Raw genomic sequence first — 56196 nt, forward strand, 5'->3', positions numbered from 1 at the left:
CTGGTCGGCCACTGTCGGCTTCACCCTCGGGGTCAAGCCCCGAGGCACTCGCCTCGAACCGCCTGTAGAACGCGATGAGGAAGACCCCGGCGACGCCGACCGAGAGCCACTCGGTCCGATCGACGGGACGAAGCCGATCGGTGGCGACGGCCGCGTACCCGAGGACGATCAGGCCCGCGACGCCGTACCGGAGGCCGGCGAACAACAGCGGCGGCACGTACTCGAGACCGACCTCGATCGCGACGAAGGAGGTTCCCCAGCAGAGCGCGAGGATCGAGAACAACACCAGATCTCCGTATCCGGACCGAAAGAGCGCGCGTCGAATCATGAAACGTTCGAAATCAGTCGCTGTACTTAGACCCTTCTACAACAGCACTCTCGAGATCGGATGCAAAATCACACATATGAATTCGATCCGAAACGGTCCCTGGAAAGAGGGGTTACTATTAGAGAAAGGTCCAACTTCGAGTTCGGGATTCGAAACGCCGATGACGCTCTCGGCCGAACTCGAGGTATGGACGACCGCGACGTGCGCCTGCTGAAAGCGATCGCCGAGCGGGAAACCGGGAGCCCCGAGGCGCTCCACGAGGCGACGGGCATCCCGGTGTCGACGATCCACTACCGGCTCAACAACCTCCGCGATGAGGGAATCATCGCTAACGACCGCTACGAGATCGACCTCGAGGAGCTCGGCCTCGACGTCACCGTCATCGTCGAGATCCACGCCGATTACCGGGGCTCCTACGAGGAGTTCGCCGACCGCCTGCTGACCGTCGAGGGGGTGACGAACGTCTACTTCACGATGGGCGAGACCGACTTCATCGTCGTCGCCCGCCTCAGCGAGAGCGGGATGGTCGAGCGGTTGATCGCCGAGTTCGAACAGCTCGAGGGCGTTGACCGCACCGACTCGACGTTCGTCATCTCGGCGATCGAGGAGCGCGAAGCCCTCCAGAGCTACGAACTCGAGACGCTGCTCGAGGAGCTGGTCGACTGAGCGGGTCCGATATCACGGCGGAGCGCTCGTCCGCGGGGAAAGGCGAGGTTACGCGCGCTTCTGAATCTCCTCGCGCAGCAACTGGCTCACGAGGTCGCCGTCGGCCTTCCCGCGCAGTGCGCCCATGCACTCGCCCATCAGTCCGGAGAAAGCCTGCATGCCCTCCTCTTCGACCTGCGCTTCGTTGCGCTCGACGACCTCGACGACGGCCTCGCGGACCTCCGCCTCGTCGGCCCCGCCGAGGCCTTCCTCCTCGGCCGCTTCCTCGGGCGTTCGATCGGGCTCCTCGGCGAGCGACGCGAGCAGGTCACCCACGCCCTCGTTGGGCAGGTCGCCGTCCTCGACCAGCTCGAGCACGCCCCGCAGATGCTCGTCCTCGAGGTTCTCGACGGGTACGTCGTCCCGTCGCAGCTCGGTCAGCGTCGACTCGAGGGTCGACGCCGCGAGCGTCGGATCGACGCCGTCGGCGACGACGTCCTCGAACAGCGGCATGTGCTGGCCGTAGGCCACCTGCTCGGCCAGCCCCGCGCCGAGGTCGTACTCCTCCTGGTAGCGTTCGACCTTCTCGGTCAGCAGTTCGGGTTCGGACACCTCGCTCGGGTCGGGATCGACGGGCTGCACGTCCGTCTCGGGGTACATCCGCGCCGCCCCGGGCAGCGGACGCAGGTACCGCGTCGTCCCGTCGTCGTTCGCGCCGCGGGTCTCCTCGGGGACGCCCTCGAGGGCGGTCGCCGCGCGCTCGGCGACGGCTTCGATCGCCGATTCGGCGGTCGCGGTGTCGTCGGCGACGATCGCCACCGCGTCCTCCGGGTCCGCACCCACGGCCTCGCGAAGGTCCGCGACCTCCTCGTCGGTGACGCCGTAGGCGGGCAGCTCGTCGGTGTGGAAGATCCCGCCCGCGCCGTGGCGCTTGGCGTGATCCGAGAGTTCGGTTCCCAGCCGGCGATCGGGAGCGATCTCGCGGCCGACGAGACCGTCGAACCCCTCGAGGAGAACCGCCGTCACGGATCCTCCCGAACGCAGCGCACTGCCGATGACGCCGCTGTCGGTGTCCTCGAAGACGTCAGTCACGTCCCGCGACTCTCCCACGGCGGCCTCGCGCTCGGCCAGCTCGTCGGCGATCTCGACGAGTTCGACCTGCCGGGCGGCCTCGGTGCGGACGATGTCGTCGATGTCGTCGAGACTCTGGACGCCCTTGATCTCGACGCGGGCGCCCTCGGCGATCGAGACGTTGACGTCCTGGCGGATCGTCCCCAGGCCGCGCCTTACCTTCCCCGTCGAGCGAAGCAGCATGCCGATGCGCTCGGCGGCTTCCAGGGCCTGCTCGGGCGTCGAGATATCAGGCGAGGTACCGATCTCGACCAGCGGAATCCCCAGCCGATCCAGGCTGTAGCGAACGCCGTCGTCGGTCTCCGCGACCCGCTGGGCGCTTTCCTCCTCGAGCAGGAGGTCCTCGATTCCGACCGCGCCCTCGCTGGTCTCGATCTCGCCGTCGGTGGCGATCAGCGTCGAGCGCTGGAAGCCCGACGTGTTCGAGCCGTCGACGACCAGCTTTCGCATGACGTGGGCCCGATCGACCGGGCGCATCTCCATGAGCTGGGCGATCTCGAGGGTCGTCTCGAGCGCTTCGTCGTCCAGCTCGTGGGGCGGCTCGTCGTCCTCCTCGACGAGGCAGGTCGAGTCGTACGCGAGGTACTCGAACTCGCGGTCGACCTTGCTCTCCTCTAAGGCGGCCTCGTCGATCTCGCCCAGCTCGCTGCGCGTGGGGTGGAGATACCGGGTGAAGCGCCGCGTCGACTCCTCGGGTTCGCGCAGGTCGGTCGGACACTGGCAGAACAGCTTCGTCGCCGTGTCGAGTTGCTGGTGGATCTCCAGCCCGGCGACGAGTCCGAGCTCGTCGTAGTCGTACTCGGTCATTGGCCCCCACTCGGGGGCGCGGGGGTAAAAAACCGTTCAGTCCGGTTCGGTACGGACCGTTCCCGGCTAGCAGTCGTCGTCGGATCGGTTGCCGTCGTGTTCGTGTTCGTGATCGCGGTCGCGGTCGTGCCCGTTGTCCGAACCGCCGTCGTCGCCCGACTCGTCCGCCTCGTCGTTGCGCTCGCCGACGTCGCCGCGCATCGAGTCGGGGTGGTGTTCGCAGTAGTACTCGGCGGCGGAGTCGTCGGCGTCGACCGTCATCGAGACCGCCTCGCCGGGCGTCTCCGTCTCCTCGGAGACCTCGAGCTGTTCGCCGTCCGCGTCCTCGAGGGCCAGGTTGTGCAAAGCGCCGTCCAGGTTGATCCAGACGATCTCGATCTCTCCGTCGGATCCGAGGTCGAGCGTCGGGTTCTCCTCTCCCTCGATCTCCGGGGGCTCGAGGCCGTACCAGTACGAGGAGCGGGCGCCGAGGATGACGGTCTGTTCGGCCTCATCGCCCGCGTCGTCCTCGGAATCGTCCTCGTCGTCTCCCCCGTCCTGTGCCGCGGCGATCCCGGTTCCGCCCGCCGCGAGCGCGAGCGCGGCGAGTTGAAGCGTCCGCCGTCGGGTCTGACCGGTGTCGAGTGCCATACCAGTATTCCGGAATCGTCGCTCCAAAAGGGAGTAGCGTCGTTTCGGGAACAGTGCGCCGTTAGACGGTGAAACCGCCGCGATGGCGGCCGGGCAGCGGCCGGTTGTCCGGTGGCTCGATCGGGGGCGCAGTGCGGTCGAATCCCGCTTCAGTCTCCGTATCCGAACCGCAACGACGGCGGCGAGATCGAACCGCCGGAGCGACGGTCGTTCGGATCCGTCCGCCCGCTACCCCGCGGTAGTCCCGGCCCGCCCGGCGCTAATCCTCCGTTGCGCCGAGGACCGACGACGTCGCGCGCTCGGCGGCCTCGCGTACCGCCTCGAGCACCGCGTCCGGCGACGATTCGATCGCGCCCCGCCTGCAGCGCTCGTAGGCCGATCTGGCGCCCTCGCCCGCGTGATTGCGCTCCGCGAAGGGGCGTCGCTCCACGACGACCAGTCCGGGCGTCCCCCGCAGCTCCTCGAGCAGCGCCCGGTTTCCGGCGGCGACCTCGAGGTCGGCAACGACCGTCGCGTCGGCGGCCGCCACCGCCCGTCGCACCGCGTCGAGATCCCCGGCCCCGAGCGGAGCGAAGGGCTCGACGTCGAGCGTCTCGAGGCCCTGCCCGCGGGCGACCTCGCCAGCGACGTCGCCGCCGGAAACCGGCCCCGCGGTGCACTCGAGGCCGGCGGCCGCCAGCCGCGAGAGGACGGTCGCGGCGGTCGCGCCGCTTCCGACGACGTGGACTCGCGCCGGTTCGGGCGGCCCGTCGGCGTCGGGAAGCGCGGTCACGGTCGGCGATCCGGTCACGGGGTTTTCGGTCACCGCCGCGGTCACGTCGAACGCGGCGGCGAGGACGTCCCGGTTCAACACCGCCTCGGGCGACCCCGCCTCGAGCACCCGTCCGCCAGCGAGGGCGACGAGTCGATCGCAGTAGCGCGCGGCCAGGTTCAGGTCGTGGATCGCGGCGACGACGGTGCGCCCCTCCGAGACGAGTTCGCGGACGAGCTCGAGGGTCTCGACCTGGTGGTTGACGTCGAGGCTCGCCGTCGGCTCGTCGAGCAGGAGGACGGGCGTCTCCTGGGCGATCGCCCGCGCGAGCACGACCCGCTGGCGCTCCCCGCCGCTGACCTCGTCGATCGGACGGTCGGCGAACTTCGCGGTTCGCGTGCGCTCGAGGGCGCGATCGACCGCCGCGCGGTCGGCCTCGTCCGGCGGCGAAAAGCGCGATCGGTGGGGGTATCGCCCCATCTCGACGACGGTTCGGACGTCGAACGAAAAGGAGAGGGTCGTATCCTGCGGAACGACCGCGACCAGCCGGCTTGCGGCCTTCGACGGGCGGTCGTGGAGGGCGGCGTCGTCGACGGCAACCGATCCCCGCGTCGGCTCGAGCGCGCCGCTTACCGCCCGCAGCAGCGTCGTCTTTCCGGCCCCGTTGGGACCGACCAGGCCGACGAACTCCCCCGGCTCGACGGTCAGGGAGACGTCCTCGAGGACGTCGACCTCGCCCAGCGAGACGGCGACGTCCTCGACCTCGAGGCGCGCGCCGTCGGTCGCGGGTGGCGTCTCGGTCACAGCGCGTGCACCTCCCGGTTCGTCAACAGGTAGAGGAAGAAGGGCGCCCCCACGGTCGCGGTGACGATGCCGACGGGGACGACCGGCAGTCCGAAGGCGCCGACGCGGGCGACGGTGTCGGCGATCACGAGGAAGGAAGCCCCCGCGAGCGCGCTCGTCGGCAGCAGGATGCGGTGGTCGGGGCCGACGATCAGGCGCATCACGTGGGGGACGACGAGGCCGACGAAGCCGACGACCCCGGCGACGGCGACCCCGGCGGCGGTGACGACACTCGCCAGCGCGAGCAGGAGGAGCTTGGTCCGCTCGACGTCGACGCCGAGGTGGTGGGCGTCCTCCTCGCCGAGCAGGAGGACGTTCATCTCGCGGGTGTAGGCGCCAAGCACGAGCACGCCGACGACGGTGACGGGCAGCGCGAAGCCGACGTCCCCCCAGGTGCTGCGATTGAGGTGGCCCATCATCCAGACGACGGCCTCACGAAGGTTCTCGCCGCTGTGGACGACCAGAAACGAGATCACCGCTCCGAGGAACGCCTGGATCGCGACCCCCGCGAGCAGTAGCGTCGCAACCGGCGTCCGGCCGCCCTCGGTCGCGATGGCGTAGACGAGGAAGGCGGTGACTAACGCGCCGACGAACGCCGGCAGGTGGACGCTCCCGATCGGCACCAGCGCCGGGAACGCGATGGTGGCGACGGCCCCGACCGCGGCCCCCGAGGAGACGCCGATGATCGACGGATCGGCCAGCGGGTTTCGGAAGAAGCCCTGCATGACCGTCCCCGCGGCCGCGAGCGCGAATCCGACGGTCGCCGCCAGCAGGATGCGCGGGAGCCTGACGTCCGCGACGATCGTCTGATGGGTCGCCGGCACCTCGTGGGCGCCGATTCCCGCGAGGTTGAGGATCGCCCGCGAGACGGTCAGCGGATCGATCCGAACCGGTCCGAGCGCGGCGCTCCCGACGACGGCACAGACCAGCAGCGCCGAGAGCGCGATCGACCACGAGGCGAGACGGCCCGGACGGAACACGGCTGAAATCTCGCTTGCAGTAGGCAAATATTTGTTGGAGTAGGTGGCACGCTTCGATCGATGCGAAACACACTGATCGTACTCGTCGCCGCGTTGACCGCGCTCGCCGCGTTCGCACCCGCCGCAGCCGCGGGGGGGACGACGGCGACCGCCGCACAGATGGACCCGACCTGCGAGTTCCCGTTCGAGGGAGAAGACGCGACCGGGGAGACCGTAACCGTCGAGGAGGAGCCCGAGTCGGTCGTCGCCCTCCAGCCCAGCGACGCCCAGGTCATGCACGAGATCGGCGCCGAGGAGAAGGTCACGGGCATGCCCGTCGGCCAGTACACCGACTACCTCGAGGCCGACGAGAGTCTGGACATCACCGAGGATGACGGCGTCACGCCCGTCGCCGAGGAGGTCATCGACCGCGACCCCGACGTCGTCCTCGCGGCCAACGCCCTGCAGGGCGACGACGTCATCGATCAGCTTCGCGAGGCGGGGCTGACGGTCTACGTCTTCCCGACCGAACAGTCCCTCGACGGGGTCGCCGAGAACGTCCGGCTCACCGGCGAGATCGTCGGCGAGTGCGAGGGCGCCCAGGAGAGCCTCGAGGGGATGAACGACCGCCTCGCGGTCATCGAGGAGGCGGTCTCGGACGTCGACCGTCCGCTGGCCTACTACGCGATGGGCGGCGGGTTCACCGCCGGCGAGGGAACCTTCCAGCACGAGATCCTGACGACCGCCGGCCTCGAGAACCTCGGCGCGGAGGCCGGTATCGAGGGCTGGGCGGAGATCAGCGCGGAGACAGTCGTCGAGGAGGATCCCGAGTGGATCGTCTACGGCGACTCCGCCGAGGAGCCCCCGGTCGCCGAGGCCGTGCGGGGAACGACCGCCTACCAGGAGGACCGACTCGTCGCGGTCGACGACCAGTTCATGAGCCAGCCCGGCCCGCTCGTCGTCGAGGCGATCGAGCAGATCGTCCAGGCGGTCCACCCCGACGCCTACGCCGACGCGGCCGAGCAGCTCGAGGACGACGGGAACGAGACGAACGACACCGGAGCCGACGGATCGAACGGCTCGGACGGCGGGAGCGAGGCGGGCGGCGACTCGATCCCCGGCCTCGGGGTTCCCGCGGCCGTCGCCGCGCTCGTCGCCGCGCTCGCCGGACTCGCCCGCCGTCGGTAACGTCGATCCGGTCGCCGACAGACCGAACCACCCGCGCTCGCGGCGAGTCCTCGAGCGCGAACCGACCGTTTTTGAAAAGTGTTTACCGGGAGGGGTTCGGAGACGAGGATATGGTCGAGAACGTCATCTGGCCCGCCTATCTCGACGCGGAGCTCTCCCGGGCCGAGGGCAGACGCGTCGCCGAGGACCTGGCGGTCGAGGAGCCGACGGTCGACGAGATCGCGAAGGCCGTCCAGCAGATCGGCTACGACGCGACGATCGAGCGCGAGAAGTCCTACTCCCGGGAGCACTGGGCCGACCGGGGCCGGGTCGTCGTCCGGGGATCCGACGACTCGAAGAACGACCTCGTCCAGGCCGTCGCGGCGTACGTCGTCGCGATGCGGGAGTGATGCGCCGGGTCGGTCAGGTCGTCCGCACCGCCCAGGGGCTCGCGATCCTGCGGGCGAACCCCGACGCCGACGACGACCGCCTCCGCGAGGAGATCGGGACGATGGTGCTCGACGACTCCCTCGAGTCGGTCGGTCGCGTCGTCGACGTCTTCGGCCCCGTCGACGGCCCCTACCTGGCGGTGACGCCCGACGACGACGTTCACCTTCCGACGCTGGTCGGGGCGTCGCTGTACGCACGCTGAGTCGCCGGGACCGAGCCGCGAGCGTTCGACGCCGCTCGCTCGGTGACCCAACGAAAAGCACCAAGAGGAGCGGGTGCGAACGCCGCGGCATGGACCACCGGACCCGGGTGCTCGCGGCCGTCGGAACGACGGTGTTGCTCTTTCTGGCCGTCCAGCTCGGCGCGCTGGCGCTGATCGAGCCGTTCCACGACGCCGACCGCCAGGCCGTCGAGGATCCCGGGAACCCGACCAACAGCCTCGTCTACTTCGCGGTCATCCTCGTCGCGACCGGGTTCATGCTCGCGACCTTCCGGTACGACCTCGAGTGGATCGTCAGGGCGCTGGTCGTCGGCGTGAGCGTGATGCTCGCGTGGTTCGTCCTCACCGAACTCGTGCCCCCGGTCGTGACGGCGGGGTCGATGAACGTCCTCGCCGTCGCCGCCGCCCTCGGCGTCGGCGCGGCGCTGGTTCTCTACCCGGAGTGGTACGTCATCGACGCCACCGGGGTGTTGATGGGAGCCGGCGCCGCGGCGCTGTTCGGGATCAGCTTCGGGCTCCTGCCCGCGTTGCTGTTGCTCGCGGGACTGGCGATCTACGACGCCGTCAGCGTCTACCGGACCGAGCACATGCTCGACCTCGCCGCGGGGGTGATGGACCTCAAGATCCCCGTCGTACTGGTCGTCCCGACGACGCTGTCGTACTCCTACCTCGCGGACGGCGAGGGCGCCGATCCCGACGCGTCCGACCCCGACGCGAGCGGCGGCGGCGAGGCGAACCCGAGCGACGGAGATTCGGTCCCCGAGGACGATCCCGCCGCAGACGCCGGCCGCGACGCCCTGTTCATCGGGCTCGGCGACGCCATCATCCCGACGATCCTGGTCGCCAGCGCCGCCTACTTCCTCGAGGCCGGAGCGCTGTCGGTACCGGGCATCGCGCTGAACCTGCCGGCGCTGGGCGCGATCGTCGGCACGCTCGCCGGGCTGGTCGTGCTCATGGGAATGGTGCTGAAGGGCCGTCCCCACGCCGGCCTGCCCTTGCTCAACGGCGGCGCGATCGGGGGCTACCTGCTGGGTGCGCTCGCCAGCGGTGTCCCGATCGCGGCCGCGCTCGGCCTCTAGCCCGCCAGCGGATCCGACTCCTCGCGGCTGTCGACGATCTCGGCGTCGACGTCGTCGCCGTGTTCGATCCCCTGGACCATGACGTCGATCCGATCCCGCTCGGAGTCGATCGGCAGCCCCTCGAGGTCGGGATAGACGCCGACGATCACGAGATGGTCCCCGCCGGCCTCGTGGCGGGCGACGTCGAGCAGGACGTCGACCGTGCGCTCGCCCTGTAGCTCGGCCTCGCCCTCGAAGGTCTCGAGGACGACGGTGTCCTCGAGCGCGGCGACCGAGCGCTCGCCCGTCGAGTCCCCGACGGTGAGTTCCTCGTACTGACCCTGGACCTCCCGGGCGATCTCTGCGGCTCCCATCTCGCCGACCGGGTTGAACTCCTCGCCCGCGACACCGACCTGCGGCGTCGCGATGACCGCGAAGACGCCGGCCTCGACGCTCCCCCCGAAGATATCGAGCGGAAGGTCGATCGTCCGGACGTACTCGGAGCCGTAGCTGGTCACCTCGATCTCCTGGCCGGCGACCGACTCGGTGGTGACGATCTCCTCGGTCCCCTGGTACTCGTACCCCGTCTCGTCGGTCGTGCTCTCGGCGACGATCGCCGGCGACGCCGAAAACGTCGTCGCGTCCTCGAGGAGGCCGCCGAGACATCCCGCCGAGAGGGCGACCCCGCCGACCGCGCCCGCGGCGACGAACTGTCGTCTCTGCATGGTACCCCGATAGTTCGGCCTCGCGGCAATAAGTAGCGCGGCCGGCTCGAGCCGGTCGGTTTCCGGGCAAGTTCCTCGACGCTCGAACACGAAATTCGGTATCGCGACCTGGAGTTTACGCGGTGCGATACGGACGGTCCTCGAGCGATCGCTCGACGCTCGCGGAACGCGATCCCGGGAATCGCTGTGGCGGGAGAAACGGTGATCGAGGCCGGCTACTCGCCCGGGAGCCGGAAGCTCGGTCCCTCGTCGGTGTCCTGAACCTCGACGCCGAGCGCCTCGAGTTCGTCCCGGAGCTCGTCGGCCCGCTCGTAGTTGCCCGCCTCGCGTTCTCGCTCGCGCACGCCGAGAACGAGTTCGACGACGTCGCCGGCCAGTTCCGCGCTGCCGTCGGTCTCGCCCGCGAAGGACAGCCCGAGTACGTCGCCGAGTTCCTCGAGGGTCTCGACGGCCCGCCGCAGTCCGCGGTAGTCCATCTGCTCGTCTCCGCCGTCCTCGAGGTGGCGGTTGATCGCCGTCGCAACCTCGAGCAGCGCGGACTGGGCCTCGCGGGTGTTGAAGTCGTCGTTCATCGCCTCGGTGAATGCCTCGCGGGCGTCGGCGACGTCCTCGCGGAGCCCGTCGTCGTCGACCTTCGCACTCGCGTTCGGCGAGTCGATCGCCGCGGTCGCGGCCTCGTGGGCGCGCTCGAGGCGGTCCCACCGTTCCTCGGCCTCGGCGATCGTCTCGTCGGAGTACAGCTGCTGGCTGTTGTACGAGCCCGCGGTGAGGAACGTGCGCACGACGTTCGTTCCCCAGCGGTCGACGGCCTCGGCGACGGTGACGAAGTTGCCCAGGCTCGAGGACATCTTCTCCTCGTCCATCTGGAACAGCTCGCAGTGGAGCCAGTACTTCGCGAACTGCTGGCCCGTCGCGGCCTCGGACTGGGCGATCTCGTTTTCGTGGTGGGGGAAAACGAGGTCGCGGCCGCCGACGTGGACGTCGAGCGTGTCGCCGAGGTGGGTCGTGCTCATCGCCGAGCACTCGATGTGCCACCCGGGTCGGCCCTCGCCCCACGGCGAGTCCCAGGTCTGGGCGGTCTCGCAGGCCTCCGCGGCGGGCGCGGCTCCCTCGTGGCGGTGTTCCTCGATCGCGTCGGCGTCGACGCCGTCGGCCTTCCAGAGCGCGAAGTCCGCGGGGTGGCGCTTCTCCGAGCGCTCGTCGGGGTCGCCCTGGGACTCGATCTCCTCGAGGGCCTGGTTCGAGAGCTTGCCGTACTCCTCGAAGTTGGTGACGTCGAAGTAGACCGACCCGTTGGACTCGTAGGCGTAGTCCTTCTCCATCAGGGTCTCGACGAGGTCGACGATCTCGGGGACGTGCTCGGAGACGCGGGGGTAGACCTCCGCCCGCAGGAGGTTCAGCGAGCGCATGTCCGCGAGGGTGCGCTCGATGTAGTTCTCGGCGACTTCCGCCTCGTCCTCACCGAGGTCGTCCTCGCCGACGCGGGCGACGATCTTCTCGTTGACGTCGGTGAAGTTCTCGACGTGGCGGACCCCGTAGCCGAGGTGTTCGAGCCAGCGGTGCATGACGTCGACGTGGACCCACGAGCGGGCGTGGCCCAGGTGGGGCGGGTCCGACACCGTCAGGCCGCAGTAGTAGAGGAGGACGTCGTCGGGATCCTGCGGCTCGAACGGCTCGGTATCGCCCGTCAACGTGTTCGTCACGTGCAGGGTCATTGCCCCGAGTTTTCCCCGGACGGCAGTTAAGCAGTGCGGTGACCGCCGACTCCGAACCCCGTTACCCGTCGGCCCGCTCCTCAAGGAAGGTCGCGGCCCGCCTCTCGCCCTCCTCGACGAGGGCTTCGAGAAACGCCGGATCGCGGTCGAGCTTCGTCGTCCGGTCGTACCCGGAGAGTTCGATGCGTTCGATCGCCGTCGTCGTGTAGTCGGGGTGCTCGAGGTAGCCACCGTCGATCCACTCGTTGACCCGCTCGATCGTCCGGAGCTCGTTGTTCAGCGAGATGTTGCCCGCCAGCTCGTTTCGTCGGTCTGCGATCTCGGAGAGCGAGGACGGTCGTTCGGGATCGACCTGCGGGTTGATCTGGATCACCCACAGCTCGTCGGGGGTTCGGTCCCCCGGAACCGAGACCAGGTCCTTGACGGGCGGGTTCTGCGAGAGCAACCCGTCCCAGTAGTGACGGCCGTCGATCTCGACGGCCTCGAACAGCCCCGGTACCGCCGCCGAGGCGAGGACGGCGTCGACGGTGACGTCCTCGTTGACGAAGGTCTCGAACTTGCCGACGTTGAGGTCGACGGCGCCGACGACGAGCTCCGGAACCTCGGCGGCACAGAGCTCCGGAATCGCCTCGAAGTCGACGTGGCGCTCGAGGATGCGCCCGAGGCGTCGCTGTCCCGCCCTCGCGGCCGGCGAGTGGCGCGGGTTGACCTCCGGCAGGCCGACGCCGGTGCTCGCGATCCGGGCGTACGCTCGAACCCAACCGTTGAGCAGCCGATCGGCTGGGTCACTGGCCGCGATATCGTCCCACAGCGCGTCGAGGGTCTCGATCGCCGTCGACTCGTCGCCGACGACGGCGCCGTACCAGACCGCCAGCGCGTTGAACGCGCCGCCGGAGCTACCGCTGATCCCGACCAGCTCGAACGTCTCGTCGCGTTCGGGCCACTGCGAGAGCAGCTCACGGAGCACGCCCGCGGTGAACGCCGTGTGGCTCCCGCCGCCCTGGCAGGCGATCGCGACCCGCGTTCGATCGTCACCCATCCGCCACCTCCTCGAGTCCGGCGCCGTCGGACGATCCCTCGAGCCGTCGACTGCGACGATCGGATCGCGGTCGGTTCGGTACCATCGACGAACGTCCGCCGAACGGGCACAAATAGGTTTCCGACAGTCGAACCTACGCCTCCGGAACCGCCTCGAGCGCCGCCTCGACGGTCCGCAGGGCGTCGACGCCGTCGCGGTCGTCGACGACGAGCATCATGGTGCCCTCGCCGACGCCGGCCGCGATCGGCTCGATCCCGTCGCTCTCGAGGCGCCCGAGCGCGGCCCCGAGGGCGGTCGCGTCGACGTCGCCCGTGGCCGCGATCGCCGTGAGCTCCCCGCCGTCGGATCGAAACGACGTGCCGCCGACGGCCAGCAGCGCCGTTTCGTGCTTGGCGCCGTCGATCGGAGCCGGCGTGATCCCTCGTTCCATCCTGACGCGCACGTCTCGAGCGTCGGTCTCGTAGGGCGGGAGTTCCTCGGCATAGCGACGGATCGCGGTCGCGACCGCGTCGGTCTCGCCGTCGACGTCGAGGTACCGGGCTGCCGCGGTGTAGTTGACGACTCCAGCCCGCAGTGCGGTGACGAGAAACGGGTTCCCGTCGACGGCTCGGCGCGTTTCGCTCGCGAGCGACATAGCTGTAGGTGTCACACGCGACCGGGGAGGGATAAGCATCGTGGTCGCGCCGGAGCAGTCCTCGACCGCGGCGTTTTTGCCGCGAGCCCCCCTCGAGTCGGATATGCAACCGGAGGACGTCGAGGCAGTGATCGAGTCCGAACTCGAGGGTGCGCAGGCGACCGTCACGCACGCGCGGGACGAACACGACGACGACCACCTCGCGGCGACGGTCGTCTCGCCGACCTTCACGGACCAGTCGCTGGTCCAGCAACACCAGCAGGTCTACGACGCGCTCGAGGACCACATGACGACCGACATCCACGCCCTCGAACTGTCGACGTACACGCCTGAGGAGTACGACGAACTCGAGTAACCCGCCCCGGAGACCGCGGAAACGACCGACCCGAGCGACGGCCCCGTCGCTCGGTCCCGCGCGAGCGACCCCCGGCCGACGCCGGCCCCTCCGCGGACTCCACTTCGTTCCTGCCATTTTTGTCGAATAACCAATGGGTTTATGGAGCGGTTGAAAGAACGACTCGGCATGGAACCCCTCCACCCGCGAATCAGGATCGTCTGGGTCGTCCGCGCGGTGCTCGTCGCCGCCGCGCTCGCCGTCGCCGTCGCGGCCGCCCAGCGGTGGCTCGTCGACTCCCTCCCGTCGGCCGCGGCCGTCGGCGTCGGCCTCCTCCTGGCTCTCGTCGGCATCGCCCACGCCCTCCTGCTGTTCACCAACTGGGGCTTCGAACTCCAGGACGACGCGCTCTACCTCGAGCGCGGCGTCGTCACGGTCGTCGAGACGTCGGTGCCGTTCGTCCGCGTCCAGCACGTCGACACCCAGTTCGGCCCGATCGAGCGGGCGCTCGGCCTCTCGAGCGTCGTGGTCTACACGGCCGGCTCGCGCAACGCCGACGTTCGGATCCCCGGCCTGACGCCCGACCGCGCCCGGAGCCTGCAGAACACGCTCCGCGACCTGGCCGTCGAGAGCGAGGCCGAGGACGCGGTATGAATCGGCTCCACCCGCTCAGCGGCGCCGCGACCGCGCTCCACCGCGGCGTGGCCGGCGGTTCGGTCCCGTTCTTTCTGGTGAGTATACTCTCCGGCGTCTTCGACGCCGTCGAGGTCGGCTGGGTGTTCTTCCTCGCCCCGGTGGGTTTCGTCGTCGGCGTCGCCTACGGCGCCGCGTACTACTACCGGTTCGGGTACGAACTCGCCGCGGACACGTTCGACATTCGGTCCGGCGTCCTCTCGCGGCGCTCGCGCGAGATCCCGCTCCGGCGGATCCAGAACGTGGACATCTCGCAGGGAATCGTCCAGCGGCTCCTCGGAGTCGCCGTCGTCCGGATCGAGACGGCGGGGGGCGGGGAGACCGAGGCCGAACTCGCCTTCGTCGCCGACGACGAGGCGACCCGCCTCCAGCGCGAGATCCGCCGTCTGACCGCCGAGCAACACGCCGAGGCTCCCGACGCACGATCGTCCGAGACCGACGCGGAGTCGACCGCGGACCGCGCGGAGTCGACGGGGGCCGACCCCGACCCGCGGCCGACGCTGCTGTTCGACCTCGAGGTGCGGGAGTTGCTGTTGCTCTCGCTGTCCTCGGTCAGTCTCTCGGGGGCGACCCTGCTCCCGCTCGCGTTCGTCGTCGCCGGCGACGCGGTAGTCGACCTGCTCGTCTCGCTGGCGGAACCGCTGGGCGGGCCCGCGGACCTCGACGACGCGTCCGCACCCCAGTACGGCCTGTTCGCCGTCGTCTCGATCCTCTACGGCGCGCTCGCCGCCTACCTGCTCGGGGCGGCCTACACGTTCGCCACGTACTACGACTTCCGGTTGGGGTCGACGGGCGACGACCTCGTCTACGAGCGGGGGTTGCTCCAGCGCTACAGCGGGTCGATCCCGGTCGACAAGATCCAGACGTTCTCGATCGTCGAGAACCCGATCCAGCGCGCGATCGGGTACGCCGGCCTCCGGATCGAGACGGCGGGTCACGGACCGGACGGGAGCGCGGGGAGCCAGTCTGCGGTCCCGCTGGCCCGGCGCCGCCGCGTCGAGGGCTTCCTCGAGCGGGCGACCGGGCTCGAGGCGCCGTCGTTCACCCGTCCCCCGACGCTCGCCCGTCGGCGGTACGTCGCCCGCTACTCGCTGCTGGCGGCCGCGGTCGTCGCCGCCGCCTTCGGCGTCTCCCGCGTCTGGACGATCCCCTACTGGTACGCGAGCGCGCTCGCGTTCGCGGGCGCGCCGATCGCCGCGCACCTGCGCTGGCGCAACCTCGGCTACGCCGTCGACGACGACCACCTCCTCGTCCGGGCGGGGTTCTGGCGCCGGCGCACGCACGCGATCCCCTACTACCGCGTCCAGACCGTCTCGACGCGGCGATCGATCTTCCAGCGCCGGCTCGGGCTGGGATCGGTGGTGGTCGACACCGCCAGCTCGCGGACGTTCGCCCGGGGAACGCCGACGGTCCACGACCTCGAGGTGACGGACGCGCGGGCGATTCACGAGGAAACGCGGGCCCGCCTCGAGGCGGCCCGTCGGAGCCGCGGCGCCGAGGGGCGCGAACTTTCGGTTACTTTTTCCTGACCGGTCGCGACTCCCCGCACATGGCAGAGGACTTCCGCGTCGAGGAGGACAGCCTCGGGGAGATGCAGGTGCCGAGCGACGCCTACTGGGGCGCCCAGACCCAGCGGGCGATCGAGAACTTCCCCATTTCGGGGATCAGCTTCGGCCGGCGGTTCGTCCGCGGGCTCGGCGTCGTCAAGAAGGCCGCCGCGCAGGCCAACCGCGACCTCGGGTTGCTCGACGACGACGTCGCCGAGGCGATCGTCGAAGCCGCCGACGAGGTCATCGCCGGCGAGCACGACGACCAGTTCCCGGTCGACGTCTTCCAGACCGGGTCGGGAACGTCCTCGAACATGAACGCCAACGAGGTCATCGCCAACCGCGCCGCCGAGATCACGGGCGCGGAGATCGGCGATCGCGTCGTCCACCCCAACGACCACGTCAACTACGGCCAGTCGAGCAACGACGTCATCCCGACCGCGATGCACGTCGCCGCCCTCGAGGCCATCGAGAAGGACGTCATCCCGGCGCTCGATCAGCTTCGGGAGGCTCTCGAGGCCAAGGAAGAGGAGTTCGACGACGTCGTCAAGACGGGCCGCACCCACCTCCAGGACGCGACCCCGGTCACGCTGGGCCAGGAGTTCTCGGGCTACCGCACCCAGGTCGAGAAGGGCCTCGACCGCGTCGACAAGGTCCGCAACCACCTCGCGGAGCTCGCGTTGGGCGGCACCGCAACCGGGACGGGGCTGAACACCCACGAGGAGTTTCCGGGACGGGTCGCCGAGTACATCACCAAGGAGACGGGCGTCCAGTTCCGCGAGGCCGACAACCACTTCGAGGCCCAGGCGGCCCACGACGCTATGAGCGAGGCCCACGGCGCCCTGCGGGTCGTCGCGGGCTCGCTGAACAAGATCGCCAACGATCTTCGACTCCTGGCTTCCGGTCCGCGCAACGGCCTCGGCGAGGTCGAACAGCCCGAGAACCAGCCCGGCTCCTCGATCATGCCCGGGAAGATCAACCCCGTCGTCGCCGAGGCGGTCAACCAGGTCCACAAGCAAGTCGTCGGCAACGACGCCGCGGTTTCGGCCGGCGCCGCGGAGGGCCAGATCGACCTCAACCTCTACAAGCCCGTGCTGGCTCACAACTTCCTGCAGTCCGCGGAGCTGATCGCCAACTCGAGTCAGGTCTTCGCCGAGCGCTTCGTCGCGAAACTCGAGGCCAACGAGGAGTACTGCCGAGACCGCGTCGAACAGTCGATGGCGATGGCCACCTCGCTCAACGTCCACATCGGCTACGACAAGGCCAGCGAGGTCGCCAAAACGGCGCTCAAGGAAGGGAAGACGGTCCGCGAGGTCGTCCTCGAGAAGGGGTACCTCGACGAGGACGAAGCCGACGAGGTGCTCGACCCCGAGAAGATGACCCGGCGGGGCATCCTGGGCCGCGAGGAGTAACCATCCCCGCGGTCGGACCGCGATCCCAGCTATCGTATCACAACCCTGTCACTGCGTGACGGTGTCGACTCGGCCGCGCTCGCGAGGTCGCGATCTCTCACGAACCGAAGCACACGGATCCGAGTACTCTCCGCCGGTGGTCGTTCTTTCTTGTCTGTCGGTCGGATCTAAATCGGCCGAATGAAGCCGTATCAAGCGCGATTCGTCCGCAAGAAAAGAACCCAAGCAGTTTTTACGAATGCTCGCGTCAGACGAAATATGCACACCTGTCGTAACTGCAACCAGTCGTTCCAGACCGAGCTCGCCCTCGAACTTCACCGGGACACCTGCGAGAAAGCCCAACTGTTCTGTCAGGTATGCGGCGATCGATTTCGGGAGCGGGACGCGACCCAGGACGGGTGGCACTACGAGTGTCCGAGCGAGGACTGCGACGGTGAGGGGCTCCGGGAGGACCTCTATCAGATCGACGACGTTCGAGCGGCGACACACTGAGCGCTCCGACTTCCCACCTCCTCTCGGCGTTCGGGGTTTCGACCGTTCTGGCGCTCGGATCGGTTGTCGGTCCGAGATCCGACTTTTTATTCGCACACCACCCCTTCGCATCCCATGGAGCGACTCACTCCTCGGGTTCGCGTCGTCTGGCTGGTGCTGGCGCTGTTCCGGGCCGTCGTCCTCGCCGGACTTCTCGTCGGCGCCGCGCTGGCGCTCTCCGAAACCGGTCTCTGGGCGGATCCGCCTGCGGCGCTGGTTCCGGGTGCCGCCGCGCTCGCGCTCGCCATCGGACTCGTCCGTCTCGCCGTCGCGTGGCGGCGCTACGCGGTCTGGCGCTTCGAGACCCGGGCCGACTCGCTCTACATCGAGCGCGGCGTGTTCACCCGGATCAAGACCGTCGCCCCGTACGTCCGCGTCCAGCACGTCGACTCGAGGCGATCGCCCCTCGAGCGGGCGACCGGACTGGCGACGGTCGTCGTCTACACCGCGGGCTCGCGAAGCGCCGACGTCGCGATCCCGGGACTGACTCCGGATCGGGCGGAGCGACTCCGCGAGGAGCTTCGAACGCTCGCGATCGAGAGCGAGGGTGAGGACGCGGTATGAAGAAGCTCCACCCCCTCTCGGTCGCGGCCAGGTCGATCTCGCGAAGCGTCAACGTCGGCCTGTTGTTTTTCGTCGCCGGAGTCGTCGCCTCCCCTGGCGGCGCGGGGGCGACGCTCGTCTCCGTGGGCGGGATGGTTCTGCTCGGGATCGTCGCCGCGGTCGTCTACGAACTCGCCTACTACGAGCGGTTCCGGTACGAACTCACGAGCGACACGTTCGACGTCGCCTCCGGCGTTCTCGCCAGACGCGACCGCGAGGTCCCGCTGGGACGGATCCAGAACGTCGACGTCAGGGAACCGCTCCTCGCCAGGCTCCTCGGGCTCGCGGCCGTCCACGTCGAGACCGCCGGCGGCGGCCAGACGGAAGTTTCCCTGCAGTACGTCGGGAAAGAAGAGGCCCGACGACTCAGACGCCAGCTCCGTCGGGGCGCCCGGACCGAGGACGAGACGTCCGCGGAGTCCGCGTCGTCGGACGAACGGGCCTCGAGCGACGACGAGGAACTCCTGTTCGAGATTCGCCCTCGAGAGCTGGCGATCCTCAGCGCGTTCACGATCGACCCGGGAGCCAGCCTGCTGGGCGGGATCGCGCTGTCCTTCCTCAGCGGACTCGACCCGACGGCACTGGTCCCGGCCGACCTCGTCGACGGACTTCCCGGCGCCGAGGCCGGGCTCGTCGCCCTCGCGTGGCTGGCCGTCCTGTTTCTGGTCGCGGCCTGGATCGTCAGCGCCGTGTTGACGTTCGCCCGCTACTACGGGTTTCGACTCACCCGCGTCGACGACGAGCTCTACTACGAGCGAGGGCTCGTCCAGCGCTACAGCGGCACGATCCCCCTCGAGAAGGTACAGACGCTGACGATCACCGAACGGGTACCGTTCCGGTGGTTCGGCTACGGCGCGCTCGCGGTCGAAACCGCGGGGTACGCGCCCGGCCAGGACGGCCGCGGAACGGAGTCGGCGATCCCCCTCGCGGGGTACGACCGCGTCCTCGCGCTCGCGCGATCGATCGAGCCGCTCGGCGAGCTCGCCCTCGAGGACCCGCCGACGCGCGCGCGGGAGCGCTACGGCGTCCGGTACCTGCTCCTCGTCGCGGTACTGGTCGGGGCGGGCTACCCGCTGGCGATCGTCACGCCCCTCGAACGGTGGTACCTCCCCGCCGCGCTGGTCGTCCTCGTCCCCGTCGCGGCCCACCTGAAGTGGCGCAACCGGGGCCACCAGCTGGGCGATCGGTACTTCCTCTCCCGAACCGGGTTCTGGCGTCGATCCACGAAGGTCGTCCCCTACTACCGCGTTCAGGCCGTCCTCCACACGCAATCGATCTTCCAGCGACGCCGCCGCCTGGCGAGCGTCACCGCCGACACCGCCAGCTCCGCGACGCTTCTCGGCCGCGCGGCGACCGCCTACGACGTCGACGCCGACGCGGGCCTCGAGATGCAACGCAAACTCGAGGATCGACTGCAGGAGCGGCTCCGGGCGCGAAAGCGAGAGCGGACGGTCGGGGAGCGGTTTCGGCACGATCCCTCGAACGACGAACCGGCCGGTGACGATTCGGCGTAGTCTACACCTGCCGTCCGCCGAACTCGCGCGTAACGTTTCCGGGTACGAACCGAAGCTCCGCCTCGATTAGATATACCGAAATAGAGTTTAGACGATGCCTGTCAACCATCCGATACGCGAAAGTGCCAGTGAGAATGAGTGTGATGCTGGAACCCTCCGTCAGTATGAGCCGTCGAGTCAGACGGGTGCCGAACGAATAGGAGCGAGGCGTCTCGCTCGGTCCGAACGGAAACGAGCGTGTGAACTGCGGTTCGTCCGGGCGCCTCGAGGCCCCCAACCTCGTTGCTATCGCCGTTGGCGAAACTACCGATTCAAATCGCGTCGCGCTCTGTTACACCTGTCGGCCCGCCTCAGAACCAACACCTCTCCCCTCACCGAAGTTCGGGACCGCCTTCGCAACGCACCCGTCCCGTAACCCGAGATCGGGTGACCTCACACGGCTACTACGGAGTCGTTACTGGAAAGCTACAACTCGAAACTCGCCGAATGTGCGGTATCGCGAAGAACGGTCAACCGGGAGAGATCGCCGGTTTCGCTCCGCTCCGGTCTATCTTCTTTAGGCAAGAGAATCCCGTCGTTTACGACGGGCGTAAATCGCCGCACGGTAGATTTACGTGGTCTGTGGCCGTACTGGGTGCTGACCGACGCGGCACGTCCGCGCTCATGTCGAGACAATCGGACAATATCGGCGTTCCAAACCGAGTCTCGCGGGTATCCCCCGCGTGATAGGCGAGGATACCGACGTAAAACAAGCCAGATAACTCCGAATCCTCGCTGGATAGGAGTAACGGCCGCGTGGCCCGGCCAGCACCCCGTCGGGTGGTAAACCGTAAATCTCCCAAATCAGCAAGCCGTCGCTTGTGGGAAGCCCCGCCGTTTACGGCGGGGAGGAGGTCACACTGAACTGTTTATATACTGATACCGCAGCTCACGGATCACTCCGTTTCTCGTTCGCTACGCTGTGGTCCTTGCTCACGCTGTTCGTTTCGAACCGCGCTCCGTCCTGCGATCGGTGTGCAAACAGTTTCAGTTGTTACGATACCATCGTTCCCCGAGAGAGGAGACGCGAGACCACCACTCGTCTCCCGACGTCCGTCCGAAGTCGAAACGAAGCTCGTTGGATGTCAATAGCGGTACAGCGCAGAAGCCTCGGTTGTAGCCGTCCGCAGAACGCTACACGTTTGCAGTCGAGACGAATCGATGATTCCGACCATCGGAGAGCGGCACTCTCCAAACGGCTCCGCGAGAACGGAGGCCTGCGAACGTGGGAGAAAGTGCGGAAGCAGTAGTCGAGTGCGGATGCTACCGGAGGGAAACGTCCGACAGACCCAGAGGTAGCCTGTGGAACGAAACTCTCTATCGAAATCCGGATGGTTGACTGCACCGTTCCGACTTCCGTGCTGAAGTCTCCTGAGAAGGCCCTCGAATAGAACACCGGAGACGGAGCGCTTTCGTGAGGGGGTGAAGGACGGGAGTTCGCTACCAGGCCCACGAACTCACTCGTGGGGAACCGACCGAATCCGTCCCGCTCCATAGCCGACGGATTCGAGGGTTTTCCTCGGAACCGGAAATCAATGGGGAAGCCAACACCCCAGGCCACTCTGCTCGGCAGCAGTCGAGACCGTCGGTGAGTAGTACGGCTTGGTGAATACTCTCATATCGCGTCCCGTACTGTGAGAGATGCAAACGACAAGGTCTCTCGTCCGATGAGAGGGGACCGGAACGATTCGAATCGAGACTCCGTGCATGGCCGGAGCGATCTTTCATCGGGACCAGTAGGAGACGTTGAATCACCCTCGAGCGTCGCTGTTCGCGACCCTTCGATCACTTCCGGAAAGCAAGCCGGTAGCTTGCTGGTGATTCGTTCGGCTCGAGCGTTCGACGACCGAACGGCAGCGTAGCTAACCCCCGCTTGGCTGTTCGTGTCTTCCGTCGATCGAAGCGACTACCGTTCACGGAAGAACTGCGATTCGCTCACGTCCTCTTCCTCGGGCTCTAGTTATATCTTGATTTCTGTCCCCATCCGACATCTAATTGTATACGGAACTGCGGACCCACTATTATCTAAATGCGAACTCGTGACCAAAATACACCGTGATAACTAAGTCACTAACTCGAGATAAGGATCGTTATCCCGAAGTACAACAAGATTGATGGTCCGCGCGTTTGAGTAGTCGTGTATGGCTGACTCGAGGGAGACGTCTAAATCGTCCGTCAGGACGTACGTTCCTACCTACCAGAAAGAAGCGTGGCAGTCTCACGCCGACGAGCTCGGAATGAGTCAAAGCGAGTTCGTTCGGACGATGGTCCAGGCCGGACGACGCGGGTTCGAGGGCGACCGCGAGGAACCCGGTTCTCCGGACGCAGACCCTGGGGGTAACGCCCTCGAAACACGTCTCCTCGAGTTACTATCCGACGACACTTACACGTGGGAGGAACTCCTCGAAGCGGTCAGCGACGACATCGAGTCCCGCCTCGACGAGACCCTCGAGGAGCTCCAGGCCGAGAACCGGGTTCGCTACAGCGGGCGCCACGGCGGGTACACGATCGTGGATGACGATGGCGAGTAGCACTGACGCCCCCGACGCGATCGAGGATCCGATCGCGTACTTCCTGGACGATCAGCGTTACCACGGCAAAAGCGAGCGCACCCTCGAGGCCTACCGGCGAGTCCTCCGACAGTTCGAGGGGTTCGTCCGCGAGTGCTTCGACGCCGAGGACGTCTCGTCGGTCGGTCGACGCGAGTGTATGGCCTGGGTCCACTCGCTTCGCGAGCGCTTCGAATCGAGTACGATCGCGACCTACGCCTCCTACCTCAACCGCTTCTACGAGTACATGAATCGGGTCGGCGCGTTCGAGGCGAATCCGATGGTGCTCGTGATGGAGGAGCTGTCCGAATCGATCGACGCGAACCCGACCCGACGGGATATCTCGGTGCCGGAGATGCGCGAGTTCGTCGGCTCGATCGCTCACCCCCTCGAGCGCGCCGTGGTCGTCACCCTCCTGAAGACGGGGATGCGGGTGGGCGAACTCTGTAACCTCGACCTGCGGGACTGCCACCTCGCGGTTCCGGAACTCGATCTCGAGTGGACGCCGCGGGTGGAACTCGAGCGATGCCCGGCCTCGCTGTTCGTCGACTCCGAGCCGGCCCGGGGCCGGACAGTAAACGGCGAGGAGCGAACGGCCTCGAACAAACGAAAGCGGGAGACGGTGATCCCAGTCGACGACGAACTCCGGCGAGTGCTGGTCGAGTGGCTGGCGATTCGTCCGGATCCGCTGTCGCCGGCGGACCCGCTCTTTCTCGATACCGGCGACAGCTGGGGGGAACGACTCGAGCCTGCCGACGTCCGATACGTCGTCGAGAAACACGCCCGGGAGCGGGGCTGGTACCGAACGGGCGGCGGGGCGACCGAGAACGTGACCCCTCACTACTTTCGACACTTCTTTACGACCCATCTGCGCGATCGGACGGGCGATCGGGGGATCGTCAAGTACCTTCGCGGGGACGTCGCGAGCGACGTGATCGACACCTACACCCACAACTGGGGCGATCAGGTCCGGACGGTATACGAGCGGAACGTCTACTCGCTGTGCTGAGCGTCCGGCGATCGAATCCGGGGCGGCGCTCGAGCGAGGGGCTTTCGGCGCGGTGTGACAGACGTGTCGAACGGGTCGCGCCCATCGATCTCACCGAAGTACGGACTTCCGGCTGCTGACTCTCCGGTCGCCGACGATTCCCGTCCGGCAAACTCGCGGACCGATGTGCCGTGGGTACGGACGAACCCGGGGCTGGCTGGGAGATTAGGTCGGAAGCGTACTTCCCTGAGGCGGGTGGTGCGTCGGAACGCGGTCGACACCAGGAGTCGACAGGGCGGCCGTTCGTTTCGAGAGTCGTCTCTTCGGCCGGGAACTCGAGGACTCGTGTTTCGTTCTTCGTGACGGAGTCATCGAGCCTCATTTCCCGTCCGTTCGTGCCCTGAAAACTCTCGATGACCCTTCTCCCTCGTAATCGGGACGACGGATCTCGAACGGATAAACTGTATTTAGATATACGAAATTCCGGGACCGATCCCGACGAGTACAGTACGAAATTCGGCCAGAGCGGACGCTCTCGGGCCGAGTATCGATCGCCTCGAGAGCGAGGCGGTCAGTTCGGAAGCGCGAGTTCGGTTTCGGGTGCGCCGTTCGCGAGCGCCGACCGCACCGCGGCGACGGCGTCGGTTACCTCCGAGTCGTTCTCGAGCAAGACGGTCTCGCTGGGGAACAGCTGTTCGCCGAGCACGAGGCCGTGCTCGCGGGCGGTGGAGCCGGTGACCGTCAGGTAGACGCCCAGTCCCGCATCGGCGATTGCGGCCTCCTCCTCGCGTCCCTCCGCGGGGTAGCGAAAGTCGACGCCGTCGAGCGTCTTCGTCCCCAGAACCGCTTGCACCAGCCGTTCGTACCGGGGCTCGATACAGAGCGGTCCCTCGTATCCCTCGAGGAAGTCCCGATCGATCGCCGCCTGCTGGGGGGCCGTCTCCGGTGTCGCCATCAGGGTGTGATAGACGGTGTCGCCCAGTCCTGTGACGACCCGAACGTCGGTGTCGACGGGATTGATCCGGGCGTTGACGTCGGCGATCCGGTTCAGCGGTTCGGGCCGGAGTTCGACGACCTCCTCGAGGACGAGGTCGGCGCTGTCGAACCCGAGCGCGAACTCGTGGGTCCGCAGCGCGCGGAACGGCTCCTCGCGGCCGACGAGCTGGATCTCGGTGCCGTTCCTCTCCTCGAGTGGGATCGTGACGCTGTCGAAGACGATCCGACGTGGCTTCCCTGCCCGGTCGTCCCGCAGGAGGGTGTACTCGGGCTCGGTCGGGTCGTCGACGGCGCTGTAGGCGGCGAGACGATGGTAAACGTCCTCCTCGGCGTCGAGGCGTCCCTTGGTGAGGGCCTTTTCGTGTCGGAGCGTCGAGGTGACGTCGTCCGCGAGGGCCGGCACGTCGAGGCGCGCGGCGATGCGATCGAGCACGCACTCGAGCGGGCGACCCTTTCGCGGAACGGCAATCGGAATCGTCTCGCCCATCGCACTGAGTTCCGGCGGGCAGCGATAAACGAGTTGTGTTTCAGGAAGGAGTGTCAGAGGTTCACGCGGTCGCCGATCTCGACGAGTTCGAGCCGACGCGGGTGGTCGAAGCTCTTGGCGTGGTGGTGGAGCACCTTCGGGTCCGACGTGAGCCCGCGCCACATGTCCCAGTGGCTCGGCAGCAGGGCCTCGAGCTCGAGGGCGGCCGCGGTCTCGATGATCTGGTTCTCGTCGTTGTACCACCGCGTCCGCTTGGGCTCGCGGGTCTCCTTGTCGGGAATCTGCCCGACGGTACCAAAGGCGAGCGCGCCGAGGTCGATGTCGTACTCGCTGCCGATCCGCTCGAACTCCTCGGACGGTTTGGTGTCGCCGCCGTGGAAGAAGGTGCCGGCCTCGTGTTCGACGACGTAGCTGACGGGGTGGGTCGCGTCGGGGTCGTGAGCGACCTCGACGTGGACGGTGAACTCGCCGATCTCGACGGTGTCGCCCTCCCCGACCTCGACGAGCTGGTCGTCCGCAACGTCGTACTCGTCGGTCCAAGATTCGTCCTCTCGGGCGACCGCCAGACTGTCGTCTGGCGCGTAGAACGTGGCGCCCGCGTTCTCGAGGATCGGCGCCTGGCTCGGGCCGTGAACGTGGTCGGTGTGCTCGTGGGTCGCGAGGACGGCGTCGGCGTCCTCGATATCGTCGGGATCGAACGGAACGGGAATCATTCGGACGGTGCGGGGCGGATCGCCCAGTCCGACGTACGGATCGATGAAGATCGTCGTCCCGTCGCTGCCCTTCAGTACGAACCCGTTACAGCCGAGGTACCAGACGGCGACGCCGTCCGGCGACGCGTTCTCGACGTCGCGAACGAGCCAGTCGCCCCAGTCGCTTGCGATCATACTCGAGGGTGTGCGGACCGGTCGGGTAAGTGTTGTCGTCTCGGTCGGGGTCCGTCGCCGAGTCGGCTACCAGGTGCCGTGGAAGGTGTCGAAGGAGAGGTCCTCGAGGGGTTTGTTGCCGACGGCGATCTCGTACTCGCCGGGCGTGAGCATCGGCTTGTGGAACTGCGGGCCGTCGTCGGTCGTGATCCGGGGACAGCCGGTGTTGACGAACGCGTCCATGTCGAAGTTGCGCAGGCGGTCGGGCGTGACCTCATCCATCGTGATGAGGTAGGCGTCGTCGTTGTCCGCGAGGATCTCCTGGGCCTGGTCCCAGCGGCCCTGGCCGATCTTGGTACAGAAGATGACGCCCCACTTCTGGGCGTCCATCGCCTTGTGGACCGAGGCGTAGCGCTGTTTCAGGAACTTCTCCGTGTCGGCGACTGTGACGACGTTGTTGACGGGGTCGGCGATGACGACGTGTTTCTCGGGGTGTTCCATCGCCAGTCCCAGCGGGTGGAACTTCCCGCCGCCGACGTACAGCACCTGGTCGGCGGGGACGTCCGCGCTGGCGTAGTTACAGCCAAGGACCTGCCCCTCGTGGGTGAGCCGTTCGTCGCCGCGACGGCTCTGGACCTCGTACCCCCGGTCCTCGAGAAATTCGGTCATCTCCTCGTAGCGGTTCATGTGCTGGGCGGTGGTGACGAGGCCGACGTCCTCCGTCTCGTCGGGGTCCTCGAGCGTGTCCAGCGCTTCCTCCATGATCGGCCGGACCTCGACGTTCGAGAACAGCGGCACGTAGATCACCTTGTCCGTGTTCTTCATCGGCGAGTGGCCGAAGTGGACGAACACGTCGGTGCGTTTCATCAGGTACGTGTCGAGGTCGCAGGCACCGTAACACGGCTGGCCCGAGAGCATGAACGTCACGTCGTTGCCCGCGAGTTCGCGGAGGTCGTCCGCGACCTTCGGGCCGCGCCGTTTCAGTCCCTCGGGGAACTGCAGGCCGACGGTCTCGGCGTCCCGTTCCTCGATCGCCTCGATGATCCGCTCGAGTTCGTAGTCCCACTCCCGATCGTGCTTGAGGCTCATGCCCACGTTCCGCAGGTCTCCCTCGCTGTACTCCGACTCCTGGCTCATTGTCTCCGGTTACGGCCACGAACGTATAACGACGGCGCTTCGCCCCTCGCGGGTCGACACCGCTCCCACCACACTCAGTTCCCAACACAGTCTCTTTTACATACATATACTATCCAAAAAGTCATGGTGGTGGAGAAAAAATCAGCGGGGCATGACAACGGAACAGTCCCCCGATGGCTACTTCGTCGACCTCTACCGGCAGTACGTCGGCGAGCCCGAGGGATACACCGACGTCTACGTCGGGTTCGGCCTCTTTTTCGGCGGGATCGGAATCGGTGCGACGGCCCTCCTGCTTTTCCTCTGGGGAAGCACCTACGAGGCCCGAACCCTCGAGAGCGCCTACTACGACCTGCTCCAGCCGGCGTACGCGCTGGGGCTGTTGTCGCTGCCGGCGACGATGCTCGGCGTCGTCGTCCTGTTGCCCTCCGACCGTCGGACGCTGTACGGCGCGGTCGGTGGTGCGGCACTCGCCGCCCTCGCCGTCGCCGGCTTCCTGTACGCGTACCCGCACCACTGGTACTTCGTCGGCGACGTCGACTACACCGTCGAGGTCGTCACGGCGTACGCGGTCGGGCTCACCGGGCTCGTCGCCGCGACGGGAGCGGCGCTGGTCGCCCACTACCTCGAGCTCGCGAGTCGGGCCGAATCGCCCGCAGCCGAGGACGAGAGCGCCGACCCCGACGAGGACGGCGGGCTCTCGATGGCCGACGTCCGCGAGGACATCGACGAGGCGATGGCGAGCGTCGAACTCTCCTGGGGCGGCGTCGAGAAGACTGACACGAAGCGTCTGGAGTTTTCCGACGACGGATTCGACGACGTCTCGATGGAGCCGGGTGAGGGGACGACGACGACCCGGCTGTCGGGGGTCGACGAACAGGTTGCAGGGCTGAAGGGACTCCAGGGTCGGGATACCTCGACCACCGCGTCGAACTCGACCGTCGACGACCAGACGGCGAAGCTGACCGAACTTCGCGAGCGGAGGCGGGAGGAACAAAACCGAGTCTCCGACGACTCGAACGGCGTCCTCGGCGGGGTTACCGGTCGTGTCCGAGCGCTGCTCGAGCGATCGTAACCGGTCGTTCGCCGCCTCTCGAAAACCTCATAAATAAATACATTCTTGCCATTAAACTTATAACCTAACGGGTAAGTTCGGCGGTATGGCCAAAGGCCTAGACGTCGGCACGATGAACATCCTGTCGGCACAGCAGGACGGAAACGGCACGGTGTTCGTACAGCAACGCAACTCCTTCGTGGAGATCGGCTACTCGGATATGGCCGAACAGATGCTCGCCCGCAGCGAGGTGTTGCATATCCGCAAGGACGACAAGGTGTATGTCGTCGGCGACGACGCGCTGAACTTCGCGAACATCTTCAACAAGGAGACCCGTCGCCCAATGAAACACGGGATCCTCTCGAACGACGAGCGGAGCGCGATCCCGATGATGAAACTCATCATCCAGCAGGTCGTCGGCGAGCCCGACCGTCCCGGCGAGAAGGTGTACTTCTCGACGCCCGCGGATCCGATCGACTCGGAGCTCTCGACGCTGTACCACCAGAAGACGATCGAGTCGTTCCTCGACGACATGGGGTACGACGCCGAACCCATCAACGAGGGGATGTCGGTCATCTACAGCGAACTCGCGGACAACAACTTCACCGGGCTGGGGATCAGCTTCGGCGCCGGGATGACGAACGTCTGTCTGGCGTACTACGCGGTGCCAGTAATGAAGTTCTCGGTCGCCCGCGGGGGCGACTGGGTCGACGAGCAGGCCGCCCGCGCGACGGGAACGCCCGTCGACAAGGTCACCTCGATCAAGGAGGCCGACTTCGAACTCGACTTCACGACCGACGTCGGCGGGGTCGAGGGCGCGCTGTCGATCTACTACGAGAACCTGCTCGACTACGTCATCGAGAACATCGTCAGCGAGGTCGACGAGGAGGACATCGAGGAGGGGCTCGACGTCCCGGTCGTCGTCACGGGCGGAACCTCGAGCCCGCGCGGGTTCGAGAAGCTGTTCCGCGACCACCTCCGCGAGGCGAGCATCCCGTTCTCGATCAGCGGGGTCTCCCACGCCAGCGAGCCGCTGTACAGCGTCGCTCGCGGCGGACTGGTCGCCGCCCGATCCGACGAGGACGTCGATCTCGACGACTCCGAACCCGGACCGGAGACGAAAGCGGAACCGGCACCGTCGAGCGAGTGAGGCGCCCCCGCGGGCTGTCTCCGCACTGAACCCGTTCCTCGAGCCGGCCCGTTCGTGCTCCGGGTCGGCTCGGTCTCGCCGTTTTCCTCGACCGAATAGCCTCGGCTGGCGCCGCCTTGCGAAGCCCGCCGTTTCGACGCCACGGTATTACTATTGTGCATCAGAAATGTTTTTGTATGCAGGACATGTATGCACCCCCAATGAGTACCACGTCCGGACCCGAACTCGAGTCGCCGATCGACCGCTGTCGGCCCGCGGACGTCACGCCCGTGACGATCGAGGCGACGGCGCTCGAATCGACCGCACCCGAGTACCTCCGCGAACTCAAGGGCGACCTGTACGGCGAGGGACTGTCGCCGACCGAACTCTCCCTCGAGACCCGCTTCGACGAGGACTGCTCGCTTGCCACCCAGGAGGAGGCCGACCGCATCCGACGCTACGTCCGCGCCGGCGCGTTCCTCGGCGTCGACGCCGTGACGGTGTCGGCCGACGCCGTCGCGAACGCCGAGAAGGTCCGGCCAGCGCTCGCGGCCTGCGCCGAGCGCGCCGATCGAGAGGGAATCGCGCTCGAACTCGACGCACCCATTACGCTCGAGCGCTGACGCCGGCGTAATGTCCGGCCCCTCCCGGCGAACGCTGGCCCGCCGGCTCGAGTCGCTGTCCGATTTCGCCGAGCCGTCGGCGTCGCTCGAGCAGTACCTGACGCCCCCGGAGATCGCTGCCCACCTCTGTCACCTCGCGGGGCTCCAGGGCGACCTCGAGCGGCAGGTCGTCGACCTGGGCACCGGAACGGCGATGCTCGCGGTCGGGGCCGCGCTGGCCGGCGCGGATCGGGTCCTCGGAATCGACGTCGACGCCGACGCGCTCGCGCTGGCCCGCGAGAACGCCGGGCGGGTCGGCGTCGCCGACCGTCTCGACTGGCTCCGCGGCGACGCGACGCGGGCACCGCTGGTTCCCGGGGCGGCGACCGTCGTCTCGAACCCGCCCTTCGGCGCCCAGCGGGGCAACCGCCACGCGGATCGGGCCTTCCTCCAGGCCGCCCGGACGGTCGGGACCGTCTCGTATACGATCCACAACGAGGGGAGCCAGTCCTTCGTCGAATCCTTCGCCGCCGACGCCGGCGGTACCGTTACGCACGCCTTTCGAACCGAGTTTCCGATCGAGAGGCGCTTCGACTTTCACACCGAGGACGAAACCACGCTCGAGGCCGAACTGTTCCGCGTCGAGTGGGACTAGTCGTAGGTTTCCTCGGTCGCGACCGCGACCTCGGTTTCGTTCGATACCGCGTACACCGTTCCGTCCTCGTACTCGAACTCGAGCCCGTCGGCCTCGGTCGACTCGTTTTCGGTCGGCACCGGCGCGGTCGTCGGCTCGTCGGCTTCGTCCCCGTCGTCGGATGCGACCTCGAGGACGAACTCGCCGTCCGCGCTCGCGACGGTCACGGTTCGGCCGTCGATCCGGACGTCGGCTCGCGAGGCGTTCGACTCGTAGGCGAGCCGTGAGTCCCCGTCGGGGCCCTCGAGTCGGACCTGGTAGACCGTCTCGTTGCCGACGGGCTCCCAGCCGGTTCGCTCGGCGGTGACGGACTCGCGCCAGCCGGGGCCGCCGACGATCACCGTCTCCTCGCCGCTGAACGCGAGCCGCCGGCTCGTCACCGCGTCGAGCCAGATCTGACGCTCGTCGCTCGAGACGATCACCCCGCTCGATTCCAGCGCGACGGCGTCCTCGAGCGGACCGACCGCGACGGGCGAAACGAGCTGGTTCTGGACGTTTTCCTCGTAGGTGACGGTGTAGCCCTCGATCTCGACGGCTGCCTCGGCGGTCGTCTCCTCCTCGACGACAAGGACGTTCGCGGGGACGGCCATCCCCATCAGGGCGGCGGTGACAAGCAACACGGCCAGAAACGCCGCGTACCGGTGGTAGCGTCGATCGCTCTCGTCGGCTCGCGCCCCGCGAACGATCGCGGCGACCCGGTCGAGCCCGTCCGGATCGCCGCCGTCTGTTCGACCCGAGCCGCGGGCGAGCTCGAGGACGCGCTCCGACGGCGATCGCTCGCTCGAGTCTCCCTCCCGCCGGAGTCGTCGGGGCACCAGCGGTCGCTCGGAGCCCGTCGCCGCCACCGTGACGACGACCGCGAGGACCGCGACGACGACCACGCCAGGACCCCGAAGCAGGACGAACGTGTTCTGGCCGCCGAACCAGTAGATCGCCCACAGCGACTTCGCGAAGCCGAACAGCGCGACGGCGAGCCAGAGGTGAAACGGGTTCGGGGACCGGTTCCGGCGCCTGAGCACCAGAACGCCGAGCACGATCCCGACGAAAAACCCCAGGCCGTGGCCCTGGATGGCGATCGTCGCCCACGACGGCGGCCCGGGCGGACTCGCCTCCGCGACGTAGACGCCGATCGGTCGCCGGAGGGCCTCGAGCACCGTCAACAGCGCCCCCTGGAGCCCGACCGCGGCGACGAGGGTCGCGATCGGGTAGTGGACGATCGCGAAGCCCGCGAACGCGAAGACGACCCCCGAGAAGCCGATTACCGGACCGAGCGCGAACAGGCTGGTCGTCAGCCCGACGGCGACGACGACGGCGGGGAACACCACCAGCGCGCGCACCCGGGGATCGGCCAGCCACGAGTCCGCCCGCTCGCCGTCCTCGGTGTAGTGTCCCCAGGCGTACTCGGCGATCGGCGCGACGGTGGCGGCGCCGGCCAGGTTGCCGAGCAGGTGGCCCGCGTCGGCGTGGGAAAACGACGCCGTGAGCATTCCGAGCGGGGAGAAGTACGACCAGGCGCGATAGGGGATCGTGACGGGGTCGGTGAAGTCGGTGACGCCGTCCTGAACGAACAGGTAGACACAGCAGACGCCGACGAGGACGAGGATCGACCCCCACGGAACGCCCCACACGAGCCGCGCCCGCACGACCTCGCTCCAGGGTCGTTCCGGACGGTAGAGCAGCCTGACGACCGCCGCCGAGCCCAGCAGTACCGCCAGCACGGCGAGTCCGAAGCCGACCGCGACCGGGTCCATACCCCGTGATTCGACCGCACCCGTATAGGAATTGTTGCCGTCGCGCCGCGAGCGGGGTCGAAAGGAAAGGTACAAGCGACCGACGGCCCCACTAGCGCGTATGGAACTGCGGGTCACCGAGAGCAGCGAGAACGAACTCTCGATCGAGATCGCCGGCGAGGACCACACGTTCATGAACGTCCTCAAGGGCGCGCTCTTAGAACACGAGGACGTCAGCGCGGCGACCTACGACGTCAACCCCGAACAGTCCGGCGGCCAGACCGAACCCATCCTGACGATCAAGACCGAGGGCGGCGTCGACCCCCTCGAGGCCCTCGAGGAGGGTGCAGCAGGCGTCCGCTCGAAGACGACCGCCTTCCGAGAGGCGTTCGAAGCGGCAGCCTGAATCCCTCTCACGGCTGTTCTCGTCGCGGTACTCGATCGGGATTCCTCAGCAGGCCGCGTAGACGACGTGGACCGTCCCGTCGACGACGTGGAGGTCCAGCCCCTCGCTCGGCGGTCCCGCCAGGATCGCGTCGCCGTCGTCGGTGCTCGAAAGCGCGGACGCGACGTCGTCGGCCAGCGCGGCCTCGCCGTCGTAGTCGCCGATCGTCGACTCCGGTAGCGCGAACCGAACGCCTATGAACTCCGCCTCGCAGTCGACTCCGAACTCGCCGGGGTCGGCGGGATCGGGGTCGGCGCCGTCGTACTCGCTCGCGACGAACGCCCGGTTTTGGTACTCCGCGAACGCCGCGAGGTCGTCGTCGTACTCGCTCGAGCCGTCGGTTCGCTCGTCCTCGAGTCGCTCGTGGACCAACCGCTCGGTCTCCTCGAGGTCGATCCCGGCAGCTTCGGTTCCCTCGCCCGGCGCCTCGGGCGGCGAGGGCGAACCGAGTCCCGGCAACAGCGACGGCGAGAGGACCCCGGTCGCGAACAGGAGGGCGACGAGTCCGACGACCGCGAACACCGGCAGGTACGGCTTCGCGACCTCGAGCCAGCCCGGGATCTCGAGGTCGCGCTCGACGTCGTCGTAGTTCTGCTCGACCTTCCGGAGGTCGTGGCCGTTACAGCGCGAACACGGGGGGTTGTTCCTGACGTGGTCCCGACCGCAGTCCTGACAGCGCCAGACGTACGTCGTCCCGGTGTCGACGGTCCGGGACGCCGTCGCCTCGTCCTCGCGGACGACGGCCTCCTCGAAGACGTTGTGGCCGCACTCGTCGCAGGGTGGGTCGTTCTCGTCGTGTGGTTTCCCGCACCAGGTGCACCGCCACTTCACTGATAGAAGGGCACGACCGCGGCGAGATAAGCGTACTGGATCCGGGGGTCGCCTTCGGCGTCCGCCCGTCGACGACGTCGGCCGGACGGGATCACGGAACGCTCTCGAGGGCGGCTACCCGGGCTCAGAGCCGGACGGGAACGCCCCGTTCGTCCAGGTACTCCTTGCACTCCCGGATCGAGTGCTCGTCGAAGTGGAAGATCGAGGCCGCCAGTCCCGCGTCGGCGCCGGCCTCGGTGAACACCTCGTAGAGGTCTTCGGGGCCGCCACAGCCCGAGGAGGCGATCACCGGGGTGTCGACGGTCTCGCAGACCGCCTTCGTCAGCGGGACGTCGTAGCCGTCCTTGGTGCCGTCCTTGTCGATCGAGTTGACGAACAGCTCGCCGGCGCCCCGATCTTCGGCCTCGCGGGCCCACTCGAGGACGTCGATCCCGGTCCCCTCGCGGCCGCCCTTCTTGGTGCACTCGAACCAGCAGGACTCGCCGTCGACCTCGACGTAGTGTTCGCCCTCGCCGTCGAAGCGCCGTCTGGCGTCGACGCTGATGACGATACACTGGCTGCCGAACGCGCGGGCGCCCTCGGTGATGAGTTCGGGTCGCTCGAGGGCCCCCGTGGTGATCGAGACCTTGTCGGCCCCCGCCCGCAGCGTCTCCTTGATGTCCTCGGTCGTGCGGATCCCCCCGCCGACGGTCAGGGGGATGAACACCTCGTCGGCGACGTCGCGAACGACGTCGAGCATCGTCTCGCGGCCCTCTGCCGAGGCGGTGATGTCCAGGAAGACGAACTCGTCGGCGCCGGACTCGTTGTACGCCTTGGCCATCTCGACGGGGTCGCCGGTGTACTCGAGGTCCTCGAAGTGGACGCCGGTGTACACCGCCGGGTTCCCGTCCTCGTCGAGGTCGACGTCGATACACGGGATGACGCGTTTCGTCAGAGTCATTCGTTGTGCGAGGGTTCGTCCCCGGGGTAGTAAAGCCGTCTGGAACGGGCGGTCGGGCGACCGATCCCGGTCGGTGTAGTTAAGACCTCGAGTCGAGAAGGCGCGGGTATGGCAGACGACAGCGAGACGGTCGATCACGACTCGGGAGCCGACGTCGGCCACGACCTCGACGACGAACGGACGACTGCACCGATGAGCGACTACAGCGCCCGCGACGTCGGCGTCGGCTTCGCGGTCATGCTCGTCGGGGCCCTGATCGCGTTCGGGATCCCGCTGGTCGCGTTCTAGAAAACGTACTCGTCGTCGTGGCCCATCATCCCGTCGTCCTCGAGGCCGCCACCCATTCCCTCGTCCTCGTCCTCCATCGGACCGCTCGTCTTGTACGCCTTGATACCCGTCGACAGGAGGTCCTCGATCGCTTCCTCTCGGTTGACGAACTCGCCCCGCTCGACCATCTGCGCGATCTGCATCTCGAGATGTTCGGGGATGGTGATCTCTACTTTCGGCATCTGATTCGGCTTTCGGCGAGGGGGTATTTAGCTTTGACGGGGAATCTACGCCGTGGGAAAAGAAAAAGTTCCGCGCGCGTAACTATTGTTTTCGGTCGCGGGCCGGCCCGCGGGTCGGCCCGACGACGGGAAGCGGGCGCCGGCGCTACTTGTTCCCCATCATGGAGTCGATGGCGTTTTTGATCGTCGTTCCGGGCTGGGTGATCGAGTCGAGCTGTTGGCGCATTCTGCGCTGGTTGAAGTAGCTCGCGAACGCGAGGATCGTCGGCGGCCAGAGCCCGACGAACAGTCCACGCTCTCGATCGCCCCGCACGAAGAAGTAATACCACGAGAGCCCGACCGAGGCGAGAGAGGCCATGAGCGCGGGCCCCATCGCCTGCTCGCCGACGCCGTCGGTCATCTGTCCGGTCGCCTCTCGCTCCATCATCTGTTGTTTGCCTTCCATACGATGCAGCGGTCCACGAGACCGTACTAAGGGGTGACGAGGGTTTCGCGAACGAACCGTCCGATTACCGAGCCGTTTCGACCGTTACGCGATCGTTCCATCGGCGCCGCGTCGAGGGAATCGACGGTTTCCGTCGCCGGCCCGGTTCGCGGTCGCTGGCGTCCGCACCGGGACCGTCCGGCGTCGCTCGCGTCGCCGTCTCGCCCTCGCAGCGTCAGACCTACGTGAACGGATCGCCTGCATTCGCCCATGAGCGACGCAACCGACGTCACGGACCTCTACCGGGAGTTCAGCGACGAACGCCTGCCGCCGGGCCAGCGCGAGACGACGGCGTTTCCGGTGCTCTCGAAGAGCGGCACGCCGGAGTTCGACCCCGAAACCTGGGAGTTTACCGTCACCGGCGCGGTCGAGGACGAACTCTCCTTCTCCTGGGAGGAGTTCCGGACGCTCCCGACTACGACCCAGCGCCAGGACTTTCACTGCGTCACGGGCTGGAGCAAGTTCGACTGCGAGTTCACGGGCGTTCCCTTCACGGAGCTGGCCGAGCGCGCTGGGGTGCGGGACGACGCCGTCCACGTCATGTTTTCGGCGCTAGACGACTACACGACCGACCTCCCGCTCGAGGACTGCATGCGCGAGGAAGTGTTGCTGACCTGGGCGTACGACGGCGAGGCGCTCCCGGCCGACCACGGCGGTCCGCTGCGAGTCGTCACGCCCCATAAGTACGCCTACAAGGGCGCCAAGTGGGTCGACGGGATCGAGTTCCTCACCGACCCGGAGCCGGGCTACTGGGAGCGACGCGGCTACTCGGAGACGGCGAACCCCTGGAACGAGGAGCGGTACAGCTAGGGGCTCGCGGCACCGATTCTGCCGAATAGTTAGGCTGAAGGCGAGCCAGCCCTGACGTTCCGTCGATGGACCGAACGTTGGGCGGGCGACAACTCGCCGGCGACGCGCGGCCCGCGGACGGGCGCGACGGCGCCGGACTGACGAGCCGGAGCCGCGAACTCGAGGACGTCTCCTTCGGCGCGGTCGTCGAGGCCGACGACGCCTGCCGGGTGCAGTGGGCGACTCCCGCGGGGCTCGAGGTCGTCGGTCGCGGCGTCGCCGCCCGGCTCAAGGCTCGCGGGTCGGACCGGTTCGACGAGATCCGAACGCAGGCCGAGGCGACGTTCGACGGCCTGGATCACGTCGGTCCGGACGTCGCTCGTCCGCGCGCGTTCGGCGGGTTTTCGTTCCACGACGGCCACGACGCGGGCGGCGTCTGGCGAGGGTTCGAGGCAGCGTCGTTCGTCGTCCCGGCGGTGCTCGTGACCCGCAGCGACGAGGGCACCTGGCTCACCGCGGTCGCCGACGACGCCGCGGACGCGACGCGGCGTCTCGAGGAGTGGCATGAGCGCCTGCTCGAGCTGCCGGCGATGCGCCCGAGCGGGTCGGGGCCGGGCGTCGCCGAGACGCGGCGGACCACCCCGCTCGACTCCTGGCGCGCCCAGGTCGAGGCCGCCCTCGAGCGGATCGACGCCGGCGAACTCACGAAGGTGGTCCTCGCGCAGGCGCTGTCGGTCGACCTCGAGGGGTCGATCGACGTCCCCGCGACCGTCGAGCGACTGCGTCGACGGTACCCGAACTGCTATCGGTTCCTCGTCGGCGACGGGACCAGCGGTACCTTCTTCGGCGCCCCGCCCGAGCGACTGGTGTCGAAACGCGGCGATCGGGTCGAGACCGAAGCCCTGGCCGGCTCGGTACCCCGCGGCGAGACCCCCGAGGAGGACGACGAACACGCCGAGCGGCTGCTCGACAGCGAGAAGTTTCGCCGCGAACACGGGCTCGTCGTCGAGGCGATCCGCGACCAGCTCGCCCCCCTCGCGAGCGAGCTCGCGGTCGACGACCGGACGATCCGCCGGCTGGCGACGATCCAGCACCTGCGGACCCCGATCGAGGCCACCCTCGAGGCCGACCGACACGTCCTCGAGCTCGTCGAGGCCCTCCACCCCACGCCGGCGGTCGGCGGCGTGCCCCCCGAAACGGCTCTCGAGACGATCCGCGAGACCGAGTCCTTCGACCGGGGCTGGTACGCCGCCCCGATCGGCTGGTTCGACGCCGACGGCGACGGCGAGTTCGCGGTCGGCATCCGCTCGGGGGTGGCAACCGACGAGACCGTGACTCTGTTCGCGGGCAACGGGATCGTCGCCGACAGCGACCCCGAGGAGGAGTGGGAGGAGGTCCAGCTGAAGTTCCGGCCCGTACTGGACGAGCTGCGATGAGCGCGCCCAACCGCGCGACCCTGTGGGGTCGCACCCTCGTCGACGAGCTCGAGAAGGGCGGGCTCGAGGCGGTCTGCGTTTCGCCGGGGAGTCGATCGACGCCCCTGACGGTCGCGTTCGCCGAGAGCGACGTCGAGGTCTTCTCACAGCTCGACGAGCGCTCGGCCGCCTACTTCGCGCTCGGCCGGGCCCGCCGGACCGGCGAGCCCACCGCCCTCGTCTGCACCTCCGGCACCGCGGCCGCGAACTTCCACCCCGCGGTTATCGAGGCGAACCAGGCTCGCGTCCCGCTGCTCGTGCTCACCGCCGACCGCCCCCACGAGCTGCGCGACAGCGGCGCCAACCAGACGATCGACCAGGTCAAGCTGTACGGCGACGCGGTCCGCTGGTACGCCGAGTTGCCCGACCCCGAGGCCGACGAGCGGAAGGTCCGGAGTCTGCGGACGACCGCGGCCCGCGCGCTCGCGGAGACGGTCGGCACCCCCGCGGGTCCCGTCCACCTCAACTGCCCGTTCCGGAAACCCCTCGAGCCGACCGAGACCGAGGACGTTCCCGACTCGTTCGCGGAGACCCCCGCCGGGCGGGGACGGACGGTCGCGTTCGTCGAGATCGACCGCGGACGGCCGACCCTCGAGGCCTCGAGCGACGCCGTCGCCGACCTCGTCGACGCGCTCGCGGCGGCCGACCGCCCGCTGTTCGTGGCGGGACCCGCCGACCCCGTCGAGCTCTGCGACCTCGAGCCCGCGACGGTTTTCGCGGTCGCCGAACGCGTCGGCGCCCCGGTGCTGGCCGACCCCCTCTCGGGGCTGCGGTTCGGCGAGGGCGCCGCTGACGGCCCGGTACTCGGCGGTTACGACGCCTACGCCGACGTCGCCCCGGAGCCCGACGTCGTCGTCCGGTTCGGCGCCTCACCGACCTCGAAACCCCTTCGAACGACCCTCGCGGCGGCCGACGCCGACCAGTACCTGCTCGACCCCGCCGGAGCGTGGCGCGAGGCGACCTTTACCGCGACCGACCTGCTTGCCGCGACGCCGTCGTCGGTGCTGGCGGGCGTCCGCGAACGCCTCCGGTCCGCCGGCGATGACGCCGGCGCCGACGACGAGTGGCTCGAGCGGTTCGAGCGGGCCGAGCGCGCCCGCTGGCGGTGCCGCGACGAGGCGCTCGAGCCGTCGGCGCTCGAGCGCGACCCCTTCGAGGGAGCCGTCCTCGCGACCGTCTTCGCCGAGGCGCCCGACCCCGCGACGGTCGTCGTCGCCAACAGTATGCCGATCCGCGACGCCGACCGGTTCGCCCGCCCGCGGGACGCGGAGCTGACCGTCCTCGGGAACCGCGGCGCCAGCGGGATCGACGGCACGACGAGCACGGCGCTTGGCGCCGGCAGCGCGACCGACGATCCGCTCGTGTTCGTCACCGGCGACCTCTCCTTCTACCACGACTCTAACGGCCTGCTGGCCGTGCGACGCTGCGGCGTCGACGCGACGATCGTCCTGCTGGACAACGACGGCGGGGGCATCTTCCACGAGCTACCGATCGCCGACTTCGAGCCCCCCTTTACCGACCAGTTCGAGACGCCCCACGGCCTCGAGTTCGACCGCCTCGCGGCGCTGTACGGCCTCGAGTTCGAGCGCGTCGATCCCGTCGACTTCGCGGCCGCCTACCGCCGATCGCTCGAGAGCGAGGGAACGCAGGTGCTCGCGGTCCGGTTCGATGCCGAGGCGAGCCACCGCCAGCGGGACGTCCTCGCGGAACGGACCGAAACCGCGGTCGCGGACGCCCTCGAGCGCGGTCGGTAACGAGTCCGTCACCGGTCGCTCGAGAGGCGACTGACACACCGCATTTCGATATACCGGACTCGCAGTCGGTTCCGGTCCCGGAGGCTCCCTTCGTGGGTCGCGTTCTCGCAGCATCCTTTTGTCTCCGAGCGCGCTGAGTCGGATAATGGCTCAGCAAGGGGTACCACAGCGAGAGCTCGACCGCGGGAGCGACGAGTCGCTCGTCACGCCCGTCCGGATGGACGAAATCTGTACCGCCCACGACCACCTCGCGTCGATCTACCGAACCGCCGACCAGCAGTTCGCGGCGGCGATCCCGTTCGTTCGCGCCGGCCTCGACCGGGGCGAGCGCTGTCTCTACGTCGCCGGCCAGCGCAGCCGCGAGGAGGTCCTCGAGGCGATGCTCGAGTACGGAATCGACGTCGACGAGGCCGTCGAGAGCGGCGCGCTCTCGGTCCACGAACCGGCCGAGATGTACGGCGAGGACGAGCCGTTCGACGGCGAGGCGGTTATCGACGCCCTCCGGTCGACCGTGGAGGCGGCCGCCCGGGAGGGGTACGACGGCTTCCGAATCACCGGGGAGCTGTCCTGGCTGCTCGAGGCCGACGCGGACCTCGATCGCGTGCTCGAGTACGAGCGCTCCCTCAACCGGTTCTACGCCGACTACGACGCGGTCGGACTCTGCCAGTACGACCGCGAGGCGTTCCCGGACGAGTTCCTGGACGGCATCATCGAGAACCACCCCCACATCGCCTTCGACGGCACCGTCGGCCGGAACGTGTTCTACGCCCCGCCCGGCGAGCGCCCGGACGACGTCGCTTCGACGGTCGACCGAAAGCTGCGGACGATCGCCGAACGGGCGGAGACCCGCTCGCGTCTGGAGTACCGCGATCGGGGGTTGACGAGGCTGACGACGGCCACTCGGGAGCTGCTGCGGGCCGACGCCGACGAGATCCACGACTGCGCGAGCGACGTCGTCCGGGACGTCCTCGGCGCCGAGAGCGCCGAGGTCTGGCTGTACGACGCCGAGACGGGCGATCTCGAGCCGACCGACGGCGGACGCGCCGCGGGGGCCGACGGCTCGAGCGACGTCGACCCCCGCTGGGGCGCGTTCGTCGACCAGGAGTGTCGCACGATCGAACTCGAACGCGACGGCGCGGTCGGCGAGCGGTCGTCGGCCGGGGGCGGGGTGGCAGTCGTTCCGCTCGGAAACCACGGCGTGATCCGCGCGGCGTCGGCCGACCCGGACGCGTTCGACGACGTCTCGATGGACCTGCTCCGGACGATCGCCGCGAACGTCGAGGCCGCGTACGACCGCGCCGACCGCGAGCGACAGCTTCGCGAGCAGGCCGGACGCCTCGAGCGCCTCGAGCGGATCAACGGGGTCATCCGCGGCGTCGAGCGGGGCGTCGTCCGGGCCGACTCGCGCGAGGAGATCCGGCGAGTCGTCTGCGCGGCGCTGGCTCGCTCCGACGCCTACGCGTTCGCCTGGATCGGCGAACCGGCGTTCGACGACGTCGTCGCGCCGCTCGAGTGGGCCGGGGCGGACGGCGCCGGCGACGAGCTCGCGGCGACGATCGACGCGTGGTCCGAGCCGACGCCCGCGGCTCGAGCGGCCGACACCGGACGGGCGCAGCTCGTCGCGGACGTCGCCACCGAGCGATCGTTCGACGCCTGGCGCTCGGTCGCCCTCGAACGGGGGTTTCGCTCCTGCGTGAGCGTCCCGATCACGTACGAAGACACGGTTTACAGCGTCCTCACGGCGTACACGCGCGATTCGGCGATGACGGAGCTGGATCGGGACGTCCTCGTCGAGCTCGGCGAGCTGATCGGGACCGCGGTCCACAGCGCCGAGACCGAGACCGCGCTCGGCTCGCCGACCGTCCTCGAACTCGATCTGGCCGTCTCGGACGCCGAGACGGCGCCCGTCCGGCTCGCCCGCGAGATCGACTGCTCGGTCGCCGTCGAGGGGTACGTCCCGGGGGACGAGGCCGATCACCTCTTCGTTAGGCCCGCGGACGACCGCCCCGAACGGGTCGAGGACGCGGCCGCAGACGTCGTCGGGATCGAACGGTGCCGACGCGTCTCGGCCGACGACGATCGGCTCGAACTCGCTGTCGCGGGGCCGACCGTCGCGGCGGCGGTCGTCGACCGCGGCGGCAAGCTCCGGTCGATCGGCGTCGACCGGACGGGGATCGACGCCACCGTAGAGCTCCCGCCGTCGGCCGACGTCCGCACGGTTATCGGCGAGCTCCGGCGGACGTTCCCGGGAACGGAGCTGGTCGCCCGCCGCACCCGGACGCGGTCGGGCCCGGATTCGGTCCGCAGCGCACTCGCCGAGGACCTCACCGACCGACAGCGGGACGTCCTCAGAACGGCGTACCTGAGCGGGTACTTCGAATCCCCGAGACGGAGCACCGGCCAGGAGGTGACGGCGTCGCTGGGAATCTCCCAGCCGACGTTCGCACAGCACCTCCGGGCGGCCCAGCGGAAGCTCTGCGAATCGCTGTTCGAGTAGCGACGCCGCGGGACTCAGTATTGAGGTGTCGGTCGGCAGCCCCTTTCGGTAACTAGGCCCTACGCGTTTCCGACGGGAGCGACGTGTACGGACCGAATGACCTGCGACCGCGATCCCCCCTCGCCGGCGGACGAGCAGCGGTTCGAGCGACTCCCGCGGGAGCGAGCGATCCTCGAGGCGCTCGCCGACCCGATCCGCTGGGCGACGCTTGCGGTCCTGCTCGAGGACGAGTCGCCTCGAACGGGGGCGGCCCTCGCGGGCGAGGTCGCGACCCGGATCGGTGACGGGACGGACGACGAGGATCCGGTTTCGGTCGAACGGGTGCGCCTCGAGCTCCGCCACGTCCACCTCCCGAAACTCGAGGCGGCCGCCCTCGTCGCCAGCGACGACGCGACGGGTCGGATCGCCCCGGGCGAGGACGCGGACCGGGTCGCGGCGCTCGTGACCGACCGCGACGAGTTCCCGGAGGCGCTTCCCGTCGCTACCGATCCGTGCGGCCGGGCCGCACTCGAGGTTCTGGCGACGCGCGATGAACCGCTCCCGCTCGAGGGCCTCGGCCGACGCATCCACGCGGTCGGTGCCGTCGACCGCTCCCTCGAGACGGTCCTGATCGAACTCCACCACCGCCACCTGCCGGCGCTCGCGTCCCGGGCGCTCGTCGAGTACGACGCGGAGACGCGGACGGTAACGCCGCTCGTCAAAGCGGACGACCTCCCCGTCGCCGAGCGGTAGGCAGTCGCCGCACTCGCGGATCGTCCCGAGCGGTTTTCGACTCGAGAATTTCCAGCGATTCTGAGGGTTTAGTTTCCGAAACGGTTTTGTCCGAGACTGGTGAGTGTCCGCGTGGCACGACACTCATGTCACGAGATGGCACACCACGGCGGGCGGAGGGACAGGCGGGAGAACGGGCGGACGAACGGGGGACGCCCTCGAGGCTTCGGCGTCGGGCGTTCCTCTCGAGTGCGGGGGTCGCCGCGGGGGCGCTCGCGTTCGGGACGCCGACGGCTGCGGCCGCCGACTACCAGTCGGTTACGGACGTTCCCGGCTTTAGCTGTGATCACCCGCAGTTCACCTGCGGACGGGAGGTCACCGCCGCGGACGGGATGGTCTCGAGCGTCGACCCGATCGCCTCGGGGGTCGCGGCGACGGTGCTCCGCGAGGGGGGCAACGCCGTCGACGCGGCGATCGCCCTGCAGTACGTTCTGAACGTGACCCAGCCCCACGGCTCGGGGATCGGCGGCGGCGGGTTCATGGTCGTCTACGACGCCGACTCCGGGACGATCGAGTGCGTGAACAGCCGGGAGCGCGCCTCACAGACCGCGTCGCCGGAGCTGTACAGTCACGAGGGCGAGTACGAGCAGGACATCGAGACCGGCGAGGCGATGGGAACGCCGGGAACGGTCAAGGGCCTCGAGACGGCCCGACAGCGGTACGGGACGTGCTCGCGCCAGCGGTTGATCGACCCGGCGATCCGCCTCGCGCGCGAGGGGTTCACCGTCGACCGGTTCCTCGCCGAACAGATCGCGGAGAACACCGACAAGTTCAACGAGGCGGCTATCGAGACCTACAGCGACGAGCAGGGGAACCGCTACGAGGAGGGCGATACGATGACCAACCCGGATCTCGCCGACACCCTCGAGTGCATCCGGCGCCGGGGCGCCGACGGCTTCTACGAGAGCGCGGTCGCGGAGGATCTGGCCGCGACGATCCGGGAGTACGCTCGCGATCCCGACCAGGTCGTCGACGAGGACGATCTGGCGGCGTACGACGTCACGATCGACGAGCCGGTCCGCAAGGAGTGGCGCGACGTCGAACTCGTCGGGCAGCCGATGCCCAGCTCCGGCCCGACGGTCTGTGCGATGGTCCTGCGGATGCTCGAGTTCCTCGAGGTCGAAAACTACGATATCCGGTCGACGGAGAAGTACCACCTGATCGCCGACTCGATCTACTCCGCCTGGGCCGACCGGATGGAGTACATGGGCGACGACGAGTTCGTCGACGTCCCCGTCGACGAACTGCTCGCCGACGACTACCTCCGGTCGCGGGCCGACCCCATCGAGTTCGGGGATACCGTCTTCCCGGAGGACGGACCCATGGGCCCGGGCCAGCCCGGGGAGACGACCCACTTCTCGGTTATCGATAAGTGGGGCAACGCCGTCTCCTACACCTCCACGATCGAGCGGTTCATGGGGTCGGGCAAGATGGTGCCCGGACGCGGGTTCATGATCAACAACGAGCTCACCGACTTCGACGCCGAGCCCGGCGGACCCAACGAGCCCGGCGCCTGGAAGCGCCCGCTGAGCAGCATGAGCCCGATGATGGTGCTGCGCGACGGGACCCCGGAGTTCACGGCCGGCTCGCCGGGCGGGTGGTCGATCGTCAGCGCGACGCTCCAGGCGATCCTCCACCGCTACGCCTACGGACTGCGCCCGCTCGAGTCGATCACCGAGCCGACGATCTACACTCACTCCCTCGGCGGGGTCGAGTGGGACGAGGGCGTGCCGGCGGAGGCCCGCCAGACCCTCGAGGAGTGGGGCCACGACGTCGACGAGGAGCCGGGCGAGATCGGCAACGTCCAGGTCATCGCCAGCGAGGACGGCCTGCTGACCGGCGCGGCCGACCCGAACCGCGACGGGCAGGCGGTCGGTTTCGACCGCGCTCCCGGGAGGAGCTGCGACGACTGACCGCCCGGGCGTCCTCGGTCGTATACCTCCCCAACTGATCCGGAAGCGAAGTCGAGCTGAGAAAACCTTCTTTCCGCATGTGGATCGGTGAGCCGAATGGCTATCTTTATTCGGGCTGCATGCATTTGTGCATACGTGAGCACCTCAATCCGTCTGTCGGAGGAGGCGAAGTCGCGATTGGATCTATTCAAACGGGAGGACGAGAGCTACAACGACGTAATCCTCCGTCTCACGTCGGAAGATAAGTGGGTCGGATTCGGGATCGCGTCGAGCGATTCGGAGCGATCGAAGGAGGGGATGGAGGAGATTCGAGAGCAGATGCGAACCCGAATGGATCACCGCGTCGAGGAGATCGATCAGTGACAGTACTCGTTTTCGACAACAACCTCCTCAGCGACTACCTCAACGGCGTCGACGACGCGAGATCGTTCCTCGAAACACACGAACAGGATCCGTGGGGTGTGCCGTCTATCGTCCTCTTCGAAGCCCTCATGGGGGGTCTGTATGGATATATCGGCGCGACTCCGGAAGCGATCATCCACTCCGTAACGACCTCGATGGACGTCCTCGAGACCACCCGTGAAACGGCGATCGAAGGCCACGACCTCCAGCAAGCGCTCCAGAAACGAGGCGCCCCTGTGGATCAACTCGACGCGTTGATCGCGGCCTCCGCTCGAGAGCACGGCGGGCGATTCGCAACGGCTGAAAAGCAGTTCTGGACGGACGATGTCCGGGCCGTACTGGACGTCGAAGCGTACGATCCGCACTGACGAGGGGTGCGGGCTCGAGTCCGCTCTCGAGCGGCGACGCGAACCTATTTGGCGCGACGGCGACCACACTCGAGCGATGGTTTCCGACTGTTTCGACAAGGAGCGCTGGGAACCGGTCGAGGACGTCGACCGGGACTTTCGCGACATTACCTACCACCGGGCGGTCGACTCCGGGACGGTCCGGATCGCGTTCGATCGACCCGAGGTTCGCAACGCCTTCCGGCCGGGGACGGTCGACGAACTGTACGACGCACTCGAGCACGCGAAACGCCAGACGGACGTCGGCTGCGTGCTGCTGACCGGGAACGGCCCCTCGCCGAAGGACGGCGGCTGGGCGTTCTGTTCGGGCGGGGATCAGACGATCCGCGGGGAGGACGGCTACCAGTACGAGGGGGATGAAGAGCGTGCCTCGGAGCAGGGACGGCTGCACATCCTCGAGGTCCAGCGGCTCATCCGTCACATCCCGAAGGTCGTCGTCTGCGTCGTCCCCGGCTGGGCGGTCGGCGGGGGCCACTCGCTGCACGTCGTCTGCGATCTGACCCTCGCCAGCGAGGAGCACGCGAAGTTCCTCCAGACCGACCCCGACGTCGCGAGCTACGACGCCGGCTTCGGCTCCGCGTACCTCGCCAAACAGATCGGCCAGAAGAAGGCCCGCGAGGTCTTCTTCCTGGGGAAGACCTACGACGCCGCGGAGGCCGCGGAGATGGGGATGGTCAACGAGGTCGTCCCCCACGAGGAGTTAGAGGAGACCGCCTTGGAGTGGGGCGAGCGCATCAACGCCAAGAGCCCGACGGCGATGCGGATGCTCAAGTACGCGTTCAACATGACCGACGACGGGATGGTTGGCCAGCAGGTGTTCGCCGGGGAGGCGACCCGCCTGGGCTACATGACCGACGAAGCGAAGGAGGGTCGGGACGCCTTCGTGGAGGGCCGCGAGCCCGACTTCGACGACTACCCCTGGCACTACTGACTCGCCCGTCGTGAGCAACCGAAACGCTTTGTCCCGTCGCCGGCGGAGCCTCGAGCGTGTCCCTCCCCGGTCGATCCGCGCTCTCCCGCCGTGAGTACGGCCGCGCGCTGGTCGCCGCCGGCGGCGCCGCGGCGCTGAGCGCCTGCCTCGACGCAGTCGGCGAACCCGAGGGCGACCGCGCGGTGCCGACGGGAACGGACGACCCGTCGTCGCTGCCGGAGCGCCAGCACGCCTGGAACGAGTCCCTCTCGACGGACGCCGACGGGAACGTGCGGCCGGCGAAACACCACGTCTTCGCCGCGCTGTCGCTGGACGTCGACGACGTCGACGAGGACGCTCGAGCGACGACCGAGGACGCCCTCGAAACGCTCGAGCGAGCCTACGAGCGGAGCGCGGACGGACTGCTGTTCACGCTGGGGTACACGCCGTCGTACTTCGATCGGTTCGACGGCGACCTGCCCGATTCCGTCGACCTGCCCGAGCCGGAGCCGCTAGCGCCGGGCGAGGAGCTCGAATTCGACGGGTTCGACGCCGTGTTACACCTCGCGAGCGACCGCCCCGAGGTCGTCCTCGAGGCCGAGGCGGGGCTGTTCGGTGAGCGCGAGACGGTCAACGACGCCGCCCTCGCGGCGGACCTCTCGGAGGTCTTCGATCGGCTCCCCGAGCGCCGTCGGACGGGGTTCGTCGGCGAGGGGCTGCCGGCCGACCGCGCCGATGTCTCGGGCGTTCCCGAGTCGATCCCCGCGGACGCGCCCTTCTTCATGGGGTTTCGGTCGGGGTTCGCCGAGAGCCAGGCGGGCGAGGACCGTGTGACGATCGACGCGGGGCCGTTCGCCGGCGGGACCACCCAGCAGCTCTCCTCGATCGGGCTCCAGCTCGAGCAGTGGTTCGGCCAGGAGAACCACCGCCAGCGCGTCGCGAAGCTGTTCAGCCCCGACCACGACGAGGAGGCGGTCGGGGAGGTCGGCGAGGCGCTGGGGACGACCAACGGGCTGACCGACGAGCGCGTCGGGGCAACCGGGGACCACGCCCGCGAGCGAGGCGTCGTCGGTCACGCTCAGAAGGCCGCTCGAGCCCGCGAGGACGGGGAACCCCTGCTCCTGCGGCGCGACGTCAACACCGTCGACGGCGACCGCTCCGGAGTGCACTTCCTCTCGCTGCAACGGGAAATCGGCGACTTCGTCCGCGTGCGCGAGGCGATGACCGGGGCCGACCTCGAGGTTTCGACGGCCAACAGCGGTATCCGTCACTACCTCTTCGTCCGGCGGCGCGGGAACTACCTCGTGCCGCCGCGATCGCTGCGGGCGCTGCCGCCGGCGGCGCCGGACACCGCCGGGTAGGCCCCGATCCGCGATCGGAATGCCAACGTTGACACTTCCTCGAGTCGGAGTACTCCGACAATGAGTACGGCGGAGCTCGACATCTCGCGGACGAAGGCGTGGGTGATGGCCGCGCGCCCGCAGACGCTCCCCGCGGCGGCGGCCCCCGTTATCGTCGGGGTCGGCGTCGCGGTCGCGGAGGGCGTGTTCGCCCCGCTGCCGGCGCTGATGGCCTTCGTCGGCGCGGCGCTGATACAGATCGGGACCAACTTCGCGAACGACTACTACGACGCGGTCAAGGGCGCCGACACCGACGACCGCGAGGGGTTCACCCGGGTCACCCAGTCGGGACTGATCTCGGCCGAACGGGTCAAGCTGGCGACGATCGTCACCTTCGGGCTGGCGATCCTCTCGGGGACCTACCTCGTCTACGTCGGGGGTGTGCCGATCCTCGCGATCGGCCTGATCAGCGTTCTCTGCGGGTGGGCCTACACGGGCGGTCCTTACCCGCTGGGCTATCACGGCCTCGGGGACCTCTTCGTGTTCGTCTTCTTCGGACTGGTCGCCGTCACCGGAACCTACTACGTCCAGGCCGCGGCGGTCCTCGCCGACCCGCTGGCGACGACGATCCCCGAGGGGACGCTGACCCGCGAGGCCATCCTCGCGAGCCTGCCGATCGCGGGGCTCTCGACGGCCATCATCGTCGTGAACAACGTCCGCGACCTCGAGACCGACGCCGAGGCCGGAAAGCGGACGCTGGCGGTGCGACTCGGCTACCGGGGGAGCCGCCTCGAGTACGCCGGGTTGCTCGCGCTGGCGTACCTCGTCCCGGCGTGGCTCTGGCTGGGCGAGGGGTTCGGCCCTGCGGTGCTGGCGCCGATCGCGACGGTACCCTACGGGGCCCTGGTCGCCCGCACCGTCTTGACCCGCACCGACGGCGAGGCGCTCAACCCCGCCCTCGAGCGGACCGGGAAGCTGCTCGCGCTGTACGCCGTCCTGTTTGCCGGAGGGCTGGTGCTGGGATGAGCCGGTACGACCTCGAGTACCGCTCGTTCTCACTGTCGCTGGCCGACCCCCTCGAGACCGCCAGCGGCACGATCGAGTCCCGGGACGGCTTTCTCGTCCGCGTGAGCCGCGCCGACGGCGCGGTCGGCTACGGCGAGGCGACCCCGCTGCCGGGGTGGACCGAATCGCTCGCGGACTGCGAGGCCGCCCTCGAGCGCGCGCGGGATGCGCTCGATTCCGGCGACGAAGACGGCGCCCTCGAGGCCGTCGACGAGGCCGTCGCCGCCCGATACGGCGTTTCGCTGGCGCTCGCGGATCTGGCGGCTTCCAGTGAGTCGATCCCGCTGTACCGCTACTACGCGCCCGACGCGCTGGTCGCGCGGGTGCCGGTGAACGCGACCGTCGGCGACGGTTCCGTCGAGGAGACCGTCTCCGCCGCGCGGGACGCCGTCGAGCGCGGGTTTCGCTGCTGCAAGCTCAAGGTCGGCCGCCGAGACGTCGAGGCCGACGTCGAACGGATGCGCCGGGTACGGGACGCGGTCGGCCCGTCGGTCGAGCTCCGGGCCGACGCCAACGGCGCCTGGGACTACGAGGAGGCGCTCGCGGCGATCGAGGCCTTCGACGAGGACGACGTCGCGCTCGTCGAGCAGCCCCTCCCCGCGGGTGCCCTCGAGGGCCACGCCGAGCTCCGCGGACGGGGCGTCGGGATCGCCCTCGACGAGGGGCTTCTCGAACACGGCGTCGACACGATCTGCGAGGCTCGGGCCGCCGACGCCGTCGTCGTCAAGCCGATGGCGCTGGGCGGGCTCGACGTCGCCCGGCAGGTGACGACTTGGATGGCCGAGTTCGGCATCACGCCGCTGGTGACGACGACCATCGACGGCGTCGTCGCCCGCACGGGCGCGGTCCACCTCGCGGCGTCGCTGCCCGAGCTGCCGGCCTGCGGGCTGGCCACCGGCGACCTGCTCGCGGAAGATCTCGGCCGGGACCCCGTCCTCTTCGAGAACGGGGCCGCGGTCGTCCCCCAGGCCAAGGGGCTGGGCGTCGAGGGGGTGTGGGAGGCGTGACGCCCCTCGAGTGGCCCGCCCGCGATCCGGTGAGCCACCGCGTCGCCGCCACCCCGGAGCGGACCGCCCTGATCGACGCCGACGGGGACGCGTCGTGGACGTTCCGCGAGCTCGATCGACGGGTCGACGCGGCCGCAGCCGCGCTCCGGGACGTCCTCGAGACCCCGCGCGAGGCCCGGCTCGGATTCCTGCTCGATTCCCGTCCCGCGTTCGCGACGCTGTTTTTCGCCGCGATGCGGCTCGGGACGCCCGTCGTCCCGCTGAACGTCCGCGAGGCGGTCCCCGAACTCGTCGGGAAGGCCGAACGGACGAAACTCGAGGCCGTCGTCTGCGAGGCCGACACCGAGTCGGACGCCCTCGAGCTGGCCGACGAACGCGGCGGAATCCCGGTTCGATCCGTCGACGACCCGGGTTCGGATCGGGTCCGACCGATCGCGGTCGGCGACGACGCGGCCGACTCCCCGTCCCCGCCCGCGGCCGAACCAGCCTCGCTCGAGCCTGACGACGTCCAGCTGATCATGTTCACCTCCGGCACCTCCGGGGATCCGAAAGGAGTCAGGCTGACCGTCGGCAACCTGCTGGCCAGCGCGACGGCGTCGGCGTTTCGCCTCGGAGTCACCCGCGAGGATCGGTGGCTGTGCTGTCTCCCGATGTACCACATGGGCGGGCTCGCGCCCGTCGTTCGCTCGGTCCTGTACGGAACCCCGGTCGTCGTCCAGCGGTCGTTCGAGCCGCGGGCGACCGCCGACGCCCTCGAGTCGTTCGCGATCACCGGCGTCTCGCTGGTGCCGACGATGTGCAAGCGCCTGCTCGAGGACGGCTGGCGGCCCGCCGACTCGCTGCGGTTCGTCCTCCTGGGGGGTGCGCCCGCCTCGAGCGACCTGCTCGAGCGCTGTCGCGAGGCCGACGTCCCGGTCCACCCCACCTACGGGATGACGGAGACGGCCTCCCAGATCGCCACCGCGACGCCCGCGGAGACGGAGGCTCACGAGGGGACGTCGGGCCAGCCCCTGCTCGGGACCGACGTCGCCGTCGTCGACGAGGACGGCGAGGCGGTTCCCGCGGGCGAGGTCGGCGAGTTCGTCGTCTCCGGGCCGACGGTCACCCCGGGCTACCTCGAGCCCGAACACACCGAGGCCGCGTTTAGCGACCGCGGCCTCCACACCGGCGACGTCGGCTACGCCGACGCCGAGGGCCGGCTCTGGGTGCTCAACCGCCGGAGCGACCGGATCGTCACGGGCGGGGAGAACGTCGATCCCGGCGCGGTCGCCGACGTCCTGCGCTCCCATCCCGCGGTCGCCGACGCGGCCGTCGTCGGCCTCGCGGACCCCGAGTGGGGCGAACGGGTCGCCGCGCTGGTCGTCCCCGAGGGCGGCTCGGTCGACCTCGAGGACCTGCTCGAACGCTGCGACGACCGCCTGGCGGGGTTCAAGCGACCGAAGACGATCGGCCTGACGGCGTCGCTGCCCCGCACTCACTCGGGAACCGTCGACCGCGAGGCCGTACGGGCGCGGCTGCTCGAGTCCGGAACGGACGTCTCGACGCGGTCGCGGTCAGGGTGAGCGCGGGCGGTCGAACGGCTTCCATCGTCGAACTTCCCGCGGACTCGAGCGAGCGCACGCGAGTCGCGATCGTCCCTCCCGCGCTGCGGTGGCGCGCGCTGATCGATGACGAGCGAATAGCGAGTCATCGTTCAACGCTGTGCGAGGGATGAGCGAACGACCGCAGGGAGTGAGCGAATCGGCTGGGGAGGATGTGGAAATCTCCTGTGTCCAGTGGACTACTGCTCCCCGATACTCTTGGCCTCGGAAACGGTATGTTCCGGTCACCGAGCACGCTCTACCCATACATCACTAACATTCACCTTTTATGATATACCGGTGGCCAGTAGCGCTCCGATCGGCTCGAGTTCGCGATGTCTCGAGAGTAAACGCTCCCCTTCGATATCCCGCGTGCCGAACGCGACGTTAAGGCCTCGGCGTCCCTACCCCCGCCCGTGTGTACGCTCACCCTCGCCTGGCAGGTCTTCGAGGACGCACCGGTAGCGGTCGCCGCCAACCGAGACGAGTCCCTCGAGCGCGAGTCGGTTCCGCCGGGGGTCTACCGCGAGGAGCCCCGGATCGTCGCGCCCCGCGACGTCGAGGCCGGCGGCACCTGGATCGGCTACAACGAACGCGGCGTCTTCGCCGGGATCACGAACCGCTGGGGAACCCCCGAGCTCGCCGGCGAGCGCTCCCGCGGGCTGCTCGTGGCCGACGCCCTCGAGGCCAGTTCGGCCCGCGAGGCGGCCGCGACCGTCGACGCGGAGACCGAGAGCCGGGAGTACGACGGGTTCTACCTGGTCGTCGCCGACGAGCGCGACGCCGTCTGCCTGCAGTGGAACGGCGTCCTCGAGCGGACCGACTTCGAGCCGGGCGTCCACGTCGTCGTCAACGCCGCGGTCGACGACGACGTCCGGCTGCCGCCCGAGCGTCCCGAGATCGCCCGCGAGCAGGCCGACAACGCCCGCAGGGTGCGCGCCGAGCTGGTCCCCGACCGCGGAGAGGGCGTCGACGGCTGGCTCGAGCGCGCCGGGGGAGTGCTCGGCGACCACGAGTACGGCGTCTGCGTCCACGGCGACGGCTACGGCACTCGATCGTCGTCGCTGATCGCGCTCGGCGAGCGGTCGCGGTACGCGTTCGCGCCAGGACCGCCCTGCGAGACGGCCTACGAGCCCGTCGACCCGGAGCGTAACCGCGAAGGGCACATTTAAGCGGCTCGCGCCGCCTGATACAGGTATGCACGCACTTGCGCCCGTAGCGTCGCGCACGGGGTGGTCGCAGTGAGCGTCTCCGAGACCGAAGCCGAGCTCACCGAGGACGAACGGGCCGGCCTCGAGCTCGTCCGCGAAACCGGGGGCATCCACCAGAGCGACTTCTGGAAGGAGCTCGACGTCTCCTCGCGGAAGGGAAGTCGCATCGTCGAATCCCTCGTCGAGAAGGAATTGGTCGACCGCGAGGATACGATCTACAACGGGCACAACACCTACTACATCACGCCGATCGCCCGCGACCTCGATTTCACCCTGTTGATGGCGGGCGACATGCTCTCGCCGTTTATCGGCGAGGACGAGGTCGACCCCAACAGCGACGCCTTCTCGCAGTGGATCATGAACCTCGCGTACGAGGAGTAGTCCGCCTCGAGCGACACCGCGCGCTCTCGTCGTTCGCGATCCGTCTCGAGAGCCATCGCTACCGGTACCGATCCCCGTCGCGTTCGGTCGGACGCTTAGCGTGAGCGACCGCAGCCGTCGCGTCGAAAAACGAGTTGCGTCCCGGCGTTCATATACTGCTTCTCGTCCTGTCAACGTGATAGATACAGGGCAAACAGTTACCGAAGCGGCTATCGACCTATACGAAATATGCCATAAATCATCTGCGTGATTTAGAGTCTATATAACGCATTGACGATGCGTTCCGAATCGGAGTCAGCGTAACGTTACATACAGAGTCTTCGTTCAACAGTCTGGCACTGTTCTACGGGTCAGTGAAACGGAGGCTGCTGGGGTCAATACAGGAGAGCGGCCCAGCGGAGTTGGTGGTACACTACTCAGAACGAGGATGAACGTGTATCGAGAATCTCTCGTGGAGTTCTCTGGGCGATAATCATTCTTTTTGCTTGCCTTCGTTGTTCTCACTGCTTCCACCGAGAACCTGCGAAAGTGATCAGGAATGCGTGAAATATTCTAGACCCGATATAAATGCATTATTCGATTAAGAGAGAGGGCAATGCGGTTACAGGCCGTTGTTCATTTTCATGGTAGAAGATGCCATGACGATGGACAAGTGTTCACTCGTATGACGCAGAGAGACCACGACGATGACCGAGGCATCGACACTGAACCAAAATTCCACCTCCTTACGGGAGTTACCCCGCCGTTCGATACCAGTCGCTTCGGGCGTCTCCGGGCGTCGCTATCCAACCGTTCCGTTGAATCACCGGAATAGAGTACCAATGTCGAGAAACTACCACCCGAACCACCCCAACGTCGACCAATCGGATCGTACTGTTCCCAGAAATCTTCGTCAAACAGGTGACGCAGACGTTGACCTCGTGACCTCTACCCGGGTTCGGAAGTCACCGTTCTGGCACCTCTCCGTCGAGGAGGGGTGTCATCAGGCGACGGTTTACAACCACATGTATCACCCCCGCGCGTACACCGACCCAGAAGACGGAGGTGCGGAAGCCGGGTACGAGTTGCTGGTCAACCACGTAGCGCTATGGGACGTCGCAGTCGAGCGCCAGATTCGTGTCGTGGGATCCGATGCCGAGGCGTTCGTCAACTTCGTCATTACGCGAGACGCGACCGACATCGAGACGATGCGTGGCAAGTACGCCATCTGCTGCAACCAGGACGGCGGGATCCTCAACGACTTTGTCCTGTTGCGGCCCGACGACGACGAGTTCTGGTTCTCCATCGCCGACTCCGACCTGCTGCAGTGGTTGCAAGGGGTCACAGTCGGCAACGACTTCGACGTCGACATCGACGAGATCGACGTCTCGCCAATGCAGATTCAGGGGCCGAAATCGTCCGATGTGATGGAGTCGCTCATCGGTGATGCGGTCGAAGACGTTCCGTACTACGGACTGATGGAAGCGACTATCAACGACGTCCCGGTGCTGGTGAGTCAGACGGGCTTCTCCGGAGAGGCAGGGTTCGAAATATACGTTCGTGAAGCGACGAAGAACGCCGAGGCAGTGTGGAATCCAGTACTGGAAACGGTCAAAGACCACGGCGGTGCCGCGGCGCCAGTAAACGGTCGTCGACGTATCGCTGCCGGAATCCTGTCGTTGGGGCAGGATATGGACTACGAGACGTCGCCGTTTCAGGTCAACCTCGGCTACCAGGTCCCCGACGACAAGGACGTGGGCTACGTTGGCAAGGCCGAACTGGAACGTCAGAAGGACGCCATCGAAAACGGTGCGTTTCCGTTCACTCACAAACTGGTCGGTCTGAAAATGGCAGGCGAACCGATTCTGGAATGGCCCTCGGACTACTGGCTCATCTCGGACCCGGAGACGGGCGATGAATGTGGCTACCTGACGTCGGCGGGGTGGAATCCGGACCTCGAGACCAATATCGGCCTCGGATTCGTTCCAGCGGCGAAACTGCAGGCTGCGACCGACGTTTCGCTCGACGACTCGATATATGACGCGGACCTCGATGTGGAGTTTGCAGTCCACCTCCCGGACGAGTACGCTGAGGTGCCCGGCAAACCCGTGTATGCGACGCTGGCGAAAGTTCCGTTCAAAGAGTCAGTCAATCCCAGCGCCCGTGAACAGGCCAAAATTCACGCCAGGGACGATATAGACGATTGAGAGTCGTTTCTCCGAAGACAAGTTGTGATGGACTCAGCGGATTACGCGAGCGCGCTCGCGGCCCGGATCAGCCGTTCCTCGCCGAAGGCGGGGCCGACCAGCTGCAGGCCGACCGGGAGGCCGTCGGTCTCGCCCGCGGGGACCGAGATCGCCGGCAGGTCGGCGAGGTTGACCGGGACGGTGTTGGCGTCGGCGAGGTACATCTGGAGGGGATCCTCGAGGCTCTCCCCGCGCTCGAAGGGGGGAACGGGCATCGTCGGCGACGCGAGGACGTCCGCGTCCTCGAGGGCCTCGTCGAAGTCCTGTTTCACCCAGGCGCGGGCGTCCTGGGCCTTCTTGTAGTACTTGTCGTGGTAGCCGGCCGAGAGCGCGTACGTGCCAAGCAGGATCCGGCGTTTGACCTCGTCGCCGAACCCTTCCTCGCGGGCCTGCGAGAACGTCTCGTTCCAGTTGCCCTCGGCGTCGGCGTCATGGCCGTACCGAACGCCGTCGAACCGGGCGAGGTTCGAGGACGCCTCCGACATCGCGATCACGTAGTAGGCCTCGACGGCGTGTTCGACCGACGGTAAGGAGACCTCGTGGTATTCGGCGCCCCGGTCCTCGAGGGCGGCGATCGCGTCCCAGAACGTCTCGACGACGCCCTCGTCGGCGCCCTCGAGCAACTCGGTGGGGACGCCGATCTGCAGGCCGTCGACATCGCCCGTCGCGGCGTCGGCGTAGCTCGCCCCCTCGAGTTGCGGTTCGCACGTGGTGGCGTCTCGCTCGTCGCTGCCCGCGATGACGTCCAGCAACCGGGCGGCGTCTTCGACGGAGTTCGCGAACGGACCGATCTGCTCTAAGCTGTTGCCGTAGGCCACCAGTCCGTACCGCGAGACCAGCCCGTAGGTGGGCTTGATCCCGACGACGCCACAGAAGGCGGCGGGACAGCGGATCGATCCGCCGGTGTCGGAACCGAGCGCGAGGTCGGCCTCGCCGGCGGCGACGGCGGCCGCCGGGCCTCCCGCGGGGCCGCCCGGAACGCGACCCGGTGCAGCGGGGGTGGCCGTCGGCCCGAAGTAGGAGGGCTCGGGGGGCGGCCCCATCCCGAACTCGTCCATATTGGTCTTGCCGACGATCGTCGCCCCCGCGTCTTTGAGTCGTGAGACCGCGGTCGCGTCGTAGGGCGGGACGTACTCCTCGAGCATCCGGGAGCCGCAGGTCGTCCGGACGCCCGCGGTGGAGATGTTGTCCTTGACCGCGACGGTTCGCCCCGCGAGGGGACCGTCGTCGTCGCCCTCGATGCGCTCCTCGGTGAT

At 68.1% G+C, this 56196-nt stretch carries 54 protein-coding genes (1 of these 54 only partly in view); 36 read left to right on the forward strand and 18 right to left on the reverse strand.

The window, feature by feature from the left end; genetic code table 11:
* A partial coding sequence (locus tag GWG54_RS13245; protein ID WP_245242808.1) for an EamA family transporter occupies window positions 1-328 on the reverse strand: 328 nt, incomplete at its 3' end.
* A 186-nt stretch (window positions 329-514) separates the two neighbouring features.
* Between GWG54_RS13245 and GWG54_RS13250 the strand changes: the two genes are divergently transcribed.
* Window positions 515-994 carry an Lrp/AsnC family transcriptional regulator gene (locus GWG54_RS13250; protein WP_167938226.1) on the forward strand — a complete coding sequence of 160 codons (480 nt, stop codon included), beginning with the start codon at window positions 515-517 and terminating at the stop codon, window positions 992-994.
* A gap of 48 nt (window positions 995-1042) precedes the next feature.
* Here the strand turns inward: GWG54_RS13250 and gatE are convergent, their stop codons facing one another.
* The 4 genes from gatE to btuC form a co-directional block, all read right to left on the reverse strand.
* On the reverse strand, window positions 1043-2911 hold the full coding sequence (gene gatE, locus GWG54_RS13255; protein ID WP_167938227.1) for a Glu-tRNA(Gln) amidotransferase subunit GatE: 1869 nt from the start codon (window positions 2909-2911) through the stop codon (window positions 1043-1045).
* Between the two features lie 66 nt (window positions 2912-2977).
* On the reverse strand, window positions 2978-3541 hold the full coding sequence (locus tag GWG54_RS13260) for a plastocyanin/azurin family copper-binding protein (protein ID WP_167938228.1): 564 nt from the start codon (window positions 3539-3541) through the stop codon (window positions 2978-2980).
* A gap of 259 nt (window positions 3542-3800) precedes the next feature.
* Window positions 3801-5096 carry a heme ABC transporter ATP-binding protein gene (locus tag GWG54_RS13265; protein ID WP_167938229.1) on the reverse strand — a complete coding sequence of 432 codons (1296 nt, stop codon included), beginning with the start codon at window positions 5094-5096 and terminating at the stop codon, window positions 3801-3803.
* Complete coding sequence (gene btuC / locus GWG54_RS13270) at window positions 5093-6115, reverse strand: vitamin B12 ABC transporter permease BtuC (protein WP_167938230.1); 1023 nt, start codon at window positions 6113-6115, stop codon at window positions 5093-5095. Before btuC ends, GWG54_RS13265 begins: the two co-directional genes overlap by 4 nt.
* Window positions 6116-6175: 60 nt before the next feature.
* Between btuC and GWG54_RS13275 the strand changes: the two genes are divergently transcribed.
* The 4 genes from GWG54_RS13275 to GWG54_RS13290 all read left to right on the forward strand — a co-directional run bounded on the left by GWG54_RS13275 (window position 6176) and on the right by GWG54_RS13290 (window position 9010).
* The gene (locus GWG54_RS13275) at window positions 6176-7282 is read left to right on the forward strand and encodes a PGF-CTERM-anchored ABC transporter substrate-binding protein (RefSeq protein WP_167938231.1); all 1107 of its coding nucleotides are present in this window, start codon (window positions 6176-6178) and stop codon (window positions 7280-7282) included.
* Window positions 7283-7392: 110 nt separating this feature from the next.
* Window positions 7393-7671 (forward strand): signal recognition particle subunit SRP19, encoded by a 279-nt coding sequence (srp19, locus tag GWG54_RS13280; protein ID WP_008425648.1) that lies wholly within the window; start codon window positions 7393-7395, stop codon window positions 7669-7671.
* Window positions 7671-7913: an H/ACA ribonucleoprotein complex subunit GAR1 gene (locus GWG54_RS13285; protein ID WP_167938232.1), complete on the forward strand. Its 243-nt coding sequence runs from the start codon at window positions 7671-7673 to the stop codon at window positions 7911-7913. Before srp19 ends, GWG54_RS13285 begins: the two co-directional genes overlap by 1 nt.
* 89 nt (window positions 7914-8002) lie before the next feature.
* Window positions 8003-9010: a presenilin family intramembrane aspartyl protease PSH gene (locus GWG54_RS13290; RefSeq protein WP_167938233.1), complete on the forward strand. Its 1008-nt coding sequence runs from the start codon at window positions 8003-8005 to the stop codon at window positions 9008-9010.
* On the opposite strand, the gene GWG54_RS13295 is transcribed toward GWG54_RS13290, so the two are convergent.
* The 4 genes from GWG54_RS13295 to GWG54_RS13310 form a co-directional block, all read right to left on the reverse strand.
* Window positions 9007-9714 carry a DUF6517 family protein gene (locus tag GWG54_RS13295; RefSeq protein ID WP_167938234.1) on the reverse strand — a complete coding sequence of 236 codons (708 nt, stop codon included), beginning with the start codon at window positions 9712-9714 and terminating at the stop codon, window positions 9007-9009. The genes GWG54_RS13290 and GWG54_RS13295 overlap by 4 nt on opposite strands.
* Before the next feature lie 215 nt (window positions 9715-9929).
* Window positions 9930-11429 carry a cysteine--tRNA ligase gene (gene cysS, locus GWG54_RS13300; RefSeq protein ID WP_167938235.1) on the reverse strand — a complete coding sequence of 500 codons (1500 nt, stop codon included), beginning with the start codon at window positions 11427-11429 and terminating at the stop codon, window positions 9930-9932.
* 61 nt (window positions 11430-11490) lie between these two features.
* Window positions 11491-12468, reverse strand: a complete 978-nt coding sequence (locus GWG54_RS13305; RefSeq protein ID WP_167938236.1) for a patatin-like phospholipase family protein — start codon at window positions 12466-12468, stop codon at window positions 11491-11493.
* Between the two features lie 133 nt (window positions 12469-12601).
* On the reverse strand, window positions 12602-13102 hold the full coding sequence (locus GWG54_RS13310) for a hypothetical protein (protein ID WP_008425658.1): 501 nt from the start codon (window positions 13100-13102) through the stop codon (window positions 12602-12604).
* Window positions 13103-13205: 103 nt separating this feature from the next.
* Between GWG54_RS13310 and GWG54_RS13315 the strand changes: the two genes are divergently transcribed.
* The 9 genes from GWG54_RS13315 to GWG54_RS13355 all read left to right on the forward strand — a co-directional run bounded on the left by GWG54_RS13315 (window position 13206) and on the right by GWG54_RS13355 (window position 23333).
* Window positions 13206-13457, forward strand: a complete 252-nt coding sequence (locus tag GWG54_RS13315) for a BolA family protein (protein ID WP_167938237.1) — start codon at window positions 13206-13208, stop codon at window positions 13455-13457.
* A gap of 168 nt (window positions 13458-13625) precedes the next feature.
* Window positions 13626-14090 (forward strand): PH domain-containing protein, encoded by a 465-nt coding sequence (locus GWG54_RS13320; RefSeq protein ID WP_167938238.1) that lies wholly within the window; start codon window positions 13626-13628, stop codon window positions 14088-14090.
* On the forward strand, window positions 14087-15658 hold the full coding sequence (locus GWG54_RS13325) for a PH domain-containing protein (protein ID WP_167938239.1): 1572 nt from the start codon (window positions 14087-14089) through the stop codon (window positions 15656-15658). The genes GWG54_RS13320 and GWG54_RS13325 overlap by 4 nt, the downstream gene beginning before the upstream one ends.
* Window positions 15659-15678: 20 nt before the next feature.
* Window positions 15679-17088 (forward strand): class II fumarate hydratase, encoded by a 1410-nt coding sequence (locus tag GWG54_RS13330; RefSeq protein ID WP_167938240.1) that lies wholly within the window; start codon window positions 15679-15681, stop codon window positions 17086-17088.
* Window positions 17089-17346: 258 nt separating this feature from the next.
* Entirely contained in the window at window positions 17347-17580 is a 234-nt protein-coding gene (locus GWG54_RS13335) for an HVO_2901 family zinc finger protein (protein ID WP_167938241.1), read from the forward strand.
* Between the two features lie 114 nt (window positions 17581-17694).
* Entirely contained in the window at window positions 17695-18183 is a 489-nt protein-coding gene (locus GWG54_RS13340; RefSeq protein WP_167938242.1) for a PH domain-containing protein, read from the forward strand.
* Window positions 18180-19736: a PH domain-containing protein gene (locus GWG54_RS13345; protein WP_167938243.1), complete on the forward strand. Its 1557-nt coding sequence runs from the start codon at window positions 18180-18182 to the stop codon at window positions 19734-19736. The genes GWG54_RS13340 and GWG54_RS13345 overlap by 4 nt, the downstream gene beginning before the upstream one ends.
* 2180 nt (window positions 19737-21916) lie before the next feature.
* Window positions 21917-22306 carry a DUF5805 domain-containing protein gene (locus GWG54_RS13350; protein WP_167938244.1) on the forward strand — a complete coding sequence of 130 codons (390 nt, stop codon included), beginning with the start codon at window positions 21917-21919 and terminating at the stop codon, window positions 22304-22306.
* Complete coding sequence (locus GWG54_RS13355; protein ID WP_394352927.1) at window positions 22296-23333, forward strand: tyrosine-type recombinase/integrase; 1038 nt, start codon at window positions 22296-22298, stop codon at window positions 23331-23333. The genes GWG54_RS13350 and GWG54_RS13355 overlap by 11 nt, the downstream gene beginning before the upstream one ends.
* Before the next feature lie 550 nt (window positions 23334-23883).
* Here the strand turns inward: GWG54_RS13355 and GWG54_RS13360 are convergent.
* From GWG54_RS13360 to dph2, 3 genes are all read right to left on the reverse strand, one after another.
* Window positions 23884-24795 (reverse strand): hypothetical protein, encoded by a 912-nt coding sequence (locus GWG54_RS13360; RefSeq protein ID WP_167938246.1) that lies wholly within the window; start codon window positions 24793-24795, stop codon window positions 23884-23886.
* A 53-nt stretch (window positions 24796-24848) separates the two neighbouring features.
* The gene (locus GWG54_RS13365; protein ID WP_167938247.1) at window positions 24849-25682 is read right to left on the reverse strand and encodes an MBL fold metallo-hydrolase; all 834 of its coding nucleotides are present in this window, start codon (window positions 25680-25682) and stop codon (window positions 24849-24851) included.
* A gap of 66 nt (window positions 25683-25748) precedes the next feature.
* Entirely contained in the window at window positions 25749-26798 is a 1050-nt protein-coding gene (dph2, locus tag GWG54_RS13370) for a diphthamide biosynthesis enzyme Dph2 (RefSeq protein WP_167938248.1), read from the reverse strand.
* A 151-nt stretch (window positions 26799-26949) separates the two neighbouring features.
* Here dph2 and GWG54_RS13375 point away from each other — a divergent pair, with 151 nt between their 5' ends.
* From GWG54_RS13375 to GWG54_RS13390, 4 genes are all read left to right on the forward strand, one after another.
* A complete protein-coding gene (locus GWG54_RS13375) occupies window positions 26950-27870 on the forward strand; it encodes a permease (protein ID WP_167938249.1) in 921 nt (306 codons plus the stop codon).
* A gap of 85 nt (window positions 27871-27955) precedes the next feature.
* Window positions 27956-28999: a cell division protein FtsA gene (locus GWG54_RS13380; protein ID WP_167938250.1), complete on the forward strand. Its 1044-nt coding sequence runs from the start codon at window positions 27956-27958 to the stop codon at window positions 28997-28999.
* Window positions 29000-29199: 200 nt separating this feature from the next.
* Window positions 29200-29601, forward strand: a complete 402-nt coding sequence (locus GWG54_RS13385; RefSeq protein ID WP_167938251.1) for a hypothetical protein — start codon at window positions 29200-29202, stop codon at window positions 29599-29601.
* A 10-nt stretch (window positions 29602-29611) separates the two neighbouring features.
* A complete protein-coding gene (locus GWG54_RS13390; protein ID WP_167938252.1) occupies window positions 29612-30235 on the forward strand; it encodes an METTL5 family protein in 624 nt (207 codons plus the stop codon).
* Here the strand turns inward: GWG54_RS13390 and GWG54_RS13395 are convergent.
* Window positions 30232-32025, reverse strand: a complete 1794-nt coding sequence (locus tag GWG54_RS13395) for a rhomboid family intramembrane serine protease (protein ID WP_167938253.1) — start codon at window positions 32023-32025, stop codon at window positions 30232-30234. The two genes, GWG54_RS13390 and GWG54_RS13395, sit on opposite strands and share 4 nt — an antisense overlap.
* Window positions 32026-32125: 100 nt before the next feature.
* Between GWG54_RS13395 and GWG54_RS13400 the strand changes: the two genes are divergently transcribed.
* Complete coding sequence (locus tag GWG54_RS13400; protein ID WP_167938254.1) at window positions 32126-32410, forward strand: DNA-directed RNA polymerase subunit L; 285 nt, start codon at window positions 32126-32128, stop codon at window positions 32408-32410.
* A gap of 45 nt (window positions 32411-32455) precedes the next feature.
* Here the strand turns inward: GWG54_RS13400 and GWG54_RS13405 are convergent, their stop codons facing one another.
* A complete protein-coding gene (locus GWG54_RS13405; RefSeq protein ID WP_167938255.1) occupies window positions 32456-33280 on the reverse strand; it encodes a hypothetical protein in 825 nt (274 codons plus the stop codon).
* A gap of 124 nt (window positions 33281-33404) precedes the next feature.
* The gene (hisF, locus tag GWG54_RS13410; RefSeq protein ID WP_167938256.1) at window positions 33405-34220 is read right to left on the reverse strand and encodes an imidazole glycerol phosphate synthase subunit HisF; all 816 of its coding nucleotides are present in this window, start codon (window positions 34218-34220) and stop codon (window positions 33405-33407) included.
* Between the two features lie 108 nt (window positions 34221-34328).
* On the opposite strand from hisF, the gene GWG54_RS13415 reads away from it, so the two are divergent.
* A complete protein-coding gene (locus GWG54_RS13415; protein WP_008425699.1) occupies window positions 34329-34508 on the forward strand; it encodes a hypothetical protein in 180 nt (59 codons plus the stop codon).
* On the opposite strand, the gene GWG54_RS13420 is transcribed toward GWG54_RS13415, so the two are convergent.
* Together GWG54_RS13420 and GWG54_RS13425 are read right to left on the reverse strand one after the other, a co-directional pair.
* Window positions 34505-34729, reverse strand: a complete 225-nt coding sequence (locus GWG54_RS13420) for a ribbon-helix-helix domain-containing protein (RefSeq protein ID WP_008425700.1) — start codon at window positions 34727-34729, stop codon at window positions 34505-34507. The two genes, GWG54_RS13415 and GWG54_RS13420, sit on opposite strands and share 4 nt — an antisense overlap.
* A 145-nt stretch (window positions 34730-34874) precedes the next feature.
* Entirely contained in the window at window positions 34875-35174 is a 300-nt protein-coding gene (locus GWG54_RS13425; protein WP_167938257.1) for a hypothetical protein, read from the reverse strand.
* Between the two features lie 249 nt (window positions 35175-35423).
* Here GWG54_RS13425 and GWG54_RS13430 point away from each other — a divergent pair, with 249 nt between their 5' ends.
* The 16 genes from GWG54_RS13430 to GWG54_RS13505 all read left to right on the forward strand — a co-directional run bounded on the left by GWG54_RS13430 (window position 35424) and on the right by GWG54_RS13505 (window position 54901).
* Window positions 35424-36023: a sulfite oxidase-like oxidoreductase gene (locus tag GWG54_RS13430; RefSeq protein WP_167938258.1), complete on the forward strand. Its 600-nt coding sequence runs from the start codon at window positions 35424-35426 to the stop codon at window positions 36021-36023.
* 65 nt (window positions 36024-36088) lie between these two features.
* Entirely contained in the window at window positions 36089-37438 is a 1350-nt protein-coding gene (locus tag GWG54_RS13435) for an isochorismate synthase MenF (protein ID WP_167938259.1), read from the forward strand.
* Window positions 37435-39231, forward strand: a complete 1797-nt coding sequence (gene menD / locus GWG54_RS13440; protein WP_167938260.1) for a 2-succinyl-5-enolpyruvyl-6-hydroxy-3-cyclohexene-1-carboxylic-acid synthase — start codon at window positions 37435-37437, stop codon at window positions 39229-39231. The genes GWG54_RS13435 and menD overlap by 4 nt, the downstream gene beginning before the upstream one ends.
* Window positions 39232-39376: 145 nt before the next feature.
* The gene (locus GWG54_RS13445) at window positions 39377-41728 is read left to right on the forward strand and encodes an MEDS domain-containing protein (RefSeq protein WP_167938261.1); all 2352 of its coding nucleotides are present in this window, start codon (window positions 39377-39379) and stop codon (window positions 41726-41728) included.
* A gap of 96 nt (window positions 41729-41824) precedes the next feature.
* Entirely contained in the window at window positions 41825-42460 is a 636-nt protein-coding gene (locus tag GWG54_RS13450) for a hypothetical protein (protein WP_167938262.1), read from the forward strand.
* 125 nt (window positions 42461-42585) lie between these two features.
* A complete protein-coding gene (gene ggt, locus GWG54_RS13455; RefSeq protein WP_167938263.1) occupies window positions 42586-44412 on the forward strand; it encodes a gamma-glutamyltransferase in 1827 nt (608 codons plus the stop codon).
* A 135-nt stretch (window positions 44413-44547) separates the two neighbouring features.
* Window positions 44548-44775 (forward strand): antitoxin VapB family protein, encoded by a 228-nt coding sequence (locus tag GWG54_RS13460; RefSeq protein ID WP_312854288.1) that lies wholly within the window; start codon window positions 44548-44550, stop codon window positions 44773-44775.
* Window positions 44772-45182: a PIN domain-containing protein gene (locus tag GWG54_RS13465; RefSeq protein WP_167938265.1), complete on the forward strand. Its 411-nt coding sequence runs from the start codon at window positions 44772-44774 to the stop codon at window positions 45180-45182. The genes GWG54_RS13460 and GWG54_RS13465 overlap by 4 nt, the downstream gene beginning before the upstream one ends.
* A 76-nt stretch (window positions 45183-45258) precedes the next feature.
* The gene (locus tag GWG54_RS13470) at window positions 45259-46152 is read left to right on the forward strand and encodes a 1,4-dihydroxy-2-naphthoyl-CoA synthase (protein WP_167938266.1); all 894 of its coding nucleotides are present in this window, start codon (window positions 45259-45261) and stop codon (window positions 46150-46152) included.
* Between the two features lie 56 nt (window positions 46153-46208).
* Window positions 46209-47492: a Tat pathway signal protein gene (locus GWG54_RS13475; RefSeq protein ID WP_167938267.1), complete on the forward strand. Its 1284-nt coding sequence runs from the start codon at window positions 46209-46211 to the stop codon at window positions 47490-47492.
* Window positions 47493-47552: 60 nt separating this feature from the next.
* Window positions 47553-48497 (forward strand): 1,4-dihydroxy-2-naphthoate polyprenyltransferase, encoded by a 945-nt coding sequence (locus GWG54_RS13480; protein WP_167938268.1) that lies wholly within the window; start codon window positions 47553-47555, stop codon window positions 48495-48497.
* Window positions 48494-49543: a mandelate racemase/muconate lactonizing enzyme family protein gene (locus tag GWG54_RS13485; protein ID WP_167938269.1), complete on the forward strand. Its 1050-nt coding sequence runs from the start codon at window positions 48494-48496 to the stop codon at window positions 49541-49543. The genes GWG54_RS13480 and GWG54_RS13485 overlap by 4 nt, the downstream gene beginning before the upstream one ends.
* Window positions 49531-51105 carry an AMP-binding protein gene (locus GWG54_RS13490; RefSeq protein ID WP_312854289.1) on the forward strand — a complete coding sequence of 525 codons (1575 nt, stop codon included), beginning with the start codon at window positions 49531-49533 and terminating at the stop codon, window positions 51103-51105. Before GWG54_RS13485 ends, GWG54_RS13490 begins: the two co-directional genes overlap by 13 nt.
* 434 nt (window positions 51106-51539) lie before the next feature.
* Entirely contained in the window at window positions 51540-52295 is a 756-nt protein-coding gene (locus tag GWG54_RS13495; RefSeq protein WP_167938270.1) for an NRDE family protein, read from the forward strand.
* Between the two features lie 69 nt (window positions 52296-52364).
* A complete protein-coding gene (locus GWG54_RS13500) occupies window positions 52365-52715 on the forward strand; it encodes a MarR family transcriptional regulator (RefSeq protein ID WP_167938271.1) in 351 nt (116 codons plus the stop codon).
* An 821-nt stretch (window positions 52716-53536) separates the two neighbouring features.
* Window positions 53537-54901 (forward strand): glycine cleavage T C-terminal barrel domain-containing protein, encoded by a 1365-nt coding sequence (locus GWG54_RS13505; protein WP_245242809.1) that lies wholly within the window; start codon window positions 53537-53539, stop codon window positions 54899-54901.
* 41 nt (window positions 54902-54942) lie between these two features.
* Here GWG54_RS13505 and gatA read toward each other — a convergent pair whose 3' ends face one another.
* Window positions 54943-56196, reverse strand: partial view of an Asp-tRNA(Asn)/Glu-tRNA(Gln) amidotransferase subunit GatA gene (gene gatA / locus GWG54_RS13510; RefSeq protein WP_167938272.1) — the 3' portion only. It continues 18 nt past the right edge of the window; the window shows 1254 of its 1272 coding nt (coding positions 19-1272); its start codon lies beyond the right edge, outside the window; it ends in the stop codon at window positions 54943-54945.

This window comes from Natronococcus sp. JC468, from assembly GCF_012163165.1.
Taxonomy (GTDB): Archaea; Halobacteriota; Halobacteria; order Halobacteriales; family Natrialbaceae; genus Natronococcus; species Natronococcus jeotgali.

Excerpts from the sequence above, each read along its gene's own strand:
- GWG54_RS13250 (WP_167938226.1), top strand. The coding sequence starts at position 515 with ATGGACGACCGCGACGTGCGCCTGCTGAAAGCGATCGCCGAGCGGGAA.
- gatE (WP_167938227.1), bottom strand. The coding sequence starts at position 2,911 with ATGACCGAGTACGACTACGACGAGCTCGGACTCGTCGCCGGGCTGGAG.
- GWG54_RS13260 (WP_167938228.1), bottom strand. The coding sequence starts at position 3,541 with ATGGCACTCGACACCGGTCAGACCCGACGGCGGACGCTTCAACTCGCC.
- GWG54_RS13275 (WP_167938231.1), top strand. The coding sequence starts at position 6,176 with ATGCGAAACACACTGATCGTACTCGTCGCCGCGTTGACCGCGCTCGCC.
- srp19 (WP_008425648.1), top strand. The coding sequence starts at position 7,393 with ATGGTCGAGAACGTCATCTGGCCCGCCTATCTCGACGCGGAGCTCTCC.
- GWG54_RS13285 (WP_167938232.1), top strand. The coding sequence starts at position 7,671 with ATGCGCCGGGTCGGTCAGGTCGTCCGCACCGCCCAGGGGCTCGCGATC.
- GWG54_RS13290 (WP_167938233.1), top strand. The coding sequence starts at position 8,003 with ATGGACCACCGGACCCGGGTGCTCGCGGCCGTCGGAACGACGGTGTTG.
- GWG54_RS13295 (WP_167938234.1), bottom strand. The coding sequence starts at position 9,714 with ATGCAGAGACGACAGTTCGTCGCCGCGGGCGCGGTCGGCGGGGTCGCC.
- cysS (WP_167938235.1), bottom strand. The coding sequence starts at position 11,429 with ATGACCCTGCACGTGACGAACACGTTGACGGGCGATACCGAGCCGTTC.
- GWG54_RS13305 (WP_167938236.1), bottom strand. The coding sequence starts at position 12,468 with ATGGGTGACGATCGAACGCGGGTCGCGATCGCCTGCCAGGGCGGCGGG.
- GWG54_RS13310 (WP_008425658.1), bottom strand. The coding sequence starts at position 13,102 with ATGTCGCTCGCGAGCGAAACGCGCCGAGCCGTCGACGGGAACCCGTTT.
- GWG54_RS13315 (WP_167938237.1), top strand. The coding sequence starts at position 13,206 with ATGCAACCGGAGGACGTCGAGGCAGTGATCGAGTCCGAACTCGAGGGT.
- GWG54_RS13320 (WP_167938238.1), top strand. The coding sequence starts at position 13,626 with ATGGAACCCCTCCACCCGCGAATCAGGATCGTCTGGGTCGTCCGCGCG.
- GWG54_RS13325 (WP_167938239.1), top strand. The coding sequence starts at position 14,087 with ATGAATCGGCTCCACCCGCTCAGCGGCGCCGCGACCGCGCTCCACCGC.
- GWG54_RS13330 (WP_167938240.1), top strand. The coding sequence starts at position 15,679 with ATGGCAGAGGACTTCCGCGTCGAGGAGGACAGCCTCGGGGAGATGCAG.
- GWG54_RS13335 (WP_167938241.1), top strand. The coding sequence starts at position 17,347 with ATGCACACCTGTCGTAACTGCAACCAGTCGTTCCAGACCGAGCTCGCC.
- GWG54_RS13340 (WP_167938242.1), top strand. The coding sequence starts at position 17,695 with ATGGAGCGACTCACTCCTCGGGTTCGCGTCGTCTGGCTGGTGCTGGCG.
- GWG54_RS13345 (WP_167938243.1), top strand. The coding sequence starts at position 18,180 with ATGAAGAAGCTCCACCCCCTCTCGGTCGCGGCCAGGTCGATCTCGCGA.
- GWG54_RS13350 (WP_167938244.1), top strand. The coding sequence starts at position 21,917 with ATGGCTGACTCGAGGGAGACGTCTAAATCGTCCGTCAGGACGTACGTT.
- GWG54_RS13355 (WP_394352927.1), top strand. The coding sequence starts at position 22,296 with ATGGCGAGTAGCACTGACGCCCCCGACGCGATCGAGGATCCGATCGCG.
- GWG54_RS13360 (WP_167938246.1), bottom strand. The coding sequence starts at position 24,795 with ATGGGCGAGACGATTCCGATTGCCGTTCCGCGAAAGGGTCGCCCGCTC.
- GWG54_RS13365 (WP_167938247.1), bottom strand. The coding sequence starts at position 25,682 with ATGATCGCAAGCGACTGGGGCGACTGGCTCGTTCGCGACGTCGAGAAC.
- dph2 (WP_167938248.1), bottom strand. The coding sequence starts at position 26,798 with ATGAGCCAGGAGTCGGAGTACAGCGAGGGAGACCTGCGGAACGTGGGC.
- GWG54_RS13375 (WP_167938249.1), top strand. The coding sequence starts at position 26,950 with ATGACAACGGAACAGTCCCCCGATGGCTACTTCGTCGACCTCTACCGG.
- GWG54_RS13380 (WP_167938250.1), top strand. The coding sequence starts at position 27,956 with ATGGCCAAAGGCCTAGACGTCGGCACGATGAACATCCTGTCGGCACAG.
- GWG54_RS13385 (WP_167938251.1), top strand. The coding sequence starts at position 29,200 with ATGAGTACCACGTCCGGACCCGAACTCGAGTCGCCGATCGACCGCTGT.
- GWG54_RS13390 (WP_167938252.1), top strand. The coding sequence starts at position 29,612 with ATGTCCGGCCCCTCCCGGCGAACGCTGGCCCGCCGGCTCGAGTCGCTG.
- GWG54_RS13395 (WP_167938253.1), bottom strand. The coding sequence starts at position 32,025 with ATGGACCCGGTCGCGGTCGGCTTCGGACTCGCCGTGCTGGCGGTACTG.
- GWG54_RS13400 (WP_167938254.1), top strand. The coding sequence starts at position 32,126 with ATGGAACTGCGGGTCACCGAGAGCAGCGAGAACGAACTCTCGATCGAG.
- hisF (WP_167938256.1), bottom strand. The coding sequence starts at position 34,220 with ATGACTCTGACGAAACGCGTCATCCCGTGTATCGACGTCGACCTCGAC.
- GWG54_RS13415 (WP_008425699.1), top strand. The coding sequence starts at position 34,329 with ATGGCAGACGACAGCGAGACGGTCGATCACGACTCGGGAGCCGACGTC.
- GWG54_RS13420 (WP_008425700.1), bottom strand. The coding sequence starts at position 34,729 with ATGCCGAAAGTAGAGATCACCATCCCCGAACATCTCGAGATGCAGATC.
- GWG54_RS13425 (WP_167938257.1), bottom strand. The coding sequence starts at position 35,174 with ATGGAAGGCAAACAACAGATGATGGAGCGAGAGGCGACCGGACAGATG.
- GWG54_RS13430 (WP_167938258.1), top strand. The coding sequence starts at position 35,424 with ATGAGCGACGCAACCGACGTCACGGACCTCTACCGGGAGTTCAGCGAC.
- GWG54_RS13435 (WP_167938259.1), top strand. The coding sequence starts at position 36,089 with ATGGACCGAACGTTGGGCGGGCGACAACTCGCCGGCGACGCGCGGCCC.
- menD (WP_167938260.1), top strand. The coding sequence starts at position 37,435 with ATGAGCGCGCCCAACCGCGCGACCCTGTGGGGTCGCACCCTCGTCGAC.
- GWG54_RS13445 (WP_167938261.1), top strand. The coding sequence starts at position 39,377 with ATGGCTCAGCAAGGGGTACCACAGCGAGAGCTCGACCGCGGGAGCGAC.
- GWG54_RS13450 (WP_167938262.1), top strand. The coding sequence starts at position 41,825 with ATGACCTGCGACCGCGATCCCCCCTCGCCGGCGGACGAGCAGCGGTTC.
- ggt (WP_167938263.1), top strand. The coding sequence starts at position 42,586 with ATGTCACGAGATGGCACACCACGGCGGGCGGAGGGACAGGCGGGAGAA.
- GWG54_RS13470 (WP_167938266.1), top strand. The coding sequence starts at position 45,259 with ATGGTTTCCGACTGTTTCGACAAGGAGCGCTGGGAACCGGTCGAGGAC.
- GWG54_RS13480 (WP_167938268.1), top strand. The coding sequence starts at position 47,553 with ATGAGTACGGCGGAGCTCGACATCTCGCGGACGAAGGCGTGGGTGATG.
- GWG54_RS13485 (WP_167938269.1), top strand. The coding sequence starts at position 48,494 with ATGAGCCGGTACGACCTCGAGTACCGCTCGTTCTCACTGTCGCTGGCC.
- GWG54_RS13505 (WP_245242809.1), top strand. The coding sequence starts at position 53,537 with ATGTCGAGAAACTACCACCCGAACCACCCCAACGTCGACCAATCGGAT.